We start from the raw sequence: 57,671 nt of genomic DNA on the forward strand, positions 1-57,671 counted from the left end.
CGATTACAGTCTGGAACTGAACGTACTGGAGAATGACTCGCCTTCACAGGCCTTTATTATTCGTTTTCGCTATCCGGATGTCGAGCGCAGGCGATCAGAGGCAGCCAGCGCAGCGCGTCTGAAACTCCTGCGTGAAACACAGGAAAAGCAGCAGATAGAAACGGCATTTGAGCAGTCAACCACGCCGCGTAACTGGCTCTATACCAAGCGAGTCGCAGCCGGTTCAACGTCCATTGCACCGGATTTCGCTTACGATGATGGCCGCTTTATCTATCTCGGTTTTTCTCCCGTCAAAATCCTTCCATCGATCTTCCGGATCATTAACGGGCAGGAACAGACCGTAACACCCCGCATAGCCAAACATGGAAACTACACAGTCGTCGTCGTGCGTGCGCTGTCGCCACAGTTGGTGTTGCGCTACGGCAGCGCGGTGGTCGGGATTGAGAATACATCATTTGGCAACGCCACCGTTGGCAGCGGTGACACCGTTTCACCTGTCGTTACGCTGGAGGCTAAATGACTGATAAATCCATCCCAGAAACAACGGAAAAAACTGTGGCAGAGCTGGAGGCTGAAGCCCGTGAACGCGCCCGTTCAGCGATGGCGAGTCAGGCACCAGAGCAAAACACACCTCCCGGCCAACCTGAAGTGACCCGCTTCAAAAAAGCCTCCAGCCGCCGGACGCTGCTGGTCAGCCTGCTGAGTCTGGGCGCACTGATTGCACTGGCATTGGGTGGAGATCGCTTCCTTGTCGCATTAAAGCAACGCGATAATAAGGCGGTTGAAACCCCAGCACCGCCATCAGCCAGTACAGGGCAACATGAGCGTAAAAACCTCGGTATGGACAACAATCCGTTCGGCCTGTTCAGCCAGGACAAACAGGAAACCGCAACAGATAATCACCCAATACAGACGGCATCACCGTCAGAGCCACCTGCTTTAAATAAGGCGGCGGCACTGGTCGATAGCCCAAGTAGTGCCGCTGAGTCCACACAACGCGGTAATACTCAGGCTTCACAAACTGCACCTTCCGGCACACAGAGCAAAGACACACCTGCGACCATGTCTGGCACAGAGACTAACGACGTCAATCCCGGTGTCGCAAAAGTGACCAGTGTCAGGCGGCTTGGTCTCGACCCCAATCTCTACCTACCGGTTGATCGTTATATTCCGTGCTCAATGATGCAGCGTTTTGTCTCTGACGTGGGTGGTCGTATTTCCTGCCTCATCGGTGAAGATGTCTACAGCGCCAACCATTACGTGAAGTTGCTCCCTGCCGGAACCGTCGCCAGAGGCATCTACCGTACCGGAGCGCTGCAACATGGTCGGAGCCGGATGTTTGTTATCTGGACGGAATTACGCACACCGGAACCCGGCAGCCTGCAAATCCCACTGGTTGATACCGAAGCGACCGGCCCGTTGGGTGAGGCCGGGATTAGCGGCTGGATTGATACCCATTTCTGGGAACGGTTCGGCAATGCATTGATGTTGAGCACCGTACAAGATGTGGCTGCCGCCGCATCAGATTCAGCACCGGGGAAAGACCGCAATACCGATTACACCGAAAACACCCGCGCTGCCGCGTCAGAAATGGCGAAAACGGCCTTAGAAAACAGCATCAATATCCCGCCCACGATGTACCTCAATCAGGGCGATGTGATCGGCATCATGACCGGTACGGATATCGACTTCTCTTCCGTTTATCAACTGCGTCTAAAAAAGAGGTGGTATGAACGCTGAAAACCTGTCGCTGGATTTTATGAAAAACCAGTTGTTCGGCGATTATCTCAAACTGGATGGCCTGACGGAAATCGCCATTAACCGCCCCGGAGAGATCCACACCAAAATAAACGGTCGATGGCAGAAGCATGATTCTCCGGTTACGTTACGTCAGTGCCATGCTTTTGCCAAAGCACTGGCCTCATGGAATGAGGACAATATCGATGATACCTCCCCTATCCTTTCCGCCACATTAGGATCAGGTGAACGTGTCCAGACTATTATTCCCCCAGCCTGTGAGCGGGATACTGTATCGATTACGCTGCGAAACCCGTCATTTGAGCAGAAAACACATCAGTCCTGGATTGATGCCGGTTTTTATAATCGGATAGCCGGTAAGGAGAGAAATGAAGGTAAAGATGATGAACTGACCCGATGCTACAACAATGGTGATATTCCAAGCTTTATCGAAAAGGCCGTCGAGTACGGTAAAACGATCTTTATTGTTGGTGAAACCGGCTCTGGTAAAACCACCTATATGAAGACGTTGCTGCACTATATTCCGTCACATCTCAGGCTAACCACGATTGAAGATAATCCTGAAATCCGTTTTTACCACCACGCTAATTATGTGCATCTGTTTTACCCGGCAGATGCCGGAGATGATGCGATTATCACGCCCGGCAAACTTATTCGGGCAAATTATCGAATGAATCCGGATCGGATTCTGCTGGCGGAAATTCGTGGGCGGGAAGCGTGGGACGCGCTGAAAATTATCGGTTCAGGGCATGAAGGCCTTATCACCTCCCTGCACGCAGGCAGCCCGGAAGAATGTATTGAAGGGATCATTGACCGCTGCTATGAGAACCCTGACTGCAAAAATATCCCGTTCGATGTGTTGTTACGCAAGGTGCTTAAATGCGTGGATATCATCGTCAGCGTAGATATTCACGGTGATATCCGTCGGATGGGGGATATTTATTTCAAACCGATACACCTTCATCAAATGAAAGAAACCTTCAGATAAAAAATAGCTAAATCACTTGTTATTTCCAATAAAGGTATTTGATATGAAAACGATCCTATTCACCGCCTGCCTTTTCTGCATGAATTTACTACTGCCCTCTATCGTAATGGCCGCTGATGCCTGTGAGATTGTTTTATGTCTGTACGGTAAAGCAACCGGTAACGGCGGAGGAAATGAATGTCAGTCCGCTGAACATTCCTTCTTTACTATTGTGAAAAAGAACAGACACGGATTTCACCCTAGCCGTACTGCCGATGCCCGAAAAGCCTTATTACTCGAATGCAAATCAGTCGACCCCAAAATTATCGACCAGATAATTAATAAATTTGGCCGCGTGCGTAACTGAATTCAAAGAAAAACGGTAATAGCAATATCGGGATTATTACCGTTCCTCCTGTCAGCTCTGGATGGAAAACTCGACACCGATCGTGACGGTTTTAGGCTTTTAAATTTATGCGAATAGCAGAAATTTAAAAGTGGCGTAAGGCGAGTAAATTCTATTTCGCAGAAATAGCTAATTTGCGTCGCTGAACCCATCTGCAAACAGCCGCGCCCACGCGGATTTTGCAGGCCGGGGGGAGCCGAATAAATTTCGCCGCCCCAGCGAGCGAAAAGCTATCGCCCACGATAGCGGTTTATTTGGGGGGCTTGCCCCGCACACCGTCGCAGCTAAGTCTCCGGCCAAAAGCCGGTAGCGTGGCGCGACCACCCGCTTTGAAGGCGTTTTCCCATTTTTTCGCTTGGCCGGAACGGACAAAAGAAAAAATAGGCGAAAAACGGCGTCTCAAAGGGGGTGGTCGCGCGTAGCGGGCGACGGTGTGCCGCCTTTGACCTTGGGGGTTTTGGCGCGGCGTCCAGCCACGACATTACCCCCATGTGACAGGGAATAAGGGCGTCCAGCCCGCATGTACTGGCGCACGCCGTTTAGTGCAGGGAAGCATGCTTTCCTGCACATGGCCGCACAGCGGCCACCTTCTTAGCCCCAGACGTTCGCCCCGCCTTTTCGCCCAACACCGTGGGGCGAATTGATGGGGCGATGCGTTGGGGCGAGTCGCGGACAAAGGAGGCACCATGATGTTAAATAAGCTTTCCATTTCACTGTCGCCGATAGTAAATGGTGTGCTGTCCTTTATTGATGTTATGCAACAGCATCAATTGATGCTGGCGCTATTATCGGGCCTGACTCTGCCGTTTTTCGCTTCAATGAAAATCGACGATCGGCAGAAAGCCCCGTTATGGAAAAAGTTGATCATTACTTTTTCCCTGCTGTGTTTCCTGTTTGGCACAGTCGGCCCCTTACTTATTAGCGTTTTCAGGTGGCTTTATAACGTTCGGATACTTACCCGCATTCCCATTCTGGACTGGTCAATATTAATTATATTTACCGTGGCAGGGCTTATTCTCCATATTAGTCTGCGTCGGGCATTAACGCCTGAACTGGATAAAATAAAAAAACGACTCATCAAAAAGACCAGTCTTGAACGGGAATTACGCACAGATGTACGCACGGTAAAATCCCTGCTGCCGGAAACGCTGCATTATAATCCGCTGGATTATATCAACCTAAATAAGGGTATTTTTATCGGGATAGACCGTGATGAAAAACCGATGTATCTCCCGTTAAAAGACTGGCAAAGACAACATGCAGATATTATCGGCACCACCGGAGCCGGTAAAGGTGTAGCAACCGGTATATTGCTTTACCAAAGTATCCTGGCTGGTGAAGGTGTATTTATTATGGACCCAAAGGATGATGAATGGGCGACGCATCTTTATCGCAAGGCCTGCGAGGATGCAGGCAAACCCTTTGCCTTAATTGACCTGCGAAAAACGCAATACCAATTAAATCTGATTGAAAATATTACGCCTGACGAACTGGAGGAATTGTTTGTTGCGGGATTCAGCTTGGCGGAAAAAGGTCAGGAATCCGATTTTTATCGTATCGACGACCGAAAAGCGGCACGTATGGCGGCACAATTTGTCAGCAGTCATCCCTCTTCGACTATCCGCGATATTTATAACGGCGAATATGTTCAAGGTATCGCGGAGGATATCAAAGCCTTTTTCGGCAAAATTGAAGAGCTGGCGTTGCTCAATGCCATCAACGCGCCGACAGGATTTTCACTCCAATCGGTTTTTGGTGAAGGTGGCTGCTGCTATATCATCGGCTCAATGCGCAATAGCAAGATTATCACCGCCCAGCGAATGCTGCTGGTACGACTTTACCAATTAGCAGAAAGGCGCGACCGGGTAAAAGAAACGCCCCGCCCCATAGCCATCTTTCTTGACGAACTGAAATACCATCTGTCAAAACCAGCGCTGGAGGGGTTAGGCGCAGCACGGGATAAAGGCGTACATATCATCATGGCCCATCAGTCCGTCGCCGATTTGAAAGACTGCCCGGCGGATTTAAAAGGCGATGCTGTTGTCGGTGCAGTCGTTGAAAACGCTAAATTCAAGCTGGTATACCGCGTTATGGACCCGGATACAGCGGAATGGGTAGCGAGAATGTCTGGCACCATCTTAGTGGATGATGAAATCCGCAAAGCCAAAACTGATGCCGTACTGACGGAAACCATCGACGGTGAACGAACTATCAGACAGGCAGAGCGTTTCTTTATCGACAGCAATATGATCCTGAACCTGCCCGACTTTGTCAGCTTTATCTTTACGACGAGAACGCTTCCCTCCGCCTCACTGATTTCCCCCATTAAGGTACAAAAACGCGAACTGGAGATCTATTCCGTGTCTCCGGATATTGCCGCGTCGGCAGTACCGGCAAAAATCGCGCTGGACTTCGACGAGGAAGGAGCGACATCCGCTTCAACGACCAATGTCGCGGCAACCCAGCCTGACCTTTTATTTGAAGGGGAAAGTAAATCAGCAAAACCGAGATCTGATGATGACGAAACACCGTCCTTGCTCAATTTTTAGGAGGCATAATGCTTATCGCAACGCATAGCGAGCGCACCGCCCGCAACAGCGAGAAGATAAAAAGGCTGCTGAATTTCCTGAAGGAAGAAACCTACAGCGACTTTAAAACGCTGATGCTGTTGTTTGGTTTCAGGGATCACAAATCGCTGTATACGCTGCTGACAAAAATTGAACGAATGGGGTTAATACAAAAGCATGTGTTTGAATCACGGACGATGAAAATGTCGTTGTGGGGCATAACCAGCGACGGACTGGCTATCGTTTTAACGCCGGACGACGGCATTTTCCCGGCACGCTTTGAACCGTCAAAAATCACTGGCTGGACGCTGGAGCACCACCTTGATAATCAGGTTGCTAGGCTCATCCTGGAGAAAAAAGGCGCATCCAGATGGGTAAACGGCGATCGCTCAACGTTCCTCAGCCAGTATCAGGTCAAACACCGTCCAGATGGACTCATCACACTCCCTGACGGACAGGTCATCGCAGTAGAAACCGAGCGCCGCCTGAAAACCAAAGCTCGCTACCAGACGATTATCGCCAGCCATTTGCTGGCCCGGACACAAAAGAACTGGATTTACGTCTTTTATATCGTACCGGACCTACAGAAAAAACGGGCGCTTGAACTGCTGTTTGGCAGCATCAAACACGTCATCATTAATCATCAACCTATCCCTCTGGAAGCACGTCACCGCAATGTTTTTCGTATTTATACTCTCGACGAGCTGCGACAACTGGAGCCGAGGCAATATTCATAAGCTGGATCTGGCGTTGCCAAATCTCATGGTCGGCTAAGAGCGAGGTGCGGACGGTGGCATATAATGGTTTGTACTCGATAGTTACAGGATAAGAATACCGGTTATCATGAAAAATTGTAGCAATAGGAGCAGGGATGAAAGTCGCGGACAATAAAGATATCCCTTTACCTGGCAGCGTTGAAATCCAGCCTGAGTTTTGGCTTGTAATCGAAGATGTTGTGTCGAGGCTTACTCTTAGCTTTCATGAGATTATACATAGTATTTACGTGTATGGCAGCGTGGCTGAAGGCAGAGCGAAGACAGGCAAGTCTGATTTGGATATGACAATTATTTTCAGGCAAAAACTCGCTCAAACGACTACAGAACAACTTGCCAAAATTCACGCCGAGCTTGAAAGAAACAATTCTACAGTCAGTAAAATTGATTTTGATTGTGGGTTTCTGGAAGAGGTACTCTCCCAGGATAATATACTGAGCTGGGGATACTGGCTTAAACATCATTGTCGTTGCGTTTATGGCGAGGACCTGAGCCAATATTTTCAGCCTTTTAAACCTTCAAGAGCTATTGCGGTAGCCGTGAATGGTGACTTCCAGCAGGTACTGAGCAGGCTAATTACGCAAATGAAAATGTCATCTGACGTAATCAAAAAGCAGCAACTTCTTTGTTCGGCTGCGAGAAAGCTCATCAGATCAACCAATATTCTGCGCAATGAACAGGACGATGAGTGGCCTGATTCGCTCAACGAGCACCGCAACTGGTTCATTGCCCGTTACCCTTCTTTAGAAAAGGATATAGACGATCTAATGGCAATAGGTACCGGGGGCAGAGGAAACCTGAATGATTACGAAAAACGACTTATAACTTTTGCAAGTTGGCTTAACGCTGAGTTTCTCCGTTATTAACGTGTGAGGATGTTGATTGCAACTCATCATCACAACAACAATGTCCGCTCCTGGCACACAGGGGATATCCAGGCCTCTTCGGCCACCGCCTGACGGGCTGCCAATTTCGCCCAGCGCAGGAGGAATTCACTCCCAGATTTCAGCAGGTATGAATTCAATGATGCATGTCCAGGTTGTGGCTATACAGAAAAATGTACAGTACAGCAGAGCGTATGGCTCAGCGATGATAAGGACCGTCCATGAAAGGCGTTAAGTTTCACCCGTATGTTGGAGATAAATACTATGACAGCCATTACGGTGTGCGTGTAATGGTACTCGGGGAGTCACATTATGGTGACAGGCAGGATATGGCACCTGATTTCACGCAATACGTGGTTAAAGAGCATGCCCTGAAGCCCGGTCTTCCTTTTTTCAGTAAGCTGACCAATGTTCTGAGGGGTTGTACTGAATGCCCTTCGGAAGAAGAACGAAATGAAACCTGGCGGCATGTTGCCTTTTACAACTACATCCAGGAGTTTGTTGGTGAAGGGGCCCGAATTGCACCCACTCCGGATATGTGGACGTCGGCACAACTGCCGTTCATTGAAGTGGTGAAACAGCTGGAGCCGAACGTCATTCTGGTGCTCGGCATCCGGCTCTGGAACACAATGCCGGACCTGCCCCTCGAGTACCCCGTAGAATGGTGTAGCATCCTGCACCCCAGCAGCGGGATGACTTATGAGTCGGCTATTGCGGCTCTTACAGCATCGGTTAAGAAATCAGGCGGGTTTTTCCTGTAGTAAAAATAACGGTGGGCGGTATATCTGGAGTTGCCCCTGGATATCTGGACGGGCCGCCCATACTGCCCATCAGCCAGATACTCTCGCCTCACATACTGAATGCCCGATACTTGACCGACAGCTACGAGTGATGAGCGCAAGTTCGCTTTCAGGGTAACCTAATCCACATGCTAGAGGATCTCTAAAAGAGAATGGTTCGTTTAAGCGGAATAATTACAGTGCATATTCTTGAAAAAGAATACAACATGTGTTTATTGCTGCAATTACTGCACTTATGATAAACGAAACCTTAGTAAACTAGCCATTTTTCAACTAACCCAAATAGTTTTTTTAGGAAATTTAAAAATGAGTGACTTAAGCCCAACTCTTGCCTTTCGGACGAAAAGGGGTACCTTTGCTGGTCCGTTTTTAAATGAAGCTCAACTTACTGGGTTGCTGCGCCTCTACAGAGACCAGGTCTCTCCTTCTGGTGCGACGTTTCCGGATCTGGCGCCGGTAATCTACAGCCTGGATAGACTCATTTCTGACGGGGTCGCTGAGCAGTCCAGACGTGCACAAGCGTTTTTTAGCCAGCAACAGGTGTTAGAGCAGGAACGTCAGCTTGCTAAAAGTTATGAGCTTCTCTTTGGACAGTGGAACTATGCAAGCTCCATTGTTGATCCAAAAAAGAAAGCAGATCAGTGGGATAAGGTGGTTGATAATGCCTGCGGCGTTCTTTATGACTTGCGTGAAGCGATGCCCCTCGAAAAATCAATAAGCCACTGGGGCAAAGATTTATCATACAAGATTCAGCAAATTGGGCGTATGTACACTGAAGCTTTATTGTTCATCATCTATGGCAGGGCATCGTATGAGCCTCTCTCGCTTGTTAATGATCCCCGGCCACGGCAATATATTTGTGAAATTAAAGAAATAATTAGCTCTTATTTTGATGGTGAAAATAAAGCAAATCTGCTGTTAAGCGCAGCTTTACATAAGACAACACACTACGAGAAGGTAGGCGTTCTGACAGGTTTTAACACTCAAACTGAAGCAGATGCTTTCTTATTCAAAAACATCAAAGCGATCAAACCTGTTCGCATATCCGACCCAAACTCAATGATGGATTTTTACATGCCGGATGTGCAGGATGCGTACAGCCGAACTATCAGATCTGAACGTTATCCAGATAGGCAGTGGATGGTAGTTTGTGCCTTGTGGGATCTTCACCGACGAGTCAGCCAGCTTGAATATCTTCTTGATGCACTGGAAGAACAAGAGGCAGAGCCGGATAGAAAAGCCGCCTGTGAAACACAGGAAATTATCACAGCGGTACTCGAGGAAAGGTTTACTTTGCTTGATCGCTAGCCATCTTAAAAGTTGATAGTCTGGAATGAGAATCTTATGCTACACCCTCTGACAGCCCTTCTAGAGTTAATAAACTAGCAGTAATAACTTCCGCTTCTGGCACAGAGCGGACAGAGAGTAAAATCACCAAGCACCTTGAACAGCGCCGTCTGATGCTGCAATGGTGGGCTAATTTTCCGGATGCTAACAGCAGCGGTCTGGTTAGGCTGTTTGACAGTATCAGAACGGTGGCAAGGAACGGTATTCCGGTTCCGTTTGACGACAGATGTTTCTGTTCCGCACTATCGACGAACTGGAACAGGCTTCCGTCAGCCACGATTAAAGGCAATGCTTGTTTAACAGAATAGAAATAAACGTCAGAACCCGTCGATGAGGAAGTCTATTGCAGCCTTTATCTGAGAACGGTACTGCGAAGCATCACAAAACACCGCACCCAGGGCCTGGACAGGGATACTTGCCAGCTCGTGGGTCATTACGGCGTATTCTTTGTCGTCCGTCAGCATGACGACGGGGACAAGGCGATCCGGTCGGCGGCCTGCCGGATACTTTTCAATAGGGAGCAATGGGATCACTATCCGACGATTCAATTGTCCAATAATATCGCTCGTGACATCGAGCAACAGCGGGTAAACGACGCTTTTCCCGGTATTACCGTATACACTGAATTGCATGGCTAAAACGTCCTGTATTCATCACTGAAACAGCCGTTTTCATCATGAAAACGATTTAATGCGTCGATAGCCTCCCTGTTTTCTTCCTGCCATATTTTCGCTTCATGACGGCGAAGCTCCGCATCCAGTGCGGTTGACAGAGTAGCACTTAGGTTAATACCCGCTTCACGCGCTCTTACCAGTAAGGCACGCTCCACCGTCATGGTCACGCTCTGCGTGTTGCGTTGTTTCGCGGTCATGGTTTCTCTCCTGCATGAAACACGTGCACATTACACGGCACAATACACTTATCATAACACCAAAAACAGGCCCGGCTACCGTTGCAGTCCTGCAAACTTCACAGTCAGTCGTCATACCTGAGCCGTCGTTTACAGCAATCACCGATGTACAAACGTCGTTTACGGGATGCGCGGACTCTTTGCCGCCCGCACCCGCAGCCTGCGAATTTTCCGGGCATATTATGTCCAGAAAATTCGCAGGGAAATTTAAACATCTCTCACCTTCCCTGCCCCGCAATAAGCTTAAAGCCGCACTCCTTTGCGGCTTTATCATCTCCGACTCAAATCTTATCCATCAGATAACGATGTGCTTTTGAGGCGGCGCTGGCCGCTTTGAAAACATAGCGCTTATCATTTTTCAGCGCCTGGAGCCATGAGGCAATATAGCTTTCATGCTGAACCTCTCCGATGATCCCCAGATCCGCCATCAGAAAAGCACTTCCCAGCTCCGCCACTAATTCCTCCTCCGCATAATCTGCACTGCCAAACTTCCCTTTCATTTCACGGTTAAGTCGTTTTTTACCACCGCTCCAGTGAACCAGCTCATGTAGGCCAGTAGCATAGAAATTGGCTGCATCTGAAAACAGATGGCGCTCCGGTAGCCAGACTTCATCGGTTGAGGGTCTGAAAAAGGCGTTTTGTCCTTTCTCAATGATGTTTGCGCCGCTCTTCTGGAACAGATTTTCAGCCTCCGGCAACGGGTCAAAGGTTGCTTCCGGGCTGACTGTTTCAGTTGTCAGAGGCAAGCCGTCAATTTGCTGAACGTTAAACACGTTGAAAGTTTTCAGCATCGGGATCTGGTCGATTTCACCGTCTTCGTTTTCTTTCTCTAAGGTTGTATAGAAAATTGCCGTCGTGCCGTGCTCGCCTTTGCGAACCTGCCCACCTACTGCCTGCGCCTGTTTGTAGGTCATCCAGCGTGAATCACCGAAGCCCTGTTCTGATGCACTGCACCACAACAGCATGATATTCATTCCGCTATACGAGATACCGGTTGCGAAGTTGGAAGGCAACCCAGACATGCCCGGCACTCGTTGCCACGGGCAAGACCACGGTTTTACACCAGCTTCAAGCGCGGTAATGATGCTGTCGGTGACGGTCTGGTAAATATCGGTTTTAGTTTTGGAAAATTTCGTTTTTGAGGAGCCTGACTGCTCCAGCGGGGATACGCTGGTCGCCGCTGCGGCGTTAGGGGCGCTAGTCTGGGTATGCAGGGAAATGGTCATGGTTTTTTCTCCGTCAGTGGTGTGATTTTCGTCTTCGTATCGCCTGACGGTTCGCTTTTCCGGCATCGTTCCGGCACGCAAGGGCGCAGAATGCGTGCCATTTACCCTTGCGGGACGGGTTGTGTTGGGAAACGATTAACCGGAAGCTGATATGGGAACGGAAATCACGCCGGAGAAAAAACTGCCCCCTGCATAGACGGGCGTAGCGCCCATTGCTCTGTAGCGGTGAATGTCGATATAACGGAGAGCAGGTCACTAGTACCTGCTAGTTGATTTGCTCAAAAGAGGCATTATTGTCCCTAGAGAGCATTCAGTCTAATATAGGCTTCATTAAATAAATCGAACTTTCAGTGGCAAAGCAGTGATTCAAAATGATCAATTGGGAAACATATAATCACGTGCTTCGTCAATGGAGCCTGTTGACAATCTGAGGCCTCAACGACGATACCTTTGCCCCACGTGAAGATGAAAGCAATGAGGAAAGTCTCTGGCGGGCTACAGCGAGAGGTAAAAAAACTGAGAGGGAAATCAGCGTATGCCCCACAGCCGACACCTAGTAGTAGACACGGATTGTACACGAACATATCACCAAATGGCATAATGGATACACATGCATTGCCGAGGCTGATGAACTATACATGTGGACATAAGATCAGCATTGAGGGGCGACATCTACGATATGGGTTACTTCCATAACGGTCTGAAGGGTAAGAACAACTGTCTGTCATTCCGCAGCTCTATCGGAGGGTGATTAGTATCTAGAAAAGTGCTCGATGGCATGCGAGCGGTTGATAGAAACGCTGTGGAAACGCTAATCACAGGCATTCAACCAGCTGAAATAGAGAAGGTTAGGCTGCAAAAATATATCGGTTAAACGCTGTTGCTGCAATGTTGCTCAAGAACATCCACTTTGCAGCAGCATTCTGATCAGAAAATTAAAACAACTGATAAAGGAGTAATTTTTGTTTAGGATCACTGCACGCACTGTCTTAGAGTTGGGTTCAGAGCTGATTAGCTCTGATATCATTGCTTTCTACGAACTCATAAAAAACGGCTTTGATGCCCAGACCAAATCTGGTGTCGAGATAAGATTCGATATTCCATTGTCGCAAAAGTCATATCAGCGATTGTACCAACTGATAACTGAAGACTGTGATATTACCAACGTTAAATCACATATTATTTCATCATTAGACACCAGCGCCAGTGAAAAATCTCGCAATGGCTTTAGCAGCCTAATTGAGAGAGCAATTAATTTTGTGGAACTCAGAAAATTATTGATTGAAGCCCAAGGTCGTTATAACACAATTACTGTCTCTGACACTGGTAGTGGAATGTCGTTAGATGACCTCAACCATAATTTTCTCGTCATAGGCACACCATCACGAAAACATGAAGTTGAAGCGGCCATGCAGCGGGGAGATAAGGAAGCACCTTATTTAGGAGAAAAAGGAATCGGCCGGTTGTCGGCTATGCGTCTTGGAGAAGGCTTGCGAGTTGAAACTGCTCGAGAATCTGACCCAAAACTAAACATACTTGAGATAGATTGGCGCGCTTTTGCAGATGTCGATGCAATGCTTGATCAAATACTAGTTAATCCGATAGCTGGCCCTGACAAACCAAGCGAAAACTGGTCTGGTACATCAGTAATTATTAGCAATCTAAGCGAGAATTGGACAAAAAAACGTGTCGAAGATATGGCGGAATATGAGTTCGCTCGACTTACTGATCCATTTTCAGATGCTGGACTCAGGCCTCGAATAGCTATTTTTTGGAATTCAGAAAGAAAGTCCATCCCCATAATGCCTTCAGCCCTGCTTTCTTCCGCGCATGCTCGTGTTGAAGCTAAATATGAAGTCATTGATGGTTCTCCTTCACTTACTTGTACAGTAGAAGCTCTAGATCTTGGTTTCGACCATCCAAAAGAACGCGAGAAGACAACTCTTACAGTTGAAGACTTGCAAAGTGCAATTATTGGCCGAGAAGCACATATTGATGATAGTGCCCTCAGCACCGTGGGCTCATTTTCGTTCGAGGCGTACTGGTACAACCGTAGGAGGTTAACTCGCGTCGATGCTATAGGCGAGCAACGTGCAGTACGTGAATTACAGGAAAAATGGTCGGGAATTATGCTATTCAGAGACCGCTTTCGTGTTTTCCCGTATGGTGAAGATGAAGACGACTGGCTTGAGTTAGATCGAAGAGCGTTACGGCGTTCCGGATACACTCTCAATAAAACTCAATTTATTGGTAGAGTGATGATCTCACGTACTGGAAACCCAACATTGGTAGATCAGACTAACCGTGAAGGTCTCCGCATCACTCCAGAACAAAGAGTTTTCCTCGAAGTAATTCGCTATGTCGTACAAGATCGACTTGGCACTTTTATGCAGGATGTGGAACGTCAATATAAGAATAAAAAAGTCGATCTTTCTGATGCCCAAACGCAGGTTTCGAAATTAGAAAGTAGGGCTAAGAATGCTATTCGTCAGTTAAAACGGTTAACCCCATCAGAAGGAAACGAAGCTATTGAAGATCTTCAGCAAACTTTATTTGAGTTCTCTGAGTTTGCTGCGAATGCCCGCCAACGCATTACTGAAGTTGAACAAGAAAGCAGACAGATGGTAGAAATGGCTGGAGTTGGGCTCATGGTGGAAGTAGTAGCACACGAACTTGCACGTGCATCCGAGAATGCATTAAAAGAACTCGACCTCCTTCATGCTAAAGATATGCCAGAAGATTTGCGTGCCCATTTTAAAAACCTTCAAGCTGAACTAAAAAGTGTAAGTAAAAGAGTTAGAGTACTAGATCCAATGAGTGTCTCAGGTCGGCAACGAATGGAGGCATTCAAACTTGACGAACTTATTAGTGATATAATTGAAGGACATCGAGCGCAGTTCTCACGGCATAATATTCATATAATAGCCGATCTTCCTAAAAATTCCATTCGTATAAGAGCAGTAAAAGGAATGATTGTACAGATTTTAGAGAACTTGATCTCAAACTCAGTATATTGGCTAGATATGAAAGCAGAGCGTGAAAGAAGCTTCCGTGCTGAGATAAAAATCACATTAGAAAGTAGTCCTCCCACTATTACCTTTGAAGATAACGGTCGTGGAATTTCCCCGGATAACCGAGAACAAGTGTTTAAGGCTTTCTTTTCTCTCAAAGACACACGTCGCCGTCGTGGTCTTGGCCTTTTTATCGCCCGCGAGGCAGCTCAATATAATGGCGGAACACTTACTCTGGCTGAAGCAACTAACTCTGAAACTGGACGGCTTCACCGTTTTATTCTTGAACTTCCTGAAGGAGCACAACTTTGAATCTTGTAGATTTACTTGCTGAGCGTGGTATACGAACGGCGTTAGTTGTTGATGATGTATATGATGAAGTACCTACAGCCTCTGACATTGACCCTGCTAATGATGCTTGGCCAAATTTTAATGATGATCTGACTCCAGAACAGAGACAACTAATCATTGATAAATACCCCATGGCAGCTCAATTACACTTTGATCAATGTATTATAGATGATAAATACGTTGCAACAATCTGGCAAATACATGATGAATTGGGTGACGCAGCAGCGTCACTTTTTGAGAGATATATAGCTGATCAAAAAGCAGATAGAAATTATGTTAACATAATTGAGAAACGGCTAAAATCTCTTGGCTTGACTGTAAATACAGCTGGTCGTAATTTTACAGCAGCAGCGCAAGAGGTTGACCTAATTATTATTGATTTGTTTTTTGACAAAGCGCAAGATCCCTCCCTGCTCGACAGCTCAAAAAAAAGCCTTCGTGATGCGTTACAATTACGAATTGATAGACCTCCATTAGTAATCCTTATGTCAAGAAGCCCACGTCTGGAAGCCAAACGAGATGAGTTTCGTGATGATGTTCTTCTTCTTGACTCGGGATTCCGCATTTTAAAAAAAGAAGATCTTGAGAATACAAATCGTCTCGAGCTTCAGCTTGAACGCTTGGCAGAGAATTGTTCAGATTCAAGGGTTTTAGCAAAATTATTATATTCACTTGAAGAAGGAGTAAAACAAGGGGCAGACAGAACCCTACAGTTACTCCGACGGCTACGCCTTTCAGATATTGGGCAGATACAGCAATTATTACTTAATGCAGAAGGACAGCCTGTAGGAAGCTATCTTGTTGACGTGTTTGATCATGTATTAAAACATGAAATCGAGCGCGAGATTGGCATTATTGATGCAGCACAAGCCCTAAATAATTTTTCAGCAGCTAAATATCCGACACCTTATGTCTCAGGATCTGTGGACCTACAAGAGTTAGTACAACGCTTACTAACACAAAATGAGCACAGATTAAAGTTACCAGGTTCAGTTGCTGCATCTGTAGCCTTTGGAGACATTCTGAGAATTAAACCAGATGCTAATGCTGAGCGTCTTAAAAATGAAATTCTTGTAGATCTCACTCCCGAAAATGTTGCTCTTGTATTGACACCTGCATGTGATATACAGCGCGGCGCAGCGCCAAGAATACTCTTACTCATTGGTTCGATTAAACAGCTGGGTGTTAAAGATTGGACTTATGGGGATGATGCTAAAACATCAGCGATACGAATTGACAACCAACTATGTTGGATAAAATGGAATTTAAAACATATTGATACAGTATCTCTTCAACAGCTAGACAAGGCTATCAATTCTCAAGATTTTTATTTAGCAGGCCGTTTGCGAGAAGGCCATGCTTTAGAGTTACAACAGCGTTTACTTTCAGGGTTGGGAAGAGTTGGGCAAATGGCTATATTGCCTGCTACATTTCCAGTAGAACTAGATCTATTTTACGCTGATCTCGATGGAAAGCTTTTGAGTTTAAATATTGAAGGATTAACTGATGGGGCCGTATGCTTCGTTGGCAGGGAACCTAAAGGTGGTCAAAGCTTACGTCTTGTAATGACTGAAATGATTGTTGATGGCATTCTCTCAGAGTTAGAAAAAATAGATGAAAATCAAGTTTCAGAACGTGCTCGTCAAGCCTTTAAGCATGTAAAATCCTCCTCAGACTTACAGAGAATGATGACCCAAGGTATTGATTTAAAAGGGGTAAGCGATAAATCATGGAAAGAGATCGACTCTGAAACAGGGGCAAACAATAGCATACCTAAAATGGGTTTAATAGCTTGGAATTTTGCTCCCACAGAAGAGGCCTTACCTAACAAAATATTAAGTAAAGCAGGTATAGTTTTCTTGATTCGCGATATCGAAAATCAAGAAGCTCCAGGTCTTGGTGATGCAATCCGCGCCGGTTTAATTACTCCTTCTCCCATATCAGATACATCAAATTAAAAATCATGCGGTGTCTAAAGACACCGCATGATAAAAGTTAATATTTTCGAATGTTATTTGTGACAAATGTTACATGAACCATTTCCCTCATCAATCCCATACACGTCATCAATATCTTCAGGATTGTCTTTTGTCGGCCTCAATACATTGATAGGGATACTTCTTCTCATCCTATCTTTTCTAATTTGATAATCCTTTTTAATCTGCTCTATTCGTTCAGGTTGTTCTAGCTGTACTAAAGACTCGCCCTTAGACCATGTAAAAGGCGAACCATGATCAAGAGAGTCTTTTTCAAGAGCCTTAGCAGCTTCAAATGCTTCAGGGTGCCTTTCTTTCAACCTCACCCATTCTATTTTTTGCTGAAAAAAGCAAAAAGTACATCCACTGCGCGAACGCCATTCATAATATTTTGGATAACCGAGTCCTGATGATTCCAGAATATCAATAACCCCAGGTTTATCTATACCAACCTCACGGAAAGGTAATTTTACATGCAGGTTAGAAGATTTAGAGGTATAGCCTTCTCGATAATCTTCATCCGCTCGTATTGCAACATATGATGTCACGTCATCCCCGGCTGCGAGCCAAGGCCTAATCCATTCTTCAAATGGCAATAGCTTTAGCTGTCTGGTACACCATCGAGTCTGAGGGCTGGGTAGAAAATGGTTGTATTGCTTCAGCCAGAATCTAAAATCTCGACGCGGATTTAGACGAACAATTGGCTTTCCTAAGTAGCCCTCAAGTCGCCCGAGGAATTCATACACCTCAGGTAGTTCCTCACCTGTATCAGTGAAAAAATAATCTATATCGAGATGGGGACAGGCATCACGCATATACACTGCCAGCGCAGCGCTATCCTTACCTCCTGACAATCCTAAAACATGTCGTTCAGCCATCTACTCCCCCTTTTCACTGACAACAAGCTCCATACCTACCTTGGCAATAATAGCCAGGGCTACTTCAGTGTTTAGATTCTGGTTTTGCAATATTGAAACAATCTCTTTAAATTTTGATTGTATAGTGTCCTGATGGTGTTCCGAAATTGCGAAGGAACGAGAAACAGTTACAGTTTCAGAGCCGGTTCCCAGAACCAATGCAATTGCTTCACTATGTGATTCTCTTCCTTGGACAGATGCAAATGCTTCTGCCTCTCGAAAACGTCGGGCTAATTTACTTAGCTCTAATATCGCAGCATCAATATGACGGTCAACCCATCCTTTTGGTGGAGTCTCAACAGCAAAACTCACCAAACCTTCGATAGATGCTATATCATTCTCAAAATTGGCTAAACGTCCAGCAAAGGCATCTAGTCTTATATCCCCTAAAATACCAGATACAGCACTAGCCCTAACCTTCAGAGACTGGATATCATTAGAGTTAACATCTAATGCCAAGAAAAGTTTCTCTTTTACTTTTGATAATTCTTTTTCATAGGCATAGAATAATTCTTTAATTATTGGCCTTAAAACTTCTATATAACTTTTTCCATCCGAAACCTCGAGTAAGGTTACCAAATCAACAAAAAGTACCTTGTGTGGATCATTAGCTTTCAAAAGCATATCGCGAACAGATCTTGCAACAGAGCTAATTTTATGCGTTTTTCTAGTCCAATCAGGTAAGTCATAAACCATGCCGACCAGACCTCTTGCAGCATCAAGAGGGTCGATGCTAGTCCTATTGTTACACACCTCGCTCAATAGATTTGATATACCTTCTAAAATCTCGTTCTTGTTCTTATCGAGAGCAACCCATCGCAATGAGAACCGAGATGGTGCTTGTAAACACTCGTCAATATCTACATCTTCAAGATATGGCATAAACATGTCATCTTTATATATTGCAACCGTAGATTTATGAGCTAATACAAATGCAATTAAAATGACTGGTAATAATCCTTGCTTAATACCGAAAGGAGGTAATGACCAAAACTCATAGATTTTATCTATAGAAATTTTGCTATCAACATCGGTGAATAATGCTTGTGTTGCATTCCACAAACCATTCAAATTACTAGCCGAGCCTTTTTCCGGAGAAAGAAACGATAACTCTCCATCTTTATTTTTACGGTGTAAGCCAGTTTGGCTTATGAGAGTATCATAAAGCCCTCTCTCTGCAGGGTATCCAGTGAATCCAACGAAATCTTCTTTTTCATGCTGAATCATTGCATGTAATAATAAACGTCGAGCCTTAACACTGCTGCTAGACAGATTATCTCTATTCACCAGTTCGCTATAAATACGAGGCGAATAGTGATACAGCTTGTCTGCGAAATCAGAGGCTAGTATAGCAACTTTTTTACCTTCAATTGGTTTATCATTTAATCCATCATACCAATAGGTTTGCAACAAAGCAGACTGAAGTTGATGTTCAAGATCTGCACTTGTTGCCGACAATAAAGCATGAACTTCTCGGCGAGCAATGCGGTCACCTTCTAATGAAGTGTAATTCTTAATATTTTCAAGAACTACAAGTTTTTCTGCTAACGAATTAATACTGTTAAAGTTTTCTGGTATGCCAATAATGACAGGGAAAGGAGAAAATCGAGAAAACTCTTTTGCTTTTTCTCTTGCCTTATCTTCGCCAACACCACGATTTGGTATAGCAAGAATAAAACAACCGAGCTCACCTCTTAACGGATTATAGTTATTAGCGTACTTCTCAATTTGTTCAAAATCGCAAAGAATAACTTCCATCCACCTCATAGTGCCTGTTTTATGATAGTGCCTTTTAGCAACAACAGGGTGTAATCCCATGAGTTTTGATAATTTCTGGTAGTTGATACCAGGGAATTTTGCCATTTCTTGTGAAATAGCATTATCAATATCAAAGTCACTGCCTTCAAATACAGACCATGTATCCAAATAACTTTTGAATAAAATAACCTTATACGAAGCTAACTCATTTAATGCTTTAATTAATTCATCGCTTTTTTTCTCAGGAAACAAGGTCCCAAGAACTTTAGCATTTGCTACTAAGCCGGAACCATTTCTGAACAGATCTATAATAGCAATCGATTTAATCAAATCTACCAATAATATATTGGAGGTCTTGGATTCAGTTCTCTCAACCGCATCAACAGCTTGCGCCCAGCGATGTCCATCAGAAGATGCTAAAATACTAGGTTCAAGATTAGCTCGCAAGTAGTCCCAATAATTACTCGCCCCATAATTTGAAAACTTTTCTGAATTGGTAGTTTTTAGATAATAAGAAAAACCAGATGGTTCTACTGAAGAAATAAAACCAAATATACTACGTTCATTCTGTCCAAATTGTCTTTTCGAAATTGGACCAAGTAACATTGCCATAACAGGGTGCAATGGCCAACACTTTTCTAATGAAGCGGAAAATTGTTCTCTAATATTCGTTCTTTTATATCTTACAATATCTGTCACGGTATTTGAGGCATCAGATATCCATGTCGGATACTCTTCCGCTTGTATTGCTTTACTAAGTAACTCAACAATTTCATCACTAGCAGTGATAAATGGAAGATCAATATATCGACCTTGAACTTTAGACCAATCATCTCTCGTATTTACGCCTAGTCTCATAGCATACTGAGAAAACGACTGATGCAGTATTCCAATAATTACTAATTTTCCCTCTGAGCGTGCGGCAGCTTCTGCAAGCTCCTGGAAGAAGAATACATCATCTCCAATATCTAGTGCTGCGGCTTCAAGGTACTTACCCATTTCATCGATTAAGATGATTACTCCATCATCGACTTGCTTCGAGGCAAGGTTAAGTAATTCATCTATTAATTCAGAAGGCGATATTTTTTTACTATTTTTCCTGCCTAGAGATTTATTTAGCGCAGCAGAAAGGTCTAAAACCACACTCCCACGTTTCCCGACAATAGGAAGAATATCCCAACCATTTTTTACTGAAAATGCTTCTTCAAAACCATTAATTGACTCTGCATTTAAAACGCTACGAGCCTGATTTCTTACTTTCTTATTTGAATGCAAAGCACTTCCTAGGACAACAGCAAGAGAAGATTTCCCCCCGCCAAATGGCCCAGTTATAGTAAAACTACGCTGATTTGTACTTAATATTTGATTACATATATTCTCTATAACAGATGATGCTGTATTATGACAAAAATAACCGTTTAAGGCATCAGATTGCCCCATATCTAAATCGACCCGAATCGACCTTTGATATTGTGGAGATATGCTTACCACATCAGATAGCAGTTTTTGTGATATATTATTCGCCATATGCCCACCTAATCATTTTGTCTTTAAAATTTTCTTGCTCTGTTTCTGTCAATACTTTTTTGTGTATTTGTCTCAATCCTGCCGAGTCAGTCCAGACCAATACTCCCTCTGTAAGATCAGACAACTCGATTAAGTATTGGGCAACTGACTCTTCATCGAGTTTAAAAACTCTTCCTGGAGAACCTTCTGTATAAATTATGTTTTCAAAAGCTAAGGCACTCAAACCACCATCACTCTGTTCCCAAAAGTCCATCAATGCGAACGCGAATATTCCTTTGTGTAACGATGCTTTTGGTCCACGACGAAACGCATACTGCCCTTTATGTATTTCCTGTAAAAGACCTATTTCACCGAGTAAGGGCTCAGCATAATCTTCAGGGGTCCCCCCCGAAGAGCGTGGCGCATAGCTACGCAAGCATACTTCCAAATCCCGCTCTAATGTTGCAGGTGAAAGACGATGCTGAGGAACAATCTCTTGAGCATAGTTAGCCAATACACCTTCTAAATCCTTACGCGTAAAAGCAGGCATCGTCACATGGTTGAAGAGCCAATACCAAGTTGTTGAACGCAAACACTTACCGGCAAGATGCCAGTGAATTAACCATGCAGTTGATGAATGTTCCGCATAAGGGTCTAATCCGTTATCGCTCAGGACCGATGAAGCTAGCTTTGTTAAAATAAATTCTTTTGTTGTTGCATCTTCAATGATCCCACAAGCCAGAGCCCAATGGCGGATTGAGCTCACCATGTTTTTACCTACGCCAAAAGTTGCGATAGCATCTTTGTCAGTAAATACCGATTTAGGTACTAATCCATCTTTAGTTGATTGATCTACAACCTTTTTTAACCACATTTGACGTAGGGGGAATGTCTCATGCCCGGAAAAATGAGCTGGAACTCTACGATTACTCTCTGAAGTACTTTGCATTATCATTGCCTAACAATCTGTGGACTGGTGAATACTACCAGTTAGATCACTTAGGCACCATAACTCAGCCGGCCTCGCCTATAAATGCTTTGTTAGTTTTTCTGTTCATGCCCTTTCATTCAACACATACAACTTCAAAGAAAAAACCCAACACATTGAAAAATAAAAATTAATCACATTTTTCGACTGATTAATTTGTTCTGATCTGTTGCCCATTTGATTGAAGCACCATGATGTTAGAAATGAACACCGCTGTTTTCAGGAAAGTGTCCGTTTGTTAAATCAGGTTACCAGATCGCTTCGAAGACATTTCCACCACGGAACAAACATTTTTGATGTTCACTCTGCAACGCTTACCCTTGAAGGGAGAACAGTAGTAACGATATTCACATAAATAAGGGAATTCCATCGCAGCCTATTGGTGGTCATTCTGGTGGTCTTGACAGAGCGGCAATTCAGGTTTAGCTTACTTATTAGCCAGTTAATGGCAAAGGCGATCCCAGTCAGAGGAGCCAAATTTAGAAAATCCCGCTTAAGGAAACTTAAGCGGGATTTTTGTTTTTATCATTTTATTCAATGCGCTCACATGCAAAAGTCTTTCCGGTGCACATTCTGTTTTCCCCCTGCATAGGGAGAATATGGTGGTCAGATTTGGGGTCAAGTTGGTTCGATGATGGAGTGCCCCCAAATGTCTCTTAACGACTCAAAAACCCGCAACTTAAAACCATCCGCAAAACCCTTCAAAATTTCCGATTCACACGGTCTGCCCCTTCTTTAAACCGCAGCTCAATAGACCTTCTGTTGCCGTTGAGGCCGTAATGAATACCTGATATTCATCGAGACGCGTTGAACGAAAAAACCTCACCAAACACCTGCTAAGGTTAACAAAAATGCGACATCACTCTATAGCCAGCTTAATCAGAGTAACCGTCATTACTGCATTGTTTTGTCTCTCCTTTTCTTCCATCGCCACCCCAATAAACGCTTCACTAAAAAACCAGCAATTCGAAGGCCTAATCAGGGAACCACTTTCGTTGCAGGTCACACTGGATAATGGTAAGCCCGCCGTACTCGATGCCTTCGTCACCCGACCAGTCAGCCAGACAAAACTCCCTGTGGTGGTGATCACGAATGGCACCGTAGGTACGGCCGAATTTGATCGCTGGGACATGAATCCAAACCGCGAATCGTCAACAGCGCTTGCCTTTGCGCGCCACGGCTATGCCACGGTGACGGTTCTGCGTGAAGGTTATGGCTATTCAAGCGGTGGGGCTGAATATTCAGGCGGTTCCTGTCAGCAACCGCTGCATAAGCTGGCTGGTGAAAAAGACACCCGAGATATGCTGGCCGCGCTTGAGGCTATAAGGCGCCAGCCCTGGGCCTCACCGGATAAAGCAATACTGGCAGGAATGTCAGCGGGCGGTTTTGCCGTGCTGGCAACCAGTGCAGCCAACCCTCCCGGCGTTAAGGCTATCATCAATTTTGACGGAGGCAGAGGTTCTATAGACGGTAAATCACTTTGTGACAAAGCAGGTCTGATTAACGCGTTCGCCGCGTATGGCCTCACCGCACGCATCCCTTCCCTGTGGCTCTATTCCAGCAACGATCAATCTTTCACCCCGGAAATGGGCAAAGCCTTTTATGACGCCTATCGCAACGGTGGTGGTAAAGCGGAATTTATCGAAATGCCCGCTTTTGAAAAAAATGGACACGTCTTTATGGATACCGCACCAGAAAGTTTCTGGTGGAAAACCGTGGCGGGATTCCTTGCGCAGCAATACTTGCCAGTCGAGGAAGTCGTGACCTTACCGGTAACACATCTTACGCCTCCCGCGGATCTTAATAACAGCACAGGCAAAAAGGCGTTCAAAAAATACGAAGCAGCACGACTTTACGAGAAAGCATTTGCGACAAACAAAAACGGGGCCTGGGGTACGGCATACTGGGCGAGAACCGGCCATGAGGCGGCTGACATCGCCGTTAAGAACTGTGAAAAATTCCAGCACAAAAAGGCGGTGAGTTGCACGGTATATGCCATCAATGATGAGGTGGTAACAAAATAGATCTGCCGCCAGTCCTTAATACCGCTTAAGGACTGGCATATTTTCCGTGGCGTTTTCTTTTACATTTAACTAGCGAAACGCATTCTCACTACTACCGCTAAAACCTCGACGTGTCTGCCGTCTTTCTACAGAATCACGCTTCGGAGCGTCTATTCAACCGCGCGTGCGTGACTGCAAAACAATATCAGTGCTATCAGACAGGCCGTCACCTGTATACCGCCCAGCGTGGTGACAGCGGGAAACGTCAGTACCGAGCCCAGCCAGGTTGTTATCGCCGCCATTCCCATCGTCAAAAACCCAAGCAGCGCAGATGCCAAGCCCGCTTCTTTCCCGAAAGGCCCCATCGTAATGGCCGTTCCCAGTGGATTGGCTAAGCCCATTCCCCAGAGGAAGACGATCATCGACAAGGTATACCCACTGAGACTTGGTGCTTCCGGCCCAAGCAGTAGCAAACTCCCACCGGCTAACGCGGTAGCGAGCCCCACCGACGCCACGCTTCTCGGACCATAGCGACGCGCCAGTCGCGGCGCAGCCATTCCCGCCCCGAAGACAACAAACACGGTAGAGGCGAAATAGAGTCCGGCCTGGAATGACGATAGGCCGATCCCCTCCATCAGAATCGCCGGTGCGGCACCGAAAGAGGCAAACAGGCCGCTCATCAGCAGACTCATCGACAGTGCCGGAAGGATAAATTTCCCATCCACAACCAGCTTGCCGTATGCCACGATGACGCTCGGGATGGAGTACGGTGCGCGACGCTCAGCGGGATGCGTTTCCCCCAGCCCATGCGCATAGAAGACGGCAATGACAAAGGCGGCCAGTCCCACCAGGATAAAGATCGCGCGCCAGCCCAATGTCGTCGTCAGTACGCTTCCCACCAGCGGTGAAAATCCGGGAGCCGCCGCTGTCGCGATCATCGTCAGAGATAGCGCCCGTGCCAGCGTTTCACCGTCAAACAGATCGCGTGCAATTGCCCGTGCTAACACTGCCGCAGCGCAGATGCCCAGCGCCTGAATGACTCTTCCGACGATCAGCGTTTCAAGTGAGCCAGCAAGGCCGCCGACGACCGTGCCAACGATGAAGATGGAAAGTCCTCCCAAAACGAGTGTCTTGCGTCCATAACGATCCGATAACGGGCCGACAACTAATTGGGCCAGCGCGAACGTGATGAAAAAACTGGATAGCGTCAGACCAAGTTCACGGGGGGATGCCCCAAGCTGCTCTCCGATATCGGGGAAAGCCGGAAGAATAATGTTTGTAGACAAGATGCTAATCGCCGAAAGCCCCGCTAATAACGCGACAATTTTTCCGGTCAATCGCGGGCTTTCGAAGGAATGCGTTTTCGCCATAATGACAGTGCTCATGGTGATTTAATGACAATGACGACGTGGAAAACTGTGTCACGTAACAGACTGGATAACGCTCGCCACCCTGTGTGACGAGCGTTTTTATTTGGATGACGGCTTACACCGCGGCGGGTTTATCAACATGTTTCTCATTCTCTGGACGTATCTTGAACCAGATAGCGTACATCGCAGGCAGAAACACCAGCGTGATGATGGTGCCGCCAAACGTCCCGCCAATCAGCGTGTATGCCAGCGTGCCCCAGAAAATAGAATGAGTGAGCGGGATGAACGCCAAAATAGCGGCAAGCGCGGTCAGCAACACAGGTCGGGCTCGCTGCACCGTCGCCTCCACCACCGCATCGAATGGCGAGAGTCCTTCCTGCTCGTTATGATGGATCTGCCCGATAAGAATCAAAGTATTACGCATCAGGATACCGGATAGCGCAATCAACCCCACAAGCGCATTGATACCAAACGGCTGGTTGAAGAGCAGCAGCGTTGGCACCACGCCAATCAGCCCCAGCGGTGAAGTAAGAAACACCATCACCATTGCCGACATTGACCGCACCTGTAGGATGATGATCAGTAGCGTAATAGCAATCATGATAGGAAACAGCGGAGCCATCGCCTGAGTGGCTTTTCCTGATTCTTCAATCGGGCCTGCCTGTTCAATACGGTATCCGGCCGGAAGTGTATCGATGATAGGCTGTAGCTGTTTCAGGATCGCCATAGAAACATCCGGCGGTTGCAGGTTTTCGGCGATATCACCCCGTACAGTCATGATCGGTGTGCGATCGCGGCGGCGCAGGATAGGATCTTCCATCTTCACGTCGACCTCCCCTATCTGTGACAGAGGGATACGCTGACCAGCAGCCCCCACGAGCGTGAAGCCCGCTATTTTTGCCGGATCAAGCCGGATATCCCCAGCAGCACGTCCCATGACCTGCACCGAACGAATGTCTTCACGCACCGACGTGATCGGAACACCCGAGAGCAGGAACTGAAGTTGCTGGGCGACCGCATTCGATGTCAATCCCACCGCCTGTAAGCGATCCTGATCGAGCGTGAAATGCAGCGTCGGCACCTGCGGCCCCCAATCAGCATTGACGGTCCTCATCATCGGATTTGCCAGCATCACCGTTTTCACCTTGTCTGCAATCTCACGCAGCGTGGTCGGATCCGGTCCCATAACACGGTAGGCCACCGGATAAGGTGAATTGGGGCCAAACACCAGTTGAGTCACCCGAACAAGCGCTTCCGGTGCCAGGCCATTGGCCGCCGCTTCACGCAATCGAAACTTGAGCGCCTCACGCGCTTCCTGGCTGTCTGTCAGCACGACAATTTTTGCAAACGACGGATCGGGCAGCTCTGGCGACATAGCCAGAAAAAAGCGCGGTGAACCTTGCCCGATATAAGACGTAACAATTTTTGCCTCTTCTTGCTTCTTCAGCCAGTCCTCTACCTTCGCCGTTGCCGCGCTGGTCTGCTCAATGGAAGTCCCATAGGGCATCTGCACTTCTACCAGCACTTCAGGACGATCGGAGGTCGGGAAGAATTGTTTTTTAACCAGCGCCATACCTAAGATCGCTACGATAAAGGCAGCCACCACGGTACCTGCCACGATCCATTTCCGCGAGATAACACGCGTCAGTAAACGGCGAAATTGGTTGTAATGGCGAGTGTTGTAGATGGCGGCGTGTCCCCCCTCTACGGCTTTGATTTCCGGTAGCATTTTTACGCCCAAGTAAGGCGTGAAAACCACTGCAACGACCCAGGAGGCAATCAGGGCAATACCGACGATCCAGAACATGTTGCTGGTGTACTCACCGGCGGTGGATTGCGCGAAACCGTTAGGCATAAACCCCACAGCGGTGACCAGCGTACCTGCCAGCATCGGGGCAGCCGTATGGCTCCAGGCATAGGCGGAGGCTTTAACACGGCTATAGCCCTCCTCCATTTTCACCACCATCATCTCGATGGCGATAATGGCATCATCGACCAGCAAACCCAGCGCCAGAATGAGAGAACCCAACGTAATTCGGTCGAAGTTTTTACCGGACGCTTCCATCACCACAAAAACGATAGCCAGCGTCAACGGCACCGCGGCGGCAACGACAACCCCTACGCGCCAACCCATGCTGATAAAGCAAACAACCAGCACGACAAGCAACGCGACGAAGAATTTGATCATGAATTCGTCAACAGACGAGCTGATATTCACCGACTGATCGGTGACTTTCGTCAACGTCATGCCAAGCGGCATGCCTTCATTGATTTTGGTCGTCTCAGCATCCAGTGCCTTCCCCAAATCCAGGCCATTCCATCCTTCACGCATCACAATGCCCAGCAACAGCGCCGGTTCTCCCTGATTGCGAACCAGAAAGGTCGCAGGGTCTTCATAGCCACGCTCAACGGTTGCTACGTCTGAAAGCTGTAACGTCCTACCCTGTACAACAATCGGCGTTTTACGAATCTTGTCCAACTTATCAAAAGCGCCATCCAGACGAATAAAGACCTGTGGCCCGCTCGTATTAATCGAGCCGGCAGGCGTCAGTTCGTTCTGGCTATTCAGCGCGGAGAAAATGTCCTGAGGAGCAATACCCAGCGTCGCCAGCCGGTCGTGCGAGAACGACACAAAAATACGTTCAGCCTGTTCCCCGATGATATTGACCTTCTTCACGCCCGGCACATGCAAGAGACGCTGACGCAGCGATTCGGCATCACGAACCAGTAAACGCTGCGGCTCGCCTTTCGCCTTTAGCGCAAAGAGCGCAAAGGTCACATCGGAGAATTCGTCGTTAACCATCGGCCCAATCACGCCTGTCGGCAGGTTCCTGGCTTCATCACCGAGCTTTTTACGCGCCTGATAGAACTCCTCCTGTACCTGTGAAGGCGGCGTACTATCGAGCAGTGACAGCATGGTAAAAGCGAGTCCAGGACGCGTGTAAGTCTCACTGCGGTCATACCACTTGAGCTCCTGCATGCGCTTTTCCAGCGGCTCAGCCACCTGATCCTGCATTTCCTGAGCGGTCGCCCCCGGCCAGACAGAAACAATGGTCATCTGCTTGACCGTAAACGGTGGATCTTCTGCCCGCCCCAGTTCAAAGAACGAGAGAATGCCCGCGACGGTAATCAGGATGATGAGAAACAGCGTGATGGAGCGCTCACGGACAGCAAGCGCCGAAAGATTGAATCTTCCCTCGCTCATGGCTGGCTCCCGGCGACGCTGGCATCGCGCTGTTCAATCACTCGGACCGCTTCACCGTCATGCAGCAAATGCGTCCCCAAGGCCACAACCTGCTCTCCCGGTTTGAGATTCCCGGTCACCTTTGCCCTATCGTCGCTAAGGCCAGACATCTGAACGGGTTGCCATGATACTTTGGCGGGTTCGCCTGAAATACGCCAGACACCCGGCCCTTTCCCCGCGTCATAGATTGCCGCTAAAGGCACCTGTAGCATCTGGCGGGATACGTCATCTTTCGCGATATGGAGCGTAACGGTGGATCCGAGCGGTGCACTCGACAGCTCACCTTCAAGCACATACCTCGCTTCGAAGGTACGCGTCAACGGATCGGCCGCATCGGAGAGCAACCGCAGTTTCGCTGGAACACGCTGTTCTCCGGCGCCATAGCGCATTGCCTGCGCTTCGCTTCCAACCGAGGGACGTAGCGTTTCGGGCAGTTGTAAGATGGCTTCCCGTTGCCCCGCGCGCGCCAGCCGAACAACAGCTTGCCCTGCACTCACCACTTGACCGGGTTCAGCCAGTGTATTCATTACCACGCCGTCGGCATCGGCCAGCAACACGGCATACTCCGTCGCATTGCGTGCTACATCAGCCTGAGCCTGTGCAGCGCTCAGTTCCGCTTTCGCCGTCTCGGCAGCCGCCTTTATTTGATCGTAAGCCGAAGCGGATACCGCACCTGCGGCAACCAGACCACGATAGCGAGCTTCGTCATCGGTCGCCTGTCTGGCACGGGCACGGGCCGCGGTTACGGCCTGCTGCTGGGCTTGTGCCTGTAAGTTGAGATCGATAGGGTCCAGACGCATCAAAGGCTGGCCGCGTTTCACGGTCTGGCCGGTATCGACCAGACGTTCAAGGATTTTGCCTTGCACCCGAAAACCCAAGTCGCTTTGAACTCGTGCGACAACCACACCGGTGAAGGCGCGAGAAGCGTCAACAGCACTCACCACGGTAGCCGCTCTCACCAGAGGAGGCTGATTGCGTGGATCGTCGACATCGGAAGCGTCGCCACACGCCACCAGGGCGAGAGGCAACAGGCAAACAGCAAGAGTGGTGGATTTTAGCCGAAGCATGGGTTCCCTTCTTAAATGAGCAGGACAGAAACCGCATTCTCCAACCAGTGACCAATATTGTCAATGGTCACTATTTTTAAGGTGCCAGGCTACGCAATATTAACGACGGCAGTAACACCGCAGCGGACGCTGACGAATCCAGGTTGTATTGCAGTTGAATAGGGCAAGCATAAGGACGCATGACCAGATAGATGGCCTCTGCCGCCTCATCCAGCGGCGTCTTGCGCTCAAATTCCCCGGACTGTCGCCCCTCAAGAAGAATTTGCTGAACAAGCTGACGTAGTTTTTCTTCATAAGCAACGGCTGAAGGCCAGCGTTCGCGCGAGGATACCGCAGCGATCTCATAAAGCTTGCGATCGTGAAAAAATAAATCGCTGCCCGCTTCTATCAAGGCTTTATACAGGCGCCTCAGCTTTTCTGAAGCCGTTGGCGCATCCACCAGTTCCGCGTTGACAATATCCATAATCATTGCCAGTCGGTTAGTACAAATCATCTCACCGATGGCCTGTTTGGAATCAAAAAACTTGTAGATGTAGGCCTTAGAAAAACCAATCGCTTTGGCCAGATCGGACACGGTGGTCTTCTCATAGCCAAAGTGTCCGAAGTGCTCAGTCGCCGCTTCAACAACCTGATCTCGAACGCTGTGATCCGACGGCCCGCGTGGGGACTGTGTATTCATGTGTTTAGTCATTACTCAAGCTTAGCTCACCGAGCGCTGATTGACAACGAGTGACCAATACGTAATATGGTCACAACCTTTTTGACTCAAGGAATTCCTATGTTATCCCTCCGTACCCTTACCTTGGTGGTGACCACGAGCTTAATGGCAGGTTGCGCCGTTGGGCCGGATTATCATCGTCCGGACGCGCCACTCGCTGATCGTTATCAGGTGCAATCCGCCGCACAACGATCCTCCGCGCAGCCATCTGTCGCAAAATCGCCTTTAGCAGAACCGTCTTTAGTAGAACAAGAAAGCGCAGCTCAGGTAGCCAACCTTGCGGTCTGGTGGGAAAGCTTTAATGATCCCTTACTGAGCCAGTTAGTTTCAAGGGCACTCGCACAGAATCTTGATTTAGCCCAGGCATCCGCACGGATGAGTCAGGCGCGTGCCGGGCTTGGCGCAGCAACGGCGGCGCTGCTGCCCTCGGGCAACATCAGCGGACAAGGCACTCGCGCCTACCAGTCAATTGAAACGCCACAAGGTCAGCTACTCAACTCGGTTCCTGGCTATAGTCGCTACGGCAATGCTTATGAAGCCGATCTCAACGCCAGTTGGGAGCTTGATGTATTCGGTGGACTGAGACGCGGTCGTCAGGCGGCACTGGCTGACTATCAGGCTTCCGAGGCAGGCGTCGCGGCCACTCATCTGGCCGTCGCCGCTCAGACTGCCGATATTTATATCACTCTGCGCGGGTTACAAACGCGCCTGGCGATCGCCAACAGTCAGGTCAAGACACAGCAAGAGCTGCTGGATAAGGTACAACTGCTCCACAGTAAAGGGCTCGCCGCAGAATATCAGGTTCGTCAGACGGAGGGCGCGCTTTCGCAGGTTCAGGCAACCGTGCCCGCTCTCCAGACCGGAATCGACGCCGCGATGAACGCATTGGACGTTATGCTCGGCACGCCTCCCGGCACGCATCGGGCCCAGTTGTCCACCTCACAGGCCATTCCACAGCCTCCAGCGCTCATAGCAACAGGGACACCCGCCGATCTGCTGCGCCGCAGACCCGATATTATCGTGGCCGAACGCCACCTCGCGGCGTCCAACGCACGCATCGGGGTAGCCATCAGCGAGTACTATCCTAAATTCTCCCTCAGCGCCTTACTCGGTAGTGCAACATCGGTGTCGAGCGGCAATCTGTTCTCTAACGGTGCCAGCCAATCGGCGGGCGTATTGGGGCTGCGCTGGCGACTCTTCGACTTCGGCCGCATTAACGCCCAGATCGATCAGGCGAAGGGACAGGAAGCCGAAGCGCTGGCGGCTTACCGCCTGTCGGTACTCCGTGCGACCGAAGACGTTGAGAACGCCTTCTCGGCCTTGGTCAATCGCGAAACGCAGTCTGCAACGTTAGCCGCCGGTGAAACCGCGTTAGCCAGCGCGCGGCAGTCGTCTTTCATCGCCTACCAGAAGGGAACAAGCAGCCTGATTGAGGTTCTTCACGCCGATGAAACCCTGCTACAAACCTCCGATGCCCGGGCTCAGGCTCAAACCGAATCGGCACGAGCAGCCGTCGCCACATTCAAGGCGCTCGGCGGTGGCTGGCAGCCGCCAGAAACCACAGCGAAAGCGCAATAAGATGCGCACCCAACACAGCCACAAACTGGCACCTGTCCAATTGAAAATAAACAACTGGAGTTATTAACATGACAGTAAAAAACAATGCATGGGTGCTTATCACGGGCGCTTCAAGCGGGTTTGGCGAGGAATTCGCAAGGCAATATGCGGCACAAGGAAAGTCGCTCATCCTGGCGGCGCGTCGGCTCAATAAGCTTGAAATACTCGCGGAGGCATTACGCAAAGATTTCAACGTTGATGTCATAGTTGAACAAGTGGATCTTTCCGTGATTACCGCAATCAGCGATCTGCACAGCCGACTAAAAGAACAAAATATTGTGGTTGATATATTAATTAATAACGCTGGCCACGGTTTGCAGGGCAGTTTTTTAGATCAATCACTGGGTGAGTCGCTGGATATGATCGATCTGGATATCGCAAGTTTGACAGCGATAACCCGGCTCTTTGCAGAAGATATGCGCGTCAGGCGTAAAGGACATATTTTGATGGTCGCCAGCCTGCTGTCTTATCAGGGCGTAAAGAATTTTGCCGTTTACTCAGCAGCTAAAGCGTATGTGCTCCGGTTTTCCGATGCTCTGCATCGTGAGCTTAAAAGCGATGGTATCACTGTCACTGCACTGTGCCCGGGCATGTCTGACACCGGTTTTGCTACGGCAGCCAAACAAAAACTCACTCCTGCGCTAAAAGGTGTGATGATGCAGCCTAAACCTGTTGTTCAGGCTGGTATCCGGGCTCTTGAGGCTGGGCGAATGAGCGTTGTTCCAGGTATGGGAAATAAAGCGATTACATTTCTGACTTGGGCCACTCCACGCTGGTTACATCAAGCCATCATGGCTCGCGTGATGGGTGTTTAAAGAGAATTCCGGAAAGCCACAGGAGCGAACAGCCCTCGTAATGGAATGCACCTCTCAATCGTTGTGTATTAAATTTTCGGGGGGAACAATCCACATCAAACATCAAGACTTGCCGCCGCAAAATAAAACGCGCTATCATCGCGGCGGCTATTCACTTTTACATCTTTTGATTTTCATCTTCGCTGAATTTTTTCAGCGCGAATTTCTCTGTCTGTTCTCAACGTCGCACGCGATACCGAGCCAGACATCATGATGTGAAAGGCCTTTTCTATGTGTACACCTCAAATTCGTAATTTCTGCATTATTGCCCATGTCGATCATGGCAAATCCACCCTCGCCGACCGCTTTATCGAACTGACTGCAACCGTCGCCCAACGTGACATGCGTGAACTGCTGCTGGATTCGATGGAGATAGAACGGGAACGCGGCATCACCATCAAATTGCAAACCGTTCGCATGAGTTATCGGGATGAGAATGGTCAGCGGTATCAGTTCAATCTGGTGGATACGCCGGGGCACGTCGATTTTTCCGCAGAAGTCTCCCGCAGTCTCGCCGCCTGTGACGGTGCGATTCTTCTTATCGATGCCACGCAGGGCGTTCAGGCACAGACGATCGCCAACCTCAATCTCGCCCGACAGCAAGGGCTGACTATTCTGCCCGTCCTGAACAAAATCGACAGCCCACAGGCTAACGTACCGCAGGTGATGCAGCAGTTGGCGGCGATTCCCTCGCTGGATATCAGCACCGTGCTGACGGTCTCTGCCAAAACCGGTGAGGGCGTGGCCGAGGTGCTGGACGCAATTGCCCACCATTTCCCCGCACCAACAGGGCTCGCCGATGCCCCGCTGCGTGCGCTGGTGTTTGATTCACATTACGATCCCTATCAGGGTGCCATCATGCATGTACGCGTGGTGGATGGCAGTATTCAGGCTGGTGCAACGCTGCGTTTTATGTCATCAGGAACACGTTTTGAGGTCACCGAAACCGGCGCTTTTTTCCCCCATCGTCAACCTTGTACCGCGTTGGAAAACGGTGAGGTCGGTTATCTCGCGGCTGGACTGAAAGACGCCGCCGCCATCCGAGTGGGCGATACGCTGACGTCAGCCGAACGCCCCGCAACAGAGCCGGTTGCTCGCTATCAGGACATGAAGCCGATGGTGTTTTCTGGGCTCTATCCCGATGCGGACGACGATCTGAAAGGCTTGCGTAACGCCATGAATAAGCTGTCACTTAACGATGCGGCGTTGCACTGGATTCCCGATGTTTCCGCCTCATTGGGTGCCGGTTTTCGCTGTGGTTTTCTTGGGATGTTACATATGGATATTGTTCGTGAACGGCTCAGGCGTGAATACGGCATTTCCGTGATTGCCACCGCGCCCAGCGTGGAATACCGCGTCACGTTACATAACGGCCAATGCCTGACGATCGATAATCCGGCACATTTCCCCGGAGAGGACGTGTTGCACTTCGTCGAAGAACCCTATGTTATCTGCACCATCAACACACCGGACGCCTACGTCGGCACGTTGATGGAGTACTGTGCCTCGCGCCGTGGGGAGTTTATCGACATGCAATATCTCAATAACGGTAGCGTGACCTTACACTGGGATCTGCCGCTCAACGAGATGATCTTCGGCTTTTTTGATGCCCTGAAATCGCTCACGCAAGGCTATGCCACGCTGGATTATGAGCCCGGTCGCTACCGGCGTTCCGATTTGGTGCGCTGCGACATCTACCTCGATAGCCAGTTGATCGATGCTTTTTCCTTCATTATCGCCCGTCATAAGGCATGGGCGCGGGCAACCGAGATCGTGAAAGCGTTGAAGTACGTGATTCCGCGCAAGCTGTACCCCGTTCCTGCTCAGGCCAAAATCGGTAATCGCGTTATCGCGCGCGAAGATATTCCTCCGCTGCGCAAAAGCGCATTGGCACAGGGTTTTCAGGGCAGCCTGTCGCAGAAACAGCGACTGATCCGTAAACAGCGAGAAAATAAAAAGCACAACGTGGGGTTCTCGAAACGAGACATTCCACGCGAAGCGTTTATGGCTATTCTGGCGATTGATGCCTAATTACTGACGGAGAGAACACAACGAGCGGGCGGATAACGCGACGCGTTAGCCGCCCCTTCGTTTTCCTACTGACTTTTCCTTGCCTGCCGATGACGGACAGTATCTTTTATACTGCCGATAATTTATCCTCTCCCGCCTTTCGTCATCGACCGATAAATAAGAAAAAGTAAGAGCCTGCACCTATGATCTCATCACCCGACGCAACGCCGACGTCAGCGCCCTCAGCCACGTCAACGCTTGCTGTATTACGTTCGCCCTCGCTGCTGATGCGCGAGGTTTTGGCGGGCACCATCACCGCACTGGCACTTATCCCAGAGGTGATTTCCTTTTCCATCATTGCGGGGGTTGATCCCAAAGTCAGCCTATTCGCGTCCATCGTGTTGTGTTTCACCATGTCTTTTCTCGGTGGCAGACCGGCGATGGTTACTGCGGCGGCGGGTGCCGTAGCGCTGGTTATTGGCCCGATGGTACACGCACACGGCGTGGCCTATATTCTGCCTGCGGTGATCATGGCAGGGATCGTGCAGATTCTGTTTGGATTGGCCGGACTGGCGAGGATGATGCGCTATATCCCCCGTTCGGTGATGATCGGTTTCGTCAATGCGCTGGGCATCCTGATTTTTGCCGCGCAGGTGCCGCATATTTACGGACAATCCTCGCTCGTCTGGCTGCTGTTTGCGTTGACGCTCGCGATTGTTCTGCTGCTGCCTTATGTGGTGAAAAGCATTCCCGCGCCGCTGGTTGCCATTGTGACGGTGACCGCGATTGCGATGTTTACCGGCATCACGGTGCCTAACGTCGGCGATGCTGGCCCCATGCAGCCCGGATTGCCGGGTTTCACCCAATGGCTAGTGCCGTTCAATCTTGAAACGCTGCACATCATCTGGCCGACCGCACTGAGTATTGCCTTTGTCGGGCTGATGGAATCGCTGTTAACCGCCAAACTGGTCGACGACATCACGGATACCCCGTCCAGCAAGCGTCGCGAATGCTGGGGGCTGGGCATTTCCAATCTCTTCGCTGGCTTCTACGGCGGCATTGCCGGGTGTGCGATGATCGGGCAGACCGTGGTCAACGTGGAGCTAGGCAAAGCGCGCACGCGCATTTCCACCCTCGCCGCCGCGCTGGTGCTGTTGTTGCTGGTGACCGGGCTGAGCGAAATCATGACGAAGATTCCGATGGTGGTGCTGGCGGGCATTATGATGATCGTCGCGCTGAAAACCATGAACTGGCACAGCCTGCACCCGACGACGCTAAAGCGTATGCCGCTGTCGGAAACGCTGGTGGTCATCGTGACGGTTGTCGCAACCGTCTCGACGGGCAACCTCGCTATCGGCGTGGCAGGCGGCGTGATCTTTGCCATCCTGCTGTTTGCCCGCCGTGTAGCGCACGTCATTCACGCGGAGCGTCAGGTGAGCGAAGACGGACAGTCGGTGCATTACACCGTACGCGGGCCGCTGTTCTTCGGCAGCAGTAACGATCTCTTCGAGCACTTTCTCTATGCGCAGGATCCGCAGAACGTCACCATCGATCTGACACACGCCCAAATCTGGGATGCCTCGAGCGTGGCGGCACTCGACGCGATCGAAACCCGCTATCATCGCTACGATGCCAAGGTCACGATTATCGGGCTGGATAACCACAGCAGCAAAATTCACCAGCGTCTGTCAGGGCATCTCTAATCGCGTGCAGGCGACGCGGTGTTCCGCATCGATCCAATATTCTTGCGTTGGGTGTATGCGGCATCGCGCCAGTGTGCCGGGTGTGGGTTCGTCAAACTGACACTCGCCATCTTGCCTTGGCTGCACATCGACCTGAACAGTCCGCTTTAACCGTGGATGCGCCGGCGGAATCGATGCCAATAGAAAGCGTGTATACGGATGACGCGCCTGTGAAAAAAGCGTCGCCACAGGCGCTTCCTCGACAATACGCCCGCGATACATCACACCAATGCGGTCGGCGATATGATGTACCACGCTCAGGTCGTGCGCGATAAACAAATACGCCAGCCCTTGCTCTCGCTGCAATGCCAAAAGCAGGTTCAGAATTTGCGACTGGATAGAGACATCTAGTGCCGACACCGGTTCATCACACACAATCAATTTGGGCTCCAGTACCAGTGCGCGGGCAATCCCGATACGCTGTCGCTGCCCACCGGAAAACTCGTGTGGAAACCGTCTTGCATCCGCAGCGGTAAAACCGACTCGCGTCAGCATTTTGACCACCTGCGCCTTGCGCCATTGGCTATCATGTATGCCGTGGATAATCAGCGGTTCTTCAATGCTATACCCCACGCTACGCTTGGGATCGAGCGAGGAGAGCGGGTCCTGAAAGATCATCTGCATGTCACGCCGCAGCTGCCGCAGCGATTCAGCATTCTGCTGTCGGAGATCGTGACCAGCAAAATGCAGTTCACCCGTATCAGCAGGCGTCAGCCCTAAGATACTCCGCCCCGTGGTGCTTTTGCCGCTGCCTGATTCGCCAACCAGTGCGTACGTTTCACCGGGGAAAATCTGGAAGCTGACATCATCCAGCGCCACCCGCATTTTTTTTCGCCATCCCTGCCCAACCCGAAAGGTCTTACGCAGGTTTTTCACCCGCAATAACGGCTCATTCATATCCCACTCCCGAGGCTTTCCGCTTTCCAGCAACGCACACGATGCCCCGATTCGTCAGCGGTAGAAAGCACTGGCGGAGAACGGTGACAACGCTCATCCGCCAGCGGGCATCGTGGAGCAAAACCACAGCCGGCAGGCGGATGGGACAACGGCGGAACACTGCCGGTTATCTCCGGCAGCTCGCTTTTACGCGGCGCATCAAGGTTAGGCACCGCACGCAACAGCGCCTGCGTATAGGGGTGACGAGCGTGATCAAACAGCGTGAGCACATCCGCCTGCTCCACCACTTCCCCAAGATACATAACCAGCACGCGCTGACACATCTGTGCCACCACCGACAGATCGTGAGTAATCAGCACGATGCCCATGTCGGTTTCGGCTTTTAACTTATCCAACAGCGAGAGAATCTGCGCCTGAATGGTGACGTCGAGCGCCGTTGTCGGTTCATCAGCAATCAGCAACCCTGGCCCGCAGGCAATGGCGATAGCAATCATCACGCGTTGACGCATTCCGCCGGATAGCCGATGTGGGTAGCTGACAGCACAGGCAGCAGGGTCGGGCATCCCCACCTGTGTAAGCAGTTCATATACCCGCGCTTTCCGCGCCTGACGCGATAGCGCAGTGTGCTGTCGTAGGCTTTCCTCTATCTGTTCACCCACGGTATAAACCGGATTAAGACTGGAGAGCGGATCCTGAAAAATCATTGCTAACGCATTACCACGCAGGCGTCGTCGCGCCTCATCCGAGAGCGACAGCAGCGGCTGACCGTTCAGACTGACCTCGCCGCCAACGCGGCTAGTACGTGCAGGCAGCAGCCCCATTAGGGCATCGGCGGTGACGCTTTTACCACAGCCAGATTCACCGATGATGCCCAGCGTCTCACGTGATTTCACCTCAAAAGAGATCCCTCGAACGGGATGCAAGAGGCCAGACGGCGCGGCAAACGTGACGCTCAGGTCTTTTACCGACAGTAGCGGTGTTTCACTCATCATATTCACTTTGATGTCGTTGCCGCTTTCAGCAGACGGGAAACTCGGCGTGAAAGTGGCTTAAGCGTGGGGTCAGAGATATCGCGCAGGCCGTCTCCAATCATATTCAGAGACAGGATCAAAAGCACAATGGCAATACCGGGAAAAAAGGTCATCCACCAGGAGGTAAAAATCACTTTTTTCCCTTCTAACAATAAATTACCCAGACTGGGCGTTGGTGCAGGGATCCCCGAACCTAAAAAACTCAGCGCCGCCTCAGTGAGGATCGCGACCGAGAAGATCCACGACACTTGAACGATTAGCGGCGAGACCACGTTGGGCAGGATGTGCAACCAGATAATCCGGCGACTCGTTGCACCCTGAGCACGCAGCGCCTCGATGTAATTTTTTTCCTTGATCACCAGCGCCGCTGCTCGCATCACGCGTGCCACCGACGGCACATACACCAGCGATAGCGCCAGCACAACATTGGCGGGGTTGGGGCCAAGAATACCGACGATAGAAATCGCCAGCAGCAGAGAGGGGAAAGCAAACAGACCGTCACAAATCCGCATAACGATCGCATCAAGCAGACGATACCAGGTGCACAGCAGTCCAATCAGCGTACCAATCGCCCCGGAAATCAGCGCCACTGCCCCCCCAACGGACAGCGAGATCTGTACCGCAATCGCCACCCGTACGAACACATCACGGCCAAAATTATCGGTGCCAAACCAGTGCTGAAGCGAAGGTGAAGACAGACGAGCCAGAGGATTCAGCGCATAGGGATCGTAAGGGCTAAGAAGCACGCCTCCTATCGCGACAATGAGGATAAGCAGTAGGATAGCGACACCGGTGGTCAGGAGTGAATTGGAAAACAGCGCTTTCATGTCACTCTTTCTCCCCTGATAGCGAGATACGCGGATCAACGGCATGCCCCAGAATATCCACCGCCAGATTAATCAGAACGTAACTGATGGTAATCAGCAGTACCGCCCCCTGAATCACAGAGAAATCGCGCCGCTCGATAGAATCCACCACCAGCGACCCTACGCCGGGAATGCCGAACACGCTTTCAATCACAATTGTTCCCGTCACAAGTGAACCGAAAGATTCACCGCAGATGGTTAAAATAGGCAAGAGTGCATTTTTCAAGCCGTGGCGTAGTAGAACGCGGTATTCCGATACACCTTTGGCACGGGCCGTTTTAATGTAGTTTTCGCTCAACACGTCTAGCATAACCGCACGCGTCATGCGGGCGATCAGCGCGGCAATGCGCAGCCCTAACGCCAGCGCAGGGAGCGTCATATACCAGAGATTTACCAGCACATCGCCGCGCGTCGAGCTATATCCAACAACCGGAAACCAGCGCAACTGCACGGCAAAAAAGAAAATCAGAAACAGCCCAAGTAGAAAGCCGGGAATCGACATCCCCACCGCCGCTAGCCCCATAATCACACGATCCAGCAGCCGTCCCTGCTGCGACGCGCTGAGCACGCCGGCAGCCAGACCAAGCAGTAGCGCTAACCCTTGCGCATAGAGTGCCAGTGCCAGCGTAGGTTGCAGATGCTGCAAGAAAAGCGACATCACGCTGGCATTCATGAACAGCGAACGACCGAGATCGCCACGCAACACGGCACTAAACCACACGACGAACTGCGTCAGCAGGGGTTGATCCAGCCCCATTTGCTGACGCAACGCGGCGACATCTCCCGGACTGGCATCATTGCCCAGGATAACCAGCACCGGATCGCCCGGTGCCAGATGAACCAGACAAAACACCACGATAGAGACCACCAGCAGCACCGGTATCAACGCCAGCAGTCGATGGAAAATAAACCATCCCATTCACTTCTCCGCTTACGGTTTTGTGATGCTGACGTTCCACAGCACGGGACCGATTAAATCCCGGTAGCCGTGAACATGGTGCTTGATGGCGGCCGCATCAGGTGTGGTGCGTCCTAGCACAATGACCGGCAGGTAGGTCCAGGTTTGAACGTGGAGTTTATCCACCAATCCTCTTGCTGCCTGTAGCGACGGCGCCTGCTTGATATCATCCAGCAACGCATCGATTTCCGGGCTGTTGCTCAGGCCGGGAAATTTGGCGCGAGAATCAAGGAAAGGATACTGATGCAACACCTGACGCATGGAGAATTCCAGCGCACACAGGTCGAAGTTTTTAGGATCCTGACGCCGTTGTAATACCGTGGCCCAATCGTAGACATCAAGACGAGATTTCACCCCAATCTGTTTGAGTACCTGCTGTGCGACAATCGCCAGATTGTACAATTCGGCGTATTCCTTGGTGGCGATGATCACCACTTCTTCACCGTTATAGCCGGATTCTTTCACCAGCTTTCTGGCCTCGTCCAATTTGTGCTGATTCCAGTAAGGCTTACCGGCTTCACTGTGCCAGTCTACCTGCTCAGGAAAACCTAACGACGAATCTTCCCTGAAAAAGCGTGGATCGCTGTAGCCCGCCAACAGTACCTGATGGACATCAAGCGCCAAATTGAACGCCTGACGCAGTTTCACATCGGCAAACGGTCCACGATTCTTGTTGAACAGGTAGGTAATGAGCGACCCGCCGGCTTCGGGGCGGTACAGCTTCACATCGCGGGCGCTATTGAGCGTGTCAATGTTGTCTTTCGGCAAATCAAAAATGACGTCATATTCACCAGTCAGTGCGCCTGCCAGTCGGGTAGACTCATCCGTAATATAGCGAAACCAGATGTCTTTCACTTCTGCCTGCTTCTGACCCGACAGGCCGTTCGCCGGCTCGCTACGCGAGACATAGCCGTCATAACGCGTCAGGTGCAGATAATCTCCCTGTTTGAATTCCGCCAGTTTGTAAGGCCCGGTGCCAATCAGTTCACTGACTGGCTTCTTGCTGGCATTGGCTTCATCAATAAGGCGCTTGGGCATAATGGAAGGCAGGTTTTTCAAATCGGCCAGGACATTCAGCGTAATGAGGGACGGTGTCTGTACCGCTAGTTGCACCGTACGATCGTCAATTCGGCTAAACTGTGCGCCCGGCAGATTGGCTTTTCCCTGCGTAGAAACCGCCAGCCAGCGATTCATCGAAGCCACCACATCATCGGCTGTCAGCGGCTGACCATCATGAAAGCGAATGCCGTCGCGCAGCACAAAGGTGTAAACCTTGCGATCGTCACTCAGCGAATAGCGTTCAACCAGTTCCGGCACCGGTTCAAACCGATCGTTAATCGTAAAAAGCTGTTCAAAAATGTGGCGCACCACGTCGGTGGTCGCACTGTTGGTTGTCAGGTAAGGATCGAGCGTACCCGGTCGTTTACCATAAGCGATATTCAGCGTTGCATCGCGATTGACGGTTTCCGCCAGCGCGATTCCCCAGGGTAAACTGGCCACCAGCAAAAGTGCGGCAGCAGGAAAATGAAACCATTTCATTGATGGGAAACTCCACTATTTTTATGCTATTCAGTCAATTAATACGCACGTTCAGGCAGCGTCAGTTACCGCATGACGGCCCGCGAACTCGTCCTTGGCATCCTGCAACGCACGAGCATCCGTCAACAGTCGTAAACCGGTTCGAGCCAGAACCTGCGCGCCCGTCAGCAGCGCGGCGTAACCGAGTGGAGAATTTGCCGCTTCACGGAATGGCACGGTGTGGCCGATCAGATCGTCAGGGCCGATTTTAATGGTGGGGTGTGCCGTCGGCACCGCGTGACTGATATCTCCCGCGTCCGTCGAACCAATGCCCTCTTTCGCGTTTTGATCGACCACTTCCCCTGCGGCGGTGAACTCTTCCAGCAAGACAGCATTCAGCGTGTGATTGATCAGGAAATCGCGCGGGCCAACCTGATGTTCAATCTTTACCGTCGTTCCCGTCGCCAGCGCGACGCCATCCGCAATCGCGCGAATACGTGGCTCCAACGCCAGCACTTCTTCACGCGTTTTGGCACGGATGTAATAGTGAGCGGAGGCGTATTCTGGAATCACATTCGGTGCCTGCCCGCCGTTAGTGATAATGCCGTGAACCCGAACGCCGTCCGGCAGTTGCTGGCGTAGCACGCTAATCCCGTTGTAAAGCAGCACGAGCGCATCCAGTGCGTTCACACCTTTATGTGGCGAGCTTCCGGCATGGGAAGGTTTACCGTAAAAATGAAAATAGAGATGGTTATTCGCCAGTGACGGCCCGGTGAGACGCGTTTTTCCGGCTGGATGCACCATCAGCGCGACATCAACCTTATCGAGGAAGCCATGTTCGACAAAACGCGCTTTCACGTTGCCATTAATTCCGCCTTTGCCACGCAGTCCCCCTTCTTCAGCTGGCGTTCCTAATACCACCACTTTGCCACCGGTCTGATCGATTACCTCAGCCAACGCAATCGCCGCCGCAATACTGGTTACTCCGATGATGTTGTGACCGCAGGCGTGGCCAATATCAATTAACGCATCGTATTCAGCGAGGTAAGCAATGGTTGGCCCCGGTTTACCACTATCCTTTTCGGCATAAAAAGCCGTTTCGTGTCCGGCAACGTTCAGCGTTACCGTGAAGTGATGTTTCTTTAATAAATCCGTTAATAGCCCGCTGGCGTAATATTCATTATTTCCTGTCTCAGGATGCGCATGAATATCCTGGGAAATCGCAATATATTCTTCGCGATGCTGCTCAATACTGCTAGTAATACGCTGCTGTAATGCGGTAGTTCCCATCTTGCTCACCTTTCTATTTGTTATGGATATATGTGTTATGGATATATCACGCAATAATCCTGCCTTTATTCCACACGTTTTAGGGATAAAGACGCCCGCCCGCCGATAGCGGCAGGAAATAACAATCAATTCAGTGTTGTTTACGATGAATACCCACGATGCGGGCATTTATCAAACGACGTTCAAAATAATAAGCGTGCTTCTAATGACTTATTTCACCATCACTATAACGGTAACCGATCATTTCCTTTATAGAGATTCAGGATAAGGATATCTGATAAACGGTATTGTATTTTCCAGGCAGCTACTCCTGATCATCCCACCTTTATCCGAGCCGCACCGTGGCAGCGCCCAAAGGGTTACCGTAGCTATTTACCGTTATTTATACCCGTCATACTTCAAGTCGCATGTGCGTTTTTCTAAACGCTAACGTGTTGTCCTGAAACTCGAATTATTTAGGGTATATCACACATGAGTTAAAGGATTTTGGTCAAACCGATACGCTTCTCAATGACAATAAGCAGCAGCACCGCAATGGCGATAAATATCACCGAAATGGCGTTCACCGTCGGATCGAAAGTTTGATCGACATAATTGAAGATACGGACGGGTACGGTGATGGTATCCGGCGCACTGAGGAACAGGCTCACTGAAACCTCGCCGAACGACGTGACTGCCGCAAAGACAGCCCCCGCCAGCATACCGGGTTTAATCAGCGGCAGCGTTACATGCCGAAAGGTATAGGCACGCCCGGCACCGAGGCTCATCGACACGGCCTCCAGACGTCTGTCCATCGCCGCCAGACTGACGCTGACCGTACGCACCACATACGGCAGCGCCACCACCATATGGCCGATCACCAGCCCAGTAATACTTCCCGCCAGCCCTGCGGCCATAAGTACATAGAGCAGCGCGATCCCCAATACAACCTGTGGGATCATCAACGGAGATAAAATAAAAGCCTGAAGGCTTTCACGATAACGAAACTCCAGACGTGCCAGTGCCCAAGCGGCAAACGTGCCGACCATCACCGTCAACGGCGTGACAATCACCAGTAGCAGCAGACTAACGCCAAGTGATGAACGCCAGTTTTCATCCTCCAGCAGGGCACGAAACCAGCGTAGCGAGATATCACGTGGTGGGAACTGCGGATAGGTTTCCGGGCTGAATGCGGATAGCACAATCACGAGTACCGGTAGCGCGAGAAAAGCATAAACCAGTATACCCGCCAGCGTGACGGCATACTGACGTAAACGGACGCCAGGCGAACGATCAGTGACCATGGTTCTTCCTCTCCCAACGTTTCAATACCTGCCCCGCCGCCCCCGCCACTAACAGCGTCATGACTAGCAGCGTGAGCGAAAGCGCCGCCGCCATTGGCAGATTAGCGATCTGCATCGCCTGCTGATAAATCGAGATAGGTAACAGCGGTTGCAACCGTCCGCCAATCAGCAGCGGCGTAATATAACTGCCCGCAGCCAGCGAAAACACGATCACAAACCCCGTGACCATGCCCGGAAGCGTCAGTGGCAGCACCACCCACCTAAACGTCTGTGACGGTGTCGCCCCAAGACTCATTGAAGCCAGCCGTAACGACGGTGCCATCTCGTTGAGCGACGTGATCAACGGCAGCACGGCAAACGGCAACATCACCTGCACGTAGGCGATAATCACCGCATTCATATTCCACAACAGGCTGAGCGGCTGTGGGATCAGACTCGTTGCCATCAGCACGCTGTTAACCAGCCCATTTTGCGCCAACAGCACAATCCAGGCGAACGTCCGAATCACCACGCTGGTCAGCAGCGGGGAAATTAAAATGATGTAGAGCAGCGTGCGCCACGTTCGGCGTCGCGTCGTCACCAACAGCCAGGCGGCAGGCCAGGCCAATAGGACGGTCAGCAGTGCCGTAAGTACAGAAACCCACAGCGTGGTCCACAGGGCGTACAGGTAGTCGTACTGCGTAAATACCGCAATATATTGCGTCAGGCTGAATCCCGGCAGCGGTTCCAATAGTCCGTCCACCTCCGTGAGGCTCTGATCGACCAGTAGCAGAATCGGTACCAGCAAAAATAGCAGCAGAAACACCAGGCAAGGGGTCAACATCAGCCAGGGAAACGCGTTCTTATTCTCTTTCAGGCGCGAGAGACTCATGCGGCATCACCTTCGGCGGGTAAAATCACCACATCGTCCACCTGCCAGTGCAGAAAGCAGGTTTCGCCGACGGCAGGCAGGCGAGAAAACGTCCGCTCATCGGCCTGCACCAGTAGCGTCCCACCGCCCGGTAACTGGCAGATCAGACGTACCGACGCCCCGGCGTAGCTAGCCTGTTTCACCGTTGCGGCAGTGTGGTTGACGCCCGCTCGACCCTCATTCGGAACTGACGCGAGCGCGATACGCTCTGGTCGAATCATCAGCCGCTGAGCCTGAGGGGTGAAGACAGGCGTGGCGACCACCAGCGGCTGTGCCGCGGCAACGAAATGGTCGTGCGCCACATAGTGACCGCCAGCGGCGTTCGCGCTCACCGTCAACAAATTTGCCTGTCCGATAAACTCGGCGACAAACCGGTTTTCCGGCGCATGGTAAAGCTGCCACGGCGTCCCTAGCTGCTGAAGGCGACCATTACCTAGGATGCCGATACGATCGGACAATGTTAAGGCTTCCTCCTGATCGTGCGTCACCAGAACGGTCGTAATTCCTACACGCTGCTGCAATGCACGTAGCTCATCCTGCATCACTTTACGTAACCGCGCATCGAGGTTAGACAGGGGTTCATCCAATAACAGAACCTGCGGTTCAATCGCCAGCGCACGGGCAATGGCTACGCGCTGCTGCTGCCCGCCGGATAACTGATGTGGCCTGCGCGTCGCTAAGCCCTCCAGCCGTACCTGATGCAGCACCTCCTTTACCCGACGCTGACGATCCTGACGGCTGACCCGCCGGACGTTAAGGCCATAGGCGACATTTTCCTCAACGCTTAAATGCGGGAATAGCGCATAGTTTTGGAACACCATCCCGATGTTGCGACGGTACGGCGGACAATCGGTAATATCCTGCCCGTTGAGACGCACACGTCCGGCGGTGGGTGCCAGAAAGCCTGCGATAATATTGAGCAGCGTGGTTTTACCACAGCCGCTCGGCCCCAGCAGGGAGAAAAACTCGCCCTGCGCAATCTCAAGACTGACGCCATCCAGAGCACGGTGTGCGTCAAACTCCCGCACAACGCCATCAATGGACACCGCACTCATTTGCCGCCCCCCAGCGCTTTACTCCAACGGCTGGTCCAGTCAGCCAACTGTGGTGTCGCAGTAGCGTAGTCGATCCAGATGAGCTTGCTGTAAGCCTCTTCCCCAACCTGAACCTGCTGTTTTAACGTCGCACTGTACTGCACGTCCTTGTTAGTCATGCCGTACAAAGATTTATCGGAGAACGCTTTTTGCGTCTTATCACCAGAAAGCGCATTCACCAGTTTGTAGGCATTCGCCAGATTCGGTGCTCCTTTCGGGATCACCCAGTTAGCCGCACCGACCACCGGGCCATCAGAGGGATAAACGAAATCGACCTTCACGCCCTGCTGCTTGAGCGCAAACACGCGCCCATCCCAATAAGGCACAATCCAGGCATCGCCTCGTTCCAGCAGCGTCTGAATCGCACCAGGGCTGTCAGGGAAAGCGACGGCGTTACCGCGCAGTTCCGTCAGTTTGGCGAATGCCTTGTCAACATCCGCGGGATTATCCAGCTTCCCGCCCAGCGCATTGACCAGTCCGGCAAAAAACTGCAATCCAGCGGCATAGGTTGGCGAGGAAATCGCCACATGCCCCTTGTATTCCGGTTTCCACAAATCCAGCCAGCTCGTCGGCGGCGTTTTCACCAAATCGCTGCGGTACGCCAGCCCCAACTGCCCGAGACTAAATGCGGCAGCATAGGTTTTGTTATCGCTGACAAAACGCGACTGCACGCTCGGGTAGAGCTTGTCGAGGTTGGGAATATGCTGTGCATCAAGCGGTTGTAGCAGATCGGCGGCAATCGCCCGCTGTACCGTGTCTGGCTGGAACACCACAATATCGTAAGGCGCTCGTCGCCCTTTACTGGCGCGCAGCTTGGCAAACCACTCGGCGTCAGCGCCTGGCACCACGGTCAGCTTGATATTGTTGTCTTTGGCAAACTGCTCTAGCCCGGCAGCACGAATATTTTTCTCCCAATCGCCGCCATAGACGCCGATCACCACGGAATCGGTGGCTTTCAGCGTCGTCGACTCGGCAAACACCGCGGTGGCAAACGTGGCAGACAACGCACTAAGCACTAACGTTCTGATAAGGGTGACACGCATAATTTCTCCTGGTGATTACAGTGCGCATTTACGGCGCAGAAAATGGGGATGCCTGCCGTTCTAATACAGCCAGCGCATCGGCAAAGCCCTGTCGGGCAAGCGTGATAGAAGACGAGGTTTGCTGTGGAAAACCCGCAGGCAGGTGCGCCAGCGCCGCGGCAAAGACTTGCTGACGAAAACGCTGCCGTTCAGCGGGCAACAGCGGATATAACAAGACATTAAGGCGCGTTAGTAGCGCGGGCTCAAAGACTGCCAACCAATGATCCCGCGCGGGGCCGAATGACGAGTGATGAGGCGCGAGCGCCCGATGTCTGGCGGTTTCATCACGATCGACCACACCCTTTACGATAACCACGCCATAGCGCTCGCGGGCAGACGTTTCGCTAATCAACTGGTTCTCGACATCGTCCAGCACCGCGGCAACATCACGCGCAAAGGGATCGCCCCACCCGCCACCGCCCGGTGTTTGCAATAAAATTTCATCGCCCTGTTTCACACTGAGCAGATCGATCTTGCCTAATTCAATATCCCCTCGGCCGGGATTCAGCGTCATCGTGGCGCACTCTCCCGGTAGCCCACCGTGCGCGCCCCACGGCTGAAACACCCTACGTTCCATGCCGCGCGCCAGAATGGTGCTGTCGTCCTGAAGCAGGCGAATGTGGATCTGCTGTCCCATTCCACCGCGCCACTGTCCGGCCCCCGCAGAGTCCTCACGCAGGCCGTACCGCACAATTTCAACGTGTGTTTCTGCCTCGACCATCTCGACTGGGTTATTCGCCAGATTGGAAATACTGTTGTCGCGGCCATCAATACCATCGTGTCCCCAACGCGCGCCGCCACCGCCCACCATCGGTTCGATCACCTGAACATTCTGTTCACGCCCTTGCGAACGCCGTTCAGCGACAACCAAAGGAATAATGGTGCCGCCGCTAGCAGCGGGCATCACCTTGGCGAGCGCCTGACCGAGCAGGCCATTTAACACGTCATTGACCCGTACCGCCGTCGCGTGGCGCACGCCCACCGCGGCGGGAAACTGCGGGTTGACTACCGAACCGGACGGCGCAAACAGGGTTATCGGAGCCAGTAGGCCAGCATTGATTGGTACCGTTTTATCCAGCGTGCAAACCAGCGCCAGAATACGCAACGTAAGCCAGGCATGGGGTTCGCCGTGGCTGGGAATATTAATGGCAGCCGTCACCTGCGCGTCGCTGCCGGTAAAATCGAGATGGATAGCGCCATCGTCTACCCGTGCGCTGACCACAAGGCGCACCGGCAGCCCGCAGCCTGCCGCATCGTCCAGATAATCTTCAAACGCATAAGTTCCGTTCGGAATACGGCGTAATACTTGTCGGGCACGCGCCGTCGCATAGTCCTGTAAATCCTGCTGCGCCTGCACCACATCCGCCACACCGTGCAGACGCACAATCTGCGCCAGCCGCTGCTGCCCGGCATTTAATGCCGCCAGCATCGCCTGAATGTCCCCCGCGTTGGCCTCAGGGGTTCGGCTATTGGCTGCCAACAATTGCATCAACTCACGGTTAATCTCACCGCCACGGACCAGCCTGATCGGTGGAATTTGCAGCCCTTCCTGAAAAATATCGCTGTTCGTTGGCGAAATACTACTTGGCACCCGCCCGCCGACGTCGGAAGCATGCAGAAATGCCCAGCCCCACGCGACAATCTCTCCGTCGATAAACCACGGTGCCAACAGTTGCAGGTCGGGAAGATGGGTGGCTAACCCGCGCGAGCGATAGGGATCGTTAGTCAGGATCACATCGCCCGGTTGCAGATCGTCGAATGCCTGCATGGTAGGCAAGCTGTCTAGCCCGACAAAACCGGACACCCCGATCCCACGCGGATAAGCAAAAAAACGCCCATGACGGTCGGCGACGGCACAGCAGAAATCCGCGGTTTCCTTTACATAGAGCGTACGTCCCGTGCGTTGCAGGATATAGCACATCTCTTCTGTCAACGCGGTCAGCTTGTTATTCAGGATCTCTAACGTAATCGCATCCAGTTTCATGCCTTACCTCCCGTCGTTTTTTTGACGATAAGGAGATTCCCCTGCACGTCTACCGAACCCTGCCAGTCGGGTAAAATCAGCGTGGTGGTGTCATCCTGCTCAACGATAGCCGGACCATTCAGCACGTCACCTTCACACAGCGTTTGGCGTTGCCACACCGTGGCATCATGCCAGCGCTGACGAAAATAGAAGCGGCGTGTGATGGGCGCAACGCCTGTGCTAGCAAACGCCGTGCGCTCATCAGGTAACGCTGGTAGGCGGGCGGTGAGCGATAACCGCAGCGTCGTTAGCACGACTTCCCCATCGGGGTTGACGAAACCGTAGCGTTGCCGATGTTGTTGCGTAAATGCTGCGAGGAGTGCAGCAACACCGATCCCATCAGGCTCGCCTAAAGGCACCGTCAGTTCGTAGGCCTGACCGGAATAACGCATATCGGCTTCCACATCGAAAGTGACATGCGTGCTGAAGGCCGCCCCTTGTTGCGCAAACCATGACAAGGCCAGATCGCGCAGTGTACGCAGCACGGCGAGAATAGGCGCTTGCGCTTCATCATTCACCGTCACACGCAGGCTACGGATGAAATCACGTCGAATATCCGCCGTTACCGCCCCTTGAGCACAGAACGTCCCAGGACGTAACGGCACCAGAATTCGAGTAATACCCGCTTCATCGGCCAGCAGATTGGCATGGGTGGGTCCCGCACCGCCAAACGGCACCAGCGTCAGCGCATCCGGTGACGCCCCCTGCTGTGCCAGCACTTTATTCAATTCAGTCGCCATCTGGGTCGTCGCGACGGCTAATGCGCCACTAGCCGCCTGCTGAGCTGCTTCATCACCGGAGAACCCGAGTCGTGCCGCAAGATCTGCCAATGCAGTTTGAGCTCGCGCAGCATCCAGCGGCATCGCGCCGCCCAGAAAAGTCTCCGCCGACACAATACCGCTCACCAGATAGCAGTCAGTCACAGTGGGTCGATCGCCACCCCGCGCATAGGCCACCGGACCAGGGTCAGCACCCGCACTTTCTGGGCCAACCTTTAAAATTCCGTACTCATCCACATGCACCACAGAGCCTCCGCCAGCGCCAATTGCCGAGACCCCCACCACCGGTAAGATCAGCGGCAATCCACCAATATCTGTGCGCGTCACGCGGGCGACTTCACCGTCCAATGAAAGCGACATATCGCTGCTGGTACCCCCCATATCAAAGGAGAGGAATCCACCGCCACCAGAGTGTTTTACCAGCCGCGCTGCGGCACTGACGCCCGAAGCCGGACCAGAAAGCAAAGTATCGACAGGACGTTGCAGCGCCCCCTCCAACGGCAGCACGCCACCGTTTGAAGCCGTGATCAGCAGTTTGGCGCTAATGTCCTCCTGCTGTAGCAACGCCGCCAGTCGGGAAAAATAGCGCTGCATCAGCGGTTGAATATAGGCATTAAGCCCGGCGACCAGCGTACGTTCATACTCGCGAATTTCCGGCCATAGCTGTGCGGCAGACAGCACCGGAATATCCAATAGCGGCTCGGCGATTTGCTGCGCCAGCTCGGCTTCCGCCTGCGGGTTGGCGTACCCGTTAATCGTCATTAGCGCTACCGCACTGACCTCCAGTGCCTGTATCTGTGTCACCAGCGTGGCGATATCCTCCGCTGTGGGACGCGACGACCATTCCCCCTGCGGGGTAAAGCGTGCGAGAATCTCCAGCACACGCTGGCGTGGCAGAAAGGGGGGCTCACGATCGGCATGAAAATCAAAGGAAGAAGGTAAACGAGCGCGGCCGATTTCCAGCACATCGCGAAAACCTCGGCTAACAACCAGCGCAATACGTGCACCGCGCCGCTGAATAATGGCATTAAGCCCAAGCGTTGTACCGTGCAGCAGGAACGCTATCGCAGAGGCAGGCAGCTCGCTCTTATGCAGAAGCGCCAATAACCCGTCACGCACGGCATGTGCCGGATCGTCCGGTGTACTCGGCTGTTTATGAAAGAAATACTGCTGACGAATAGGTTCGAATAAGACAAAGTCGGTAAAGGTACCGCCCACATCCACCCCTACCCGCGCGCCAGTAGTCGCAAGTGTGTTCACCCTATTCTCCTGATGAAAAGGCGCGATGCGCCAAAAAATACCAAGTGTTATGAATAATAAGCAGTCGTTAATAACTCGTAATTACCATGTCAGCGAGAAGCGGGACGAATAACAAATTTTGCTATCGTTTGCCGAAATTAGGGATTAGCCAGTGATATATGTCGCTCACAGATATCCATAGCCAGAATCAAGCTAAAACGTGGCGGGCAGATGTTTTATGTTATCTGTCACTTAATGGAGGAAAGTATGTCTACAACCCTTACCCCTCAAGAAAGCGCCCTGTTACCGCACATTGAGAACTGGATTGCCGAGCAGAGTGATTCACTGATTAATGAACTGGCGACATGGATTGCCATTCCCAGCGTGAGCCGTGCCGATCTTGCGCAGCCGGGTGCACCATTCGGCTCCGTATGCGCTCACATGTTGGATACCGCGCTAACGCTGGCAGATCAGGCCGGGTTTCGAACCGAACGGCATGAAGGCTACGCGGGTTCGGTAATTTACGGTGAGCACGACGAGGATATCGGCCTGATAAGCCACCTTGATGTCGTCCCCGCCGGTGAACATTGGACGTATCCGCCGTTTGCGCTAACGCGCCATGGTGATTTTCTGATTGGTCGCGGCGTGGCTGACAATAAAGGCCCTGCGATCCTCAATTTGTATTTGCTCAAGCTGGTGCGCGCGCTGAATCTGCCCCTGCACCACAACCTGCGTATCGTGTATGGGCTGGCGGAAGAGACCGATATGGCCGATCTCGTCTGGTTTGCCCAACATGGGCCCGTGCCACGTCTTTCTCTGGTCACCGACGGGAAGTTTCCAGTGAACTATGCGCAGAAAGGACAAATCACATTCCGGCTACACATTGCCGACGCAGGCGTACTGGCGAACCTGACAGCGGGCAATGCGGCCAACAGTATTCCAGCCACCGCATATCTCACCCTCCCCGATGCACCTCGCGATCTCACAGTGGATGGGCTGCGCGGTTTGGGCGCGGGACGCATTACGCTAAGACCCACCGAACTTGGGCTAACGATACACGCGCAGGGTATTGCGGGTCACGCTGCGTTCCCCGATGGCACACTCAGCGCCGCCATCGTGCTACTCGACGCGCTACGCGAACTGGATTTGCTGCCAGAACGGGAACGTACGCTGGCCACGCAGTTACAGCAGATTTTCACCTCTCCCCATGGTGAGGGCATTGGTCTGGCCCAGGAGGATGAGCCGTCAGGTAAACTGACGTTGAACGCCGGTCTGTGGCAATCCACTACGTCCGGCTCACTCACCCTCCTTGCCGATATGCGTTATCCGGTGACGCTGGAAGGAAACACCATCATAACGACCTTGCGCGATGGGCTTGCCACGTTGACAAACGACATCACGCTGGTAGACGGTTGGCGCGATGTGCCCCCATTTTATCTGCCTGAAGAGGACAGTACACGACAGCTCTTGCAGCAAAGCTGGCACGATGTCACAGGGCGCACAGAGCCGGCCTATTCCATGGGGGGCGTCACCCATTCCAAAGTGCTGCCGCGGGCGACTACGTTTGGCCCAGGCTATCTACGTACTGAGGATAACAGCCCAGATTTCCTGCCTATCGGCCACGGCTTACCGCATGGCGCTGACGAAGTGATTCATCTGCCGTCGCTGCTGGCAGCGCTGCCAGTCTATGTGATTGCACTCATACGACTGGACGCGGCACTGCATGCGCAAAATCAGGAGAAGCCTTCCCATGCTCGTTGATGACAACACAACAGCCTTTGTGTTGATACATGGCGCCTGGCACGGTGGCTGGTGCTGGTCACGCATCACTGAGCGGCTTACCGCCGCAGGTTTCGCCGCCGCCGCGCCGACGCTCGCCGGGTTGGCCGAACGCCGTGGCGAGCTATCGCGTGGCATAAACCTGTCTACGCACATTCACGACATTATCGATACAATCCAGCAACAGGGTTGGCAAAACATCACGTTGGTCGGACACAGCTACGGCGGATTTCCCGCCACGGCTGCCGCATATCAGTTGCCTGACGTCGTCAGCCATCTGATTCTGCTGGATGCTTTTTTACCCGCACCGGGTGAGAAGTTACTGGATCACGCGCCCGACCTTATCGCCGCCTACCAGACGCAGGCAGCACGCGACCCCGCGTGGCACATTCCCCCGCTTCCATCGCTGCTGTTTGGCGTGAATGAAGCCGACCGCGAGTGGGTCGATGCTCACCTGACACCGCAGCCGGTAAACACCTATTTTGAATCAGTAGCCTTACCTCCCGCGCCACCGACACTGAAAAAGACCTATATCCGCTGCACGCGCGCGGCGGGCAACTACCTCACCACCTCGATACAACGTGCTCAGACCGATCCAAGCTGGCATTTTCTGACGCTCAATAGCGACCACGATGCCATGATCGATGCGCCTGACGCGCTAACAACACTACTGACATCAGCGTTGACAACCCGCACGCCTCTGTGATTAGACTCAATCCTAAGCAGGCTAACTTAAGGAAAGGGTTGATGAAAATTACCGACGTGCGCGTGATTCTCGCGAATCGATATATGTTTGTTGAGGTCACCACCGACGAGGGGCTGACGGGCATTGGCGAATCCGGTGCCTGGGGATTTCTCGATGCCTCCAAAGGTGCCGTCGAGGCATTGCGCACGTACCTGATTGGGCAGGATCCGTTGCGGATCGAACACCACTGGCAATATATGTACCGCTGCTGGCATTTCCGCGGTGCCGCCATCATGGGTGCTATCAGCGCCATTGATATCGCTCTGTGGGACATCGCGGGCAAGTATTACGATACGCCGGTTTATAACCTGCTGGGCGGCCGCTGCCGCGACAAGGCGCGTGTTTATGCCCACGCGGGCGGGCGCACTACCGAAGAAACCATCGCCAATCTGAAAAAAGCCAAGGCCGACGGTTTTACCGCGATTGGTCACCTCACGCCTTTTCTGGATGAATCGCGCGATACCCCCTACTTCACTACTCACGCCAAAGAGATCGGCGAAGCCATCGAGCGCATCGGCCTCTATCGGGAAGCCGTCGGTAACGATGTCGATCTGTGTATCGAAGTCCACCGTCGCCTAAAGCCCGCCGATGCCGTGGTGTTCGCACGCGGCATTGAACCGTTTTATCCCTATTTTATTGAAGACCCTATCGGCGCGGATAACTTCGATTCGATGGCGGAAGTGGCCGACAAAATTAATATTCCTATCGCCACCGGTGAGCGCCTGAATAACCCACAAGAGTTCGCGATGCTGATTCGCCGCAACGCCGTCGCCTATGTGCGCCCTGACGTCTGCATGTGCGGTGGGATTACCGGAGCGAAAAAAGTGGCCGCTCTGGCAGAAGCCAACGATTTGATGGTGGTGCCACACAACCCGCTCAGCCCAGTGTCTACCGCCGCCTGTTTGCAGATCGCCGTCAGCATTCCGAACTTTGCGCTGCTGGAATATCCGGGGGATGACCAGCCGGCACTGTCGGAAAAATTTGGTGCGACCGGTGTAGAGAACGGCGTGCGGAAAAAAGACGTGGTGAAGAACACCTTCAAATGCGTGGATGGATTCATGGAGATCCCGACGCAATCCGGCATCGGTATCGAGCTGGCGGACGATCTGGAGAACCGCTTCCCTTACCGCCGTCGCGGCCTGAAAACCCGACTGCACGTCGACGGTTCCGTCGTCGATCAATAAAGCACACCAATAGGTCGTGGCGCGTCACTGATAGCGCCACGACCTGTCAAATCAGTATGCCGTTGGTCAATAACCAAGAATGAGAAAGCATAGCGAAATTATTGCTATGCCCTTTCGCTGGTAAAAAAACCGGGAAATACTGCAATACTCATCCGCTTAATGATGAGACAAATGCCATCACCCCAGATTCCACGCCCTACGGCGAGGTACGCCACTGCCCAACACGGTTTTTTTCTTGCCTAACACTTATATTTATCTGGAATGAGATAAGGCGAAAAGAACTAATTTCGCTATAAGTATTTCGCTACTCTGCATGAGCGAAATATATCGCCTCGATTAAAACTCAATCACCAAGGTAATTATAATGAAACGTTCACTTCACCAGGTATTCATGGCGATCTCGCTGATTAGCGCCTCCTTTTTCAGCCAGGCCGCCGACACACAAACCTCGACATGGCAACACATCAAACAGACCGGTGAGTTACGCATCGGTGTGGCACAGGGCGAGCCCTGGTATTTTAAAAATCCATCAACCGGAGAATGGGATGGCATCGGCTATAACATCGGTAAAGAGCTGGCAAACGATCTGGGGGTCAAGCTGGTGACGGTGGAAACCACCTGGGGTAATGCCATCGCCGCCTTACAAACCGGTCAGATCGATACCATGCTGGTGCTCGACCCGACGGAAGAGCGGAAAAAAGCGGTCGATTTTCCTGAGCAGCCCTTCTTTTGGTATGCGCAAGGTGTGTTGATTCGTGATGGCATTACGGTGACCAACTGGGACGACCTCAATCGGGAAGATGTTAAAATCGGCGTCACGCTGGGCTCCAGCCCGGACCTGATTCTGACCAAACGTCTGCCAAAAGCGCAGTTGGTGCGTTTCCCGAATATGGATGAAGGCGTGGCCGCGTTCTATGCGGGCCGGGTCGATGCGCTGTCCTATTTCCACCCTGCTCTGGCGCTGCAACAGGCTAAAGTCGGCAAGGGCAATTTGATTCTGCCGAAGCCGATTATTGAGGTCAGCACCAGCGGAGCAACCCGTAAAGAAGCCGATCAGACCTTCCATAACTTCCTGAATGACGAGTTTGCCAAGCTGTATCAATCCGGCAAGACGCAGCACTACTATGAACAGGCTCTCAAACTGCGCGGCGTGGACGTCAGCAAAGTGCCGTCGGTCATTAAAGAAGACTGGAAATAAGTCGGAAACGGTTAAAGCGACAGCCCTGAACGGAGTCAGGGCATCTGCATTAGCGGGGTCAGCAGCGCGGCGACATCCTGACAGTGTTCCAGTTCGGATAACGCCGCCGTTGCCTCCGCAACCGTTGTTGGGGCAAGCCGAGGCGAGAGATTCTCCGCAAACTTCGCCATGATGCGGCTTTCCGCCAGCGGGTGTTCTGCACAGCCGAGGGGAAACGCAATGCGCTCACCACTCACAACACTTCCCCGCGTGACGACATCAACCTGCAGCACCGGCCGACGCGCCTGCGCCATCAACTGGTCAAGTTCGGGAGAAACCTCAACGTGAACCTTATCGGCCAACGCCAGAAGTTCCGGGCTGGTTAAGGTGTCGTCCGCACTCCAGCGGTGGCGCGGAATGCGGTAGGCCAGACACGCCAGCGCAAACGGCAGGCTGAATTGCGCATCTGTCGCATTTTTCGGCCGCCTATCCATGAAATCAGCGGCCAGCCTCTGGCTGCCTTTGACCCGAATCCGATCAATAGCCTGCGGCGACAGCGCCAGATCGTGCTGGACGCGTTCGAAGGATTCCAGTGCGGTATGTATCCAGCGGCAGGCCGGATACGCCTTAAAACTGGCGTGCTGGATCGCCCACTCCTCTCCCAAGCCAGCAATCAATGCCGCTTCATCAAAGCGATCAGACCCCATCATGCGCCAGAATCCCTGCTCGCCGGACAGCACATCTCTTGGGCCGATAATTCCGCTGCGATGTAGCTCTACCCCACGGACGCCCGCTTCTGCGGCTGGCGCGTTGTAATCCTTAAAGGAAACCAGCGGTCGCTGCTGCCAGTTGTATTTGTGCAAACTGGGCAACGGCGTCAGCGACGCCGCCAGACCGATGGCGTTCTCTAACCCTGTGGCGTCACACCCTGTGAGCAATCCGTAGGCCACTGCCGCCCCGATAGATTCATGCTGGCACACGCCATAAACCTGCTGAAAACGGGCAGGACTCGGCTGCTGAGACTGAATGATCCGGCCATTGATTTC

The 57,671-nt window shown here is 51.3% G+C and carries 43 protein-coding genes and 1 pseudogene (1 of these 44 running past the window's edge); 21 read left to right on the plus strand and 23 right to left on the minus strand.

Features of this window, described 5'->3' with window-relative positions; genetic code table 11:
• The 10 genes and pseudogenes from H4F65_RS14630 to H4F65_RS21905 form a co-directional block, all read left to right on the plus strand.
• Nucleotides 1-520, plus strand: a 520-nt coding sequence (locus tag H4F65_RS14630; protein WP_205536107.1) for a TrbG/VirB9 family P-type conjugative transfer protein, incomplete at its 5' end; no start/stop codon positions are given.
• Nucleotides 517-1,740 (plus strand): VirB10/TraB/TrbI family type IV secretion system protein, encoded by a 1,224-nt coding sequence (gene virB10, locus H4F65_RS14635; protein WP_205536108.1) that lies wholly within the window; start codon nucleotides 517-519, stop codon nucleotides 1,738-1,740. The genes H4F65_RS14630 and virB10, both read left to right, overlap by 4 nt.
• Nucleotides 1,730-2,746 (plus strand): P-type DNA transfer ATPase VirB11, encoded by a 1,017-nt coding sequence (gene virB11 / locus H4F65_RS14640; RefSeq protein ID WP_159398227.1) that lies wholly within the window; start codon nucleotides 1,730-1,732, stop codon nucleotides 2,744-2,746. The genes virB10 and virB11 overlap by 11 nt, the downstream gene beginning before the upstream one ends.
• Before the next feature lie 43 nt (nucleotides 2,747-2,789).
• The gene (locus tag H4F65_RS14645; RefSeq protein ID WP_010287717.1) at nucleotides 2,790-3,092 is read left to right on the plus strand and encodes a TrbM/KikA/MpfK family conjugal transfer protein; all 303 of its coding nucleotides are present in this window, start codon (nucleotides 2,790-2,792) and stop codon (nucleotides 3,090-3,092) included.
• 725 nt (nucleotides 3,093-3,817) lie between these two features.
• Nucleotides 3,818-5,680, plus strand: a complete 1,863-nt coding sequence (locus H4F65_RS14650) for a type IV secretory system conjugative DNA transfer family protein (RefSeq protein ID WP_159398226.1) — start codon at nucleotides 3,818-3,820, stop codon at nucleotides 5,678-5,680.
• 8 nt (nucleotides 5,681-5,688) lie between these two features.
• Nucleotides 5,689-6,435: a MobC family replication-relaxation protein gene (gene mobC, locus H4F65_RS14655; protein WP_010287890.1), complete on the plus strand. Its 747-nt coding sequence runs from the start codon at nucleotides 5,689-5,691 to the stop codon at nucleotides 6,433-6,435.
• Nucleotides 6,436-6,569: 134 nt separating this feature from the next.
• Entirely contained in the window at nucleotides 6,570-7,337 is a 768-nt protein-coding gene (locus H4F65_RS14660; RefSeq protein ID WP_010287139.1) for a nucleotidyltransferase domain-containing protein, read from the plus strand.
• A 239-nt stretch (nucleotides 7,338-7,576) separates the two neighbouring features.
• Complete coding sequence (locus H4F65_RS14665; RefSeq protein WP_010287135.1) at nucleotides 7,577-8,116, plus strand: hypothetical protein; 540 nt, start codon at nucleotides 7,577-7,579, stop codon at nucleotides 8,114-8,116.
• Between the two features lie 345 nt (nucleotides 8,117-8,461).
• Complete coding sequence (locus H4F65_RS14670; RefSeq protein WP_010287133.1) at nucleotides 8,462-9,463, plus strand: hypothetical protein; 1,002 nt, start codon at nucleotides 8,462-8,464, stop codon at nucleotides 9,461-9,463.
• A 128-nt stretch (nucleotides 9,464-9,591) separates the two neighbouring features.
• Nucleotides 9,592-9,678, plus strand: a pseudogene (locus H4F65_RS21905) (mobilization protein mobC); the annotation flags it as partial.
• Between the two features lie 141 nt (nucleotides 9,679-9,819).
• Here the strand turns inward: H4F65_RS21905 and H4F65_RS14675 are convergent.
• The 3 genes from H4F65_RS14675 to H4F65_RS14685 form a co-directional block, all read right to left on the minus strand.
• Nucleotides 9,820-10,134 carry a CcdB family protein gene (locus tag H4F65_RS14675; RefSeq protein ID WP_010287131.1) on the minus strand — a complete coding sequence of 105 codons (315 nt, stop codon included), beginning with the start codon at nucleotides 10,132-10,134 and terminating at the stop codon, nucleotides 9,820-9,822.
• A gap of 2 nt (nucleotides 10,135-10,136) precedes the next feature.
• Nucleotides 10,137-10,373, minus strand: coding sequence for a type II toxin-antitoxin system CcdA family antitoxin (locus H4F65_RS14680; protein WP_010287128.1), 237 nt, complete (start codon nucleotides 10,371-10,373; stop codon nucleotides 10,137-10,139).
• Nucleotides 10,374-10,693: 320 nt separating this feature from the next.
• Nucleotides 10,694-11,638, minus strand: a complete 945-nt coding sequence (locus tag H4F65_RS14685) for an ArdC family protein (protein WP_159398225.1) — start codon at nucleotides 11,636-11,638, stop codon at nucleotides 10,694-10,696.
• A 962-nt stretch (nucleotides 11,639-12,600) separates the two neighbouring features.
• On the opposite strand from H4F65_RS14685, the gene H4F65_RS14690 reads away from it, so the two are divergent.
• Nucleotides 12,601-14,961: a sensor histidine kinase gene (locus H4F65_RS14690; protein WP_010277930.1), complete on the plus strand. Its 2,361-nt coding sequence runs from the start codon at nucleotides 12,601-12,603 to the stop codon at nucleotides 14,959-14,961.
• Nucleotides 14,958-16,958 (plus strand): hypothetical protein, encoded by a 2,001-nt coding sequence (locus H4F65_RS14695; RefSeq protein WP_010277932.1) that lies wholly within the window; start codon nucleotides 14,958-14,960, stop codon nucleotides 16,956-16,958. Before H4F65_RS14690 ends, H4F65_RS14695 begins: the two co-directional genes overlap by 4 nt.
• A 53-nt stretch (nucleotides 16,959-17,011) precedes the next feature.
• Here the strand turns inward: H4F65_RS14695 and H4F65_RS14700 are convergent, their stop codons facing one another.
• The 3 genes from H4F65_RS14700 to H4F65_RS14710 are packed head-to-tail and all read right to left on the minus strand — an operon-like array spanning nucleotide 17,012 to nucleotide 22,106.
• Nucleotides 17,012-17,854, minus strand: coding sequence for a phosphoadenosine phosphosulfate reductase family protein (locus H4F65_RS14700; RefSeq protein WP_010277935.1), 843 nt, complete (start codon nucleotides 17,852-17,854; stop codon nucleotides 17,012-17,014).
• The gene (locus H4F65_RS14705) at nucleotides 17,855-21,178 is read right to left on the minus strand and encodes an ATP-binding protein (RefSeq protein WP_039320046.1); all 3,324 of its coding nucleotides are present in this window, start codon (nucleotides 21,176-21,178) and stop codon (nucleotides 17,855-17,857) included.
• Nucleotides 21,168-22,106 (minus strand): DUF4007 family protein, encoded by a 939-nt coding sequence (locus H4F65_RS14710; protein ID WP_072014218.1) that lies wholly within the window; start codon nucleotides 22,104-22,106, stop codon nucleotides 21,168-21,170. The genes H4F65_RS14705 and H4F65_RS14710 overlap by 11 nt, the downstream gene beginning before the upstream one ends.
• An 890-nt stretch (nucleotides 22,107-22,996) precedes the next feature.
• Here H4F65_RS14710 and H4F65_RS14715 point away from each other — a divergent pair.
• Nucleotides 22,997-24,169, plus strand: a complete 1,173-nt coding sequence (locus H4F65_RS14715) for a dienelactone hydrolase family protein (RefSeq protein ID WP_039320043.1) — start codon at nucleotides 22,997-22,999, stop codon at nucleotides 24,167-24,169.
• 149 nt (nucleotides 24,170-24,318) lie between these two features.
• Here H4F65_RS14715 and H4F65_RS14720 read toward each other — a convergent pair whose 3' ends face one another.
• The 4 genes from H4F65_RS14720 to H4F65_RS14735 all read right to left on the minus strand — a co-directional run bounded on the left by H4F65_RS14720 (nucleotide 24,319) and on the right by H4F65_RS14735 (nucleotide 30,520).
• Complete coding sequence (locus H4F65_RS14720; RefSeq protein ID WP_010277946.1) at nucleotides 24,319-25,518, minus strand: multidrug effflux MFS transporter; 1,200 nt, start codon at nucleotides 25,516-25,518, stop codon at nucleotides 24,319-24,321.
• A 115-nt stretch (nucleotides 25,519-25,633) separates the two neighbouring features.
• Entirely contained in the window at nucleotides 25,634-28,723 is a 3,090-nt protein-coding gene (locus H4F65_RS14725; RefSeq protein WP_010277948.1) for an efflux RND transporter permease subunit, read from the minus strand.
• Nucleotides 28,720-29,829 carry an efflux RND transporter periplasmic adaptor subunit gene (locus H4F65_RS14730; protein ID WP_010277950.1) on the minus strand — a complete coding sequence of 370 codons (1,110 nt, stop codon included), beginning with the start codon at nucleotides 29,827-29,829 and terminating at the stop codon, nucleotides 28,720-28,722. Before H4F65_RS14730 ends, H4F65_RS14725 begins: the two co-directional genes overlap by 4 nt.
• 76 nt (nucleotides 29,830-29,905) lie before the next feature.
• Complete coding sequence (locus H4F65_RS14735; protein ID WP_039320038.1) at nucleotides 29,906-30,520, minus strand: TetR/AcrR family transcriptional regulator; 615 nt, start codon at nucleotides 30,518-30,520, stop codon at nucleotides 29,906-29,908.
• 87 nt (nucleotides 30,521-30,607) lie between these two features.
• Here H4F65_RS14735 and H4F65_RS14740 point away from each other — a divergent pair, with 87 nt between their 5' ends.
• From H4F65_RS14740 to H4F65_RS14755, 4 genes are all read left to right on the plus strand, one after another.
• Entirely contained in the window at nucleotides 30,608-32,125 is a 1,518-nt protein-coding gene (locus tag H4F65_RS14740; protein WP_010277956.1) for an efflux transporter outer membrane subunit, read from the plus strand.
• Nucleotides 32,126-32,193: 68 nt separating this feature from the next.
• Nucleotides 32,194-32,979 carry an SDR family NAD(P)-dependent oxidoreductase gene (locus H4F65_RS14745; RefSeq protein ID WP_010277959.1) on the plus strand — a complete coding sequence of 262 codons (786 nt, stop codon included), beginning with the start codon at nucleotides 32,194-32,196 and terminating at the stop codon, nucleotides 32,977-32,979.
• 270 nt (nucleotides 32,980-33,249) lie between these two features.
• Nucleotides 33,250-35,049, plus strand: coding sequence for a translation elongation factor 4 (gene lepA / locus H4F65_RS14750; RefSeq protein ID WP_010277963.1), 1,800 nt, complete (start codon nucleotides 33,250-33,252; stop codon nucleotides 35,047-35,049).
• 182 nt (nucleotides 35,050-35,231) lie between these two features.
• The gene (locus tag H4F65_RS14755; RefSeq protein ID WP_010277965.1) at nucleotides 35,232-36,731 is read left to right on the plus strand and encodes a SulP family inorganic anion transporter; all 1,500 of its coding nucleotides are present in this window, start codon (nucleotides 35,232-35,234) and stop codon (nucleotides 36,729-36,731) included.
• Here H4F65_RS14755 and H4F65_RS14760 read toward each other — a convergent pair.
• The 12 genes from H4F65_RS14760 to H4F65_RS14815 all read right to left on the minus strand — a co-directional run bounded on the left by H4F65_RS14760 (nucleotide 36,717) and on the right by H4F65_RS14815 (nucleotide 51,761).
• On the minus strand, nucleotides 36,717-37,667 hold the full coding sequence (locus tag H4F65_RS14760; RefSeq protein WP_052051615.1) for an ABC transporter ATP-binding protein: 951 nt from the start codon (nucleotides 37,665-37,667) through the stop codon (nucleotides 36,717-36,719). The two genes, H4F65_RS14755 and H4F65_RS14760, sit on opposite strands and share 15 nt — an antisense overlap.
• Nucleotides 37,664-38,659: an ABC transporter ATP-binding protein gene (locus tag H4F65_RS14765; protein WP_039320033.1), complete on the minus strand. Its 996-nt coding sequence runs from the start codon at nucleotides 38,657-38,659 to the stop codon at nucleotides 37,664-37,666. Before H4F65_RS14765 ends, H4F65_RS14760 begins: the two co-directional genes overlap by 4 nt.
• Nucleotides 38,660-38,661: 2 nt before the next feature.
• The gene (locus H4F65_RS14770; RefSeq protein ID WP_240350866.1) at nucleotides 38,662-39,570 is read right to left on the minus strand and encodes an ABC transporter permease; all 909 of its coding nucleotides are present in this window, start codon (nucleotides 39,568-39,570) and stop codon (nucleotides 38,662-38,664) included.
• The gene (locus H4F65_RS14775) at nucleotides 39,527-40,483 is read right to left on the minus strand and encodes an ABC transporter permease (protein WP_010277974.1); all 957 of its coding nucleotides are present in this window, start codon (nucleotides 40,481-40,483) and stop codon (nucleotides 39,527-39,529) included. The genes H4F65_RS14770 and H4F65_RS14775 overlap by 44 nt, the downstream gene beginning before the upstream one ends.
• Before the next feature lie 12 nt (nucleotides 40,484-40,495).
• Complete coding sequence (locus H4F65_RS14780) at nucleotides 40,496-42,061, minus strand: ABC transporter substrate-binding protein (RefSeq protein ID WP_010277977.1); 1,566 nt, start codon at nucleotides 42,059-42,061, stop codon at nucleotides 40,496-40,498.
• A 51-nt stretch (nucleotides 42,062-42,112) separates the two neighbouring features.
• The gene (locus tag H4F65_RS14785) at nucleotides 42,113-43,330 is read right to left on the minus strand and encodes a M20 family metallopeptidase (protein WP_010277979.1); all 1,218 of its coding nucleotides are present in this window, start codon (nucleotides 43,328-43,330) and stop codon (nucleotides 42,113-42,115) included.
• Between the two features lie 476 nt (nucleotides 43,331-43,806).
• Nucleotides 43,807-44,613 (minus strand): ABC transporter permease, encoded by an 807-nt coding sequence (locus H4F65_RS14790; RefSeq protein WP_010277983.1) that lies wholly within the window; start codon nucleotides 44,611-44,613, stop codon nucleotides 43,807-43,809.
• Entirely contained in the window at nucleotides 44,603-45,484 is an 882-nt protein-coding gene (locus tag H4F65_RS14795) for an ABC transporter permease (RefSeq protein ID WP_010277987.1), read from the minus strand. The genes H4F65_RS14790 and H4F65_RS14795 overlap by 11 nt, the downstream gene beginning before the upstream one ends.
• Nucleotides 45,481-46,578, minus strand: coding sequence for an ABC transporter ATP-binding protein (locus tag H4F65_RS14800; protein ID WP_010277990.1), 1,098 nt, complete (start codon nucleotides 46,576-46,578; stop codon nucleotides 45,481-45,483). Before H4F65_RS14800 ends, H4F65_RS14795 begins: the two co-directional genes overlap by 4 nt.
• On the minus strand, nucleotides 46,575-47,660 hold the full coding sequence (locus H4F65_RS14805) for an ABC transporter substrate-binding protein (protein WP_010277996.1): 1,086 nt from the start codon (nucleotides 47,658-47,660) through the stop codon (nucleotides 46,575-46,577). The genes H4F65_RS14800 and H4F65_RS14805 overlap by 4 nt, the downstream gene beginning before the upstream one ends.
• Nucleotides 47,661-47,688: 28 nt before the next feature.
• A complete protein-coding gene (locus H4F65_RS14810; protein ID WP_010277999.1) occupies nucleotides 47,689-49,683 on the minus strand; it encodes a hydantoinase B/oxoprolinase family protein in 1,995 nt (664 codons plus the stop codon).
• Nucleotides 49,680-51,761: a hydantoinase/oxoprolinase family protein gene (locus tag H4F65_RS14815; RefSeq protein ID WP_010278004.1), complete on the minus strand. Its 2,082-nt coding sequence runs from the start codon at nucleotides 51,759-51,761 to the stop codon at nucleotides 49,680-49,682. Before H4F65_RS14815 ends, H4F65_RS14810 begins: the two co-directional genes overlap by 4 nt.
• A 246-nt stretch (nucleotides 51,762-52,007) precedes the next feature.
• Here H4F65_RS14815 and H4F65_RS14820 point away from each other — a divergent pair, with 246 nt between their 5' ends.
• The 4 genes from H4F65_RS14820 (at nucleotide 52,008) to H4F65_RS14835 (ending at nucleotide 56,646) form a co-directional block, all read left to right on the plus strand.
• Nucleotides 52,008-53,501, plus strand: a complete 1,494-nt coding sequence (locus tag H4F65_RS14820; protein WP_010278006.1) for a Sapep family Mn(2+)-dependent dipeptidase — start codon at nucleotides 52,008-52,010, stop codon at nucleotides 53,499-53,501.
• Nucleotides 53,491-54,225: an alpha/beta fold hydrolase gene (locus tag H4F65_RS14825; RefSeq protein ID WP_010278008.1), complete on the plus strand. Its 735-nt coding sequence runs from the start codon at nucleotides 53,491-53,493 to the stop codon at nucleotides 54,223-54,225. The genes H4F65_RS14820 and H4F65_RS14825 overlap by 11 nt, the downstream gene beginning before the upstream one ends.
• A 41-nt stretch (nucleotides 54,226-54,266) precedes the next feature.
• Nucleotides 54,267-55,448 carry a mandelate racemase/muconate lactonizing enzyme family protein gene (locus H4F65_RS14830; protein WP_010278017.1) on the plus strand — a complete coding sequence of 394 codons (1,182 nt, stop codon included), beginning with the start codon at nucleotides 54,267-54,269 and terminating at the stop codon, nucleotides 55,446-55,448.
• 364 nt (nucleotides 55,449-55,812) lie between these two features.
• On the plus strand, nucleotides 55,813-56,646 hold the full coding sequence (locus H4F65_RS14835; RefSeq protein ID WP_010278662.1) for a transporter substrate-binding domain-containing protein: 834 nt from the start codon (nucleotides 55,813-55,815) through the stop codon (nucleotides 56,644-56,646).
• Nucleotides 56,647-56,681: 35 nt separating this feature from the next.
• Here H4F65_RS14835 and H4F65_RS14840 read toward each other — a convergent pair whose 3' ends face one another.
• On the minus strand, nucleotides 56,682-57,671 hold the 3' portion of the coding sequence (locus H4F65_RS14840) for an MmgE/PrpD family protein (RefSeq protein ID WP_010278665.1). It continues 420 nt past the right edge of the window; only the last 990 of its 1,410 coding nucleotides appear in the window; the start codon falls outside the window, past its right edge; the stop codon is at nucleotides 56,682-56,684.

Origin of the sequence: Pectobacterium brasiliense (assembly GCF_016950255.1) — a bacterium.
In the GTDB taxonomy this organism is placed as follows: Bacteria; Pseudomonadota; Gammaproteobacteria; order Enterobacterales; family Enterobacteriaceae; genus Pectobacterium; species Pectobacterium brasiliense.

Bases quoted from the DNA above. Each gene is read 5' to 3' on its own strand.
- H4F65_RS14685 (WP_159398225.1), bottom strand. From the start codon at position 11,638: ATGACCATTTCCCTGCATACCCAGACTAGCGCCCCTAACGCCGCAGCG.
- H4F65_RS14780 (WP_010277977.1), bottom strand. From the start codon at position 42,061: ATGAAATGGTTTCATTTTCCTGCTGCCGCACTTTTGCTGGTGGCCAGT.
- H4F65_RS14765 (WP_039320033.1), bottom strand. From the start codon at position 38,659: ATGATGAGTGAAACACCGCTACTGTCGGTAAAAGACCTGAGCGTCACG.
- H4F65_RS14810 (WP_010277999.1), bottom strand. From the start codon at position 49,683: ATGAAACTGGATGCGATTACGTTAGAGATCCTGAATAACAAGCTGACC.
- H4F65_RS14790 (WP_010277983.1), bottom strand. From the start codon at position 44,613: ATGGTCACTGATCGTTCGCCTGGCGTCCGTTTACGTCAGTATGCCGTC.
- H4F65_RS14835 (WP_010278662.1), top strand. From the start codon at position 55,813: ATGAAACGTTCACTTCACCAGGTATTCATGGCGATCTCGCTGATTAGC.
- H4F65_RS14735 (WP_039320038.1), bottom strand. From the start codon at position 30,520: ATGACTAAACACATGAATACACAGTCCCCACGCGGGCCGTCGGATCAC.
- H4F65_RS14805 (WP_010277996.1), bottom strand. From the start codon at position 47,660: ATGCGTGTCACCCTTATCAGAACGTTAGTGCTTAGTGCGTTGTCTGCC.
- H4F65_RS14715 (WP_039320043.1), top strand. From the start codon at position 22,997: ATGCGACATCACTCTATAGCCAGCTTAATCAGAGTAACCGTCATTACT.
- H4F65_RS14665 (WP_010287135.1), top strand. From the start codon at position 7,577: ATGAAAGGCGTTAAGTTTCACCCGTATGTTGGAGATAAATACTATGAC.
- H4F65_RS14675 (WP_010287131.1), bottom strand. From the start codon at position 10,134: ATGCAATTCAGTGTATACGGTAATACCGGGAAAAGCGTCGTTTACCCG.
- H4F65_RS14760 (WP_052051615.1), bottom strand. From the start codon at position 37,667: ATGAATGAGCCGTTATTGCGGGTGAAAAACCTGCGTAAGACCTTTCGG.
- virB10 (WP_205536108.1), top strand. From the start codon at position 517: ATGACTGATAAATCCATCCCAGAAACAACGGAAAAAACTGTGGCAGAG.
- H4F65_RS14650 (WP_159398226.1), top strand. From the start codon at position 3,818: ATGATGTTAAATAAGCTTTCCATTTCACTGTCGCCGATAGTAAATGGT.
- H4F65_RS14730 (WP_010277950.1), bottom strand. From the start codon at position 29,829: ATGCTTCGGCTAAAATCCACCACTCTTGCTGTTTGCCTGTTGCCTCTC.
- H4F65_RS14725 (WP_010277948.1), bottom strand. From the start codon at position 28,723: ATGAGCGAGGGAAGATTCAATCTTTCGGCGCTTGCTGTCCGTGAGCGC.
- H4F65_RS14825 (WP_010278008.1), top strand. From the start codon at position 53,491: ATGCTCGTTGATGACAACACAACAGCCTTTGTGTTGATACATGGCGCC.
- H4F65_RS14830 (WP_010278017.1), top strand. From the start codon at position 54,267: ATGAAAATTACCGACGTGCGCGTGATTCTCGCGAATCGATATATGTTT.
- lepA (WP_010277963.1), top strand. From the start codon at position 33,250: ATGTGTACACCTCAAATTCGTAATTTCTGCATTATTGCCCATGTCGAT.
- H4F65_RS14705 (WP_039320046.1), bottom strand. From the start codon at position 21,178: ATGGCGAATAATATATCACAAAAACTGCTATCTGATGTGGTAAGCATA.
- H4F65_RS14775 (WP_010277974.1), bottom strand. From the start codon at position 40,483: ATGGGATGGTTTATTTTCCATCGACTGCTGGCGTTGATACCGGTGCTG.
- mobC (WP_010287890.1), top strand. From the start codon at position 5,689: ATGCTTATCGCAACGCATAGCGAGCGCACCGCCCGCAACAGCGAGAAG.
- H4F65_RS14645 (WP_010287717.1), top strand. From the start codon at position 2,790: ATGAAAACGATCCTATTCACCGCCTGCCTTTTCTGCATGAATTTACTA.
- H4F65_RS14745 (WP_010277959.1), top strand. From the start codon at position 32,194: ATGACAGTAAAAAACAATGCATGGGTGCTTATCACGGGCGCTTCAAGC.
- virB11 (WP_159398227.1), top strand. From the start codon at position 1,730: ATGAACGCTGAAAACCTGTCGCTGGATTTTATGAAAAACCAGTTGTTC.
- H4F65_RS14710 (WP_072014218.1), bottom strand. From the start codon at position 22,106: ATGCAAAGTACTTCAGAGAGTAATCGTAGAGTTCCAGCTCATTTTTCC.
- H4F65_RS14820 (WP_010278006.1), top strand. From the start codon at position 52,008: ATGTCTACAACCCTTACCCCTCAAGAAAGCGCCCTGTTACCGCACATT.
- H4F65_RS14795 (WP_010277987.1), bottom strand. From the start codon at position 45,484: ATGAGTCTCTCGCGCCTGAAAGAGAATAAGAACGCGTTTCCCTGGCTG.
- H4F65_RS14680 (WP_010287128.1), bottom strand. From the start codon at position 10,373: ATGACCGCGAAACAACGCAACACGCAGAGCGTGACCATGACGGTGGAG.
- H4F65_RS14785 (WP_010277979.1), bottom strand. From the start codon at position 43,330: ATGGGAACTACCGCATTACAGCAGCGTATTACTAGCAGTATTGAGCAG.
- H4F65_RS14670 (WP_010287133.1), top strand. From the start codon at position 8,462: ATGAGTGACTTAAGCCCAACTCTTGCCTTTCGGACGAAAAGGGGTACC.
- H4F65_RS14770 (WP_240350866.1), bottom strand. From the start codon at position 39,570: ATGCCGTTGATCCGCGTATCTCGCTATCAGGGGAGAAAGAGTGACATG.
- H4F65_RS14720 (WP_010277946.1), bottom strand. From the start codon at position 25,518: ATGGCGAAAACGCATTCCTTCGAAAGCCCGCGATTGACCGGAAAAATT.
- H4F65_RS14740 (WP_010277956.1), top strand. From the start codon at position 30,608: ATGTTATCCCTCCGTACCCTTACCTTGGTGGTGACCACGAGCTTAATG.
- H4F65_RS14700 (WP_010277935.1), bottom strand. From the start codon at position 17,854: ATGGCTGAACGACATGTTTTAGGATTGTCAGGAGGTAAGGATAGCGCT.
- H4F65_RS14660 (WP_010287139.1), top strand. From the start codon at position 6,570: ATGAAAGTCGCGGACAATAAAGATATCCCTTTACCTGGCAGCGTTGAA.
- H4F65_RS14800 (WP_010277990.1), bottom strand. From the start codon at position 46,578: ATGAGTGCGGTGTCCATTGATGGCGTTGTGCGGGAGTTTGACGCACAC.
- H4F65_RS14755 (WP_010277965.1), top strand. From the start codon at position 35,232: ATGATCTCATCACCCGACGCAACGCCGACGTCAGCGCCCTCAGCCACG.